The organism is Nostoc sp. DedQUE09 (assembly GCF_034530915.1).
Classification (GTDB): Bacteria; Cyanobacteriota; Cyanobacteriia; order Cyanobacteriales; family Nostocaceae; genus Nostoc.
The window spans coordinates 108,538-159,360 of record NZ_JAVRCE010000012.1 but is presented as its reverse complement, the minus strand read 5'-3'; the positions used below and the strand labels follow the sequence as shown (position 1 = coordinate 159,360).

The 50,823-nt window shown below is 41.6% G+C and carries 43 protein-coding genes; 17 read left to right on the top strand and 26 right to left on the bottom strand.

What is annotated here, in order from left to right:
- Positions 1-35: 35 nt before the first annotated feature.
- The 6 genes from RMY27_RS10630 to sufB form a co-directional block, all read right to left on the bottom strand.
- A complete protein-coding gene (locus tag RMY27_RS10630) occupies positions 36-236 on the bottom strand; it encodes a hypothetical protein (RefSeq protein ID WP_322662939.1) in 201 nt (66 codons plus the stop codon).
- Positions 237-416, bottom strand: coding sequence for a hypothetical protein (locus RMY27_RS10625; protein ID WP_322662937.1), 180 nt, complete (start codon positions 414-416; stop codon positions 237-239).
- Between the two features lie 103 nt (positions 417-519).
- A complete protein-coding gene (locus RMY27_RS10620) occupies positions 520-1,782 on the bottom strand; it encodes a cysteine desulfurase (protein ID WP_322662935.1) in 1,263 nt (420 codons plus the stop codon).
- A 14-nt stretch (positions 1,783-1,796) separates the two neighbouring features.
- Positions 1,797-3,188, bottom strand: a complete 1,392-nt coding sequence (gene sufD, locus RMY27_RS10615; RefSeq protein WP_322662934.1) for a Fe-S cluster assembly protein SufD — start codon at positions 3,186-3,188, stop codon at positions 1,797-1,799.
- Complete coding sequence (gene sufC / locus RMY27_RS10610; protein WP_322662932.1) at positions 3,188-3,979, bottom strand: Fe-S cluster assembly ATPase SufC; 792 nt, start codon at positions 3,977-3,979, stop codon at positions 3,188-3,190. Before sufC ends, sufD begins: the two co-directional genes overlap by 1 nt.
- Before the next feature lie 89 nt (positions 3,980-4,068).
- Positions 4,069-5,508, bottom strand: coding sequence for a Fe-S cluster assembly protein SufB (gene sufB, locus RMY27_RS10605; RefSeq protein WP_322662930.1), 1,440 nt, complete (start codon positions 5,506-5,508; stop codon positions 4,069-4,071).
- A gap of 254 nt (positions 5,509-5,762) precedes the next feature.
- Here sufB and sufR point away from each other — a divergent pair, with 254 nt between their 5' ends.
- Positions 5,763-6,446, top strand: a complete 684-nt coding sequence (sufR, locus tag RMY27_RS10600) for an iron-sulfur cluster biosynthesis transcriptional regulator SufR (protein WP_322662950.1) — start codon at positions 5,763-5,765, stop codon at positions 6,444-6,446.
- Positions 6,447-6,528: 82 nt separating this feature from the next.
- Positions 6,529-6,789: a hypothetical protein gene (locus RMY27_RS10595; protein ID WP_322662929.1), complete on the top strand. Its 261-nt coding sequence runs from the start codon at positions 6,529-6,531 to the stop codon at positions 6,787-6,789.
- A 229-nt stretch (positions 6,790-7,018) separates the two neighbouring features.
- Here the strand turns inward: RMY27_RS10595 and RMY27_RS10590 are convergent, their stop codons facing one another.
- From RMY27_RS10590 to RMY27_RS10580, 3 genes are all read right to left on the bottom strand, one after another.
- Positions 7,019-7,282 (bottom strand): PQ-loop domain-containing transporter, encoded by a 264-nt coding sequence (locus RMY27_RS10590; protein WP_322662927.1) that lies wholly within the window; start codon positions 7,280-7,282, stop codon positions 7,019-7,021.
- A gap of 187 nt (positions 7,283-7,469) precedes the next feature.
- Positions 7,470-8,102 carry a hypothetical protein gene (locus RMY27_RS10585; protein WP_322662925.1) on the bottom strand — a complete coding sequence of 211 codons (633 nt, stop codon included), beginning with the start codon at positions 8,100-8,102 and terminating at the stop codon, positions 7,470-7,472.
- Positions 8,103-8,437: 335 nt separating this feature from the next.
- On the bottom strand, positions 8,438-8,764 hold the full coding sequence (locus RMY27_RS10580) for a YbjQ family protein (protein WP_100900674.1): 327 nt from the start codon (positions 8,762-8,764) through the stop codon (positions 8,438-8,440).
- A 670-nt stretch (positions 8,765-9,434) separates the two neighbouring features.
- Between RMY27_RS10580 and RMY27_RS10575 the strand changes: the two genes are divergently transcribed.
- Complete coding sequence (locus tag RMY27_RS10575) at positions 9,435-10,115, top strand: tetratricopeptide repeat protein (RefSeq protein ID WP_322662923.1); 681 nt, start codon at positions 9,435-9,437, stop codon at positions 10,113-10,115.
- A gap of 2 nt (positions 10,116-10,117) precedes the next feature.
- Here RMY27_RS10575 and RMY27_RS10570 read toward each other — a convergent pair whose 3' ends face one another.
- On the bottom strand, positions 10,118-11,020 hold the full coding sequence (locus tag RMY27_RS10570; RefSeq protein WP_322662921.1) for an ABC transporter ATP-binding protein: 903 nt from the start codon (positions 11,018-11,020) through the stop codon (positions 10,118-10,120).
- A gap of 258 nt (positions 11,021-11,278) precedes the next feature.
- Between RMY27_RS10570 and RMY27_RS10565 the strand changes: the two genes are divergently transcribed.
- The 3 genes from RMY27_RS10565 to RMY27_RS10555 all read left to right on the top strand — a co-directional run bounded on the left by RMY27_RS10565 (position 11,279) and on the right by RMY27_RS10555 (position 14,959).
- Positions 11,279-12,877: an alkaline phosphatase gene (locus RMY27_RS10565; RefSeq protein ID WP_322662919.1), complete on the top strand. Its 1,599-nt coding sequence runs from the start codon at positions 11,279-11,281 to the stop codon at positions 12,875-12,877.
- A gap of 169 nt (positions 12,878-13,046) precedes the next feature.
- Positions 13,047-14,426, top strand: a complete 1,380-nt coding sequence (locus tag RMY27_RS10560) for an ATP-binding protein (protein WP_322662917.1) — start codon at positions 13,047-13,049, stop codon at positions 14,424-14,426.
- An 8-nt stretch (positions 14,427-14,434) separates the two neighbouring features.
- Complete coding sequence (locus tag RMY27_RS10555) at positions 14,435-14,959, top strand: hypothetical protein (RefSeq protein WP_322662915.1); 525 nt, start codon at positions 14,435-14,437, stop codon at positions 14,957-14,959.
- Positions 14,960-15,003: 44 nt separating this feature from the next.
- Here the strand turns inward: RMY27_RS10555 and RMY27_RS10550 are convergent, their stop codons facing one another.
- A complete protein-coding gene (locus RMY27_RS10550) occupies positions 15,004-15,267 on the bottom strand; it encodes a sensor histidine kinase (protein WP_416212328.1) in 264 nt (87 codons plus the stop codon).
- Positions 15,268-15,432: 165 nt separating this feature from the next.
- Complete coding sequence (locus RMY27_RS10545; RefSeq protein ID WP_322662913.1) at positions 15,433-16,032, bottom strand: hypothetical protein; 600 nt, start codon at positions 16,030-16,032, stop codon at positions 15,433-15,435.
- Between the two features lie 239 nt (positions 16,033-16,271).
- Here RMY27_RS10545 and dacB point away from each other — a divergent pair, with 239 nt between their 5' ends.
- Both dacB and RMY27_RS10535 read left to right on the top strand, forming a co-directional pair.
- Complete coding sequence (gene dacB, locus RMY27_RS10540) at positions 16,272-17,741, top strand: D-alanyl-D-alanine carboxypeptidase/D-alanyl-D-alanine-endopeptidase (RefSeq protein WP_322662911.1); 1,470 nt, start codon at positions 16,272-16,274, stop codon at positions 17,739-17,741.
- A gap of 29 nt (positions 17,742-17,770) precedes the next feature.
- On the top strand, positions 17,771-18,685 hold the full coding sequence (locus RMY27_RS10535) for an LD-carboxypeptidase (protein WP_322662909.1): 915 nt from the start codon (positions 17,771-17,773) through the stop codon (positions 18,683-18,685).
- An 83-nt stretch (positions 18,686-18,768) separates the two neighbouring features.
- On the opposite strand, the gene RMY27_RS10530 is transcribed toward RMY27_RS10535, so the two are convergent.
- Together RMY27_RS10530 and RMY27_RS10525 are read right to left on the bottom strand one after the other, a co-directional pair.
- Positions 18,769-19,815 (bottom strand): glycosyltransferase family 4 protein, encoded by a 1,047-nt coding sequence (locus RMY27_RS10530; RefSeq protein WP_416212325.1) that lies wholly within the window; start codon positions 19,813-19,815, stop codon positions 18,769-18,771.
- Positions 19,816-19,936: 121 nt separating this feature from the next.
- Positions 19,937-20,680 (bottom strand): class I SAM-dependent methyltransferase, encoded by a 744-nt coding sequence (locus RMY27_RS10525; protein ID WP_322662905.1) that lies wholly within the window; start codon positions 20,678-20,680, stop codon positions 19,937-19,939.
- A gap of 554 nt (positions 20,681-21,234) precedes the next feature.
- On the opposite strand from RMY27_RS10525, the gene RMY27_RS10520 reads away from it, so the two are divergent.
- Positions 21,235-22,554, top strand: a complete 1,320-nt coding sequence (locus RMY27_RS10520; RefSeq protein ID WP_322662903.1) for an ABC transporter substrate-binding protein — start codon at positions 21,235-21,237, stop codon at positions 22,552-22,554.
- A gap of 98 nt (positions 22,555-22,652) precedes the next feature.
- Here the strand turns inward: RMY27_RS10520 and RMY27_RS10515 are convergent, their stop codons facing one another.
- Positions 22,653-23,390 carry a hypothetical protein gene (locus tag RMY27_RS10515; protein ID WP_322662901.1) on the bottom strand — a complete coding sequence of 246 codons (738 nt, stop codon included), beginning with the start codon at positions 23,388-23,390 and terminating at the stop codon, positions 22,653-22,655.
- Positions 23,391-23,613: 223 nt separating this feature from the next.
- On the opposite strand from RMY27_RS10515, the gene hemE reads away from it, so the two are divergent.
- The 3 genes from hemE (at position 23,614) to RMY27_RS10500 (ending at position 27,687) form a co-directional block, all read left to right on the top strand.
- On the top strand, positions 23,614-24,675 hold the full coding sequence (gene hemE / locus RMY27_RS10510) for a uroporphyrinogen decarboxylase (RefSeq protein WP_322662899.1): 1,062 nt from the start codon (positions 23,614-23,616) through the stop codon (positions 24,673-24,675).
- A 206-nt stretch (positions 24,676-24,881) separates the two neighbouring features.
- Positions 24,882-25,841 (top strand): NAD(P)-dependent oxidoreductase, encoded by a 960-nt coding sequence (locus RMY27_RS10505; protein WP_322662897.1) that lies wholly within the window; start codon positions 24,882-24,884, stop codon positions 25,839-25,841.
- A gap of 247 nt (positions 25,842-26,088) precedes the next feature.
- Positions 26,089-27,687 carry a B12-binding domain-containing radical SAM protein gene (locus RMY27_RS10500; protein WP_322662894.1) on the top strand — a complete coding sequence of 533 codons (1,599 nt, stop codon included), beginning with the start codon at positions 26,089-26,091 and terminating at the stop codon, positions 27,685-27,687.
- 82 nt (positions 27,688-27,769) lie between these two features.
- Here the strand turns inward: RMY27_RS10500 and RMY27_RS10495 are convergent, their stop codons facing one another.
- The 7 genes from RMY27_RS10495 to RMY27_RS10465 all read right to left on the bottom strand — a co-directional run bounded on the left by RMY27_RS10495 (position 27,770) and on the right by RMY27_RS10465 (position 34,409).
- Entirely contained in the window at positions 27,770-28,858 is a 1,089-nt protein-coding gene (locus RMY27_RS10495) for a hypothetical protein (protein WP_322662893.1), read from the bottom strand.
- Positions 28,859-28,954: 96 nt separating this feature from the next.
- Complete coding sequence (locus RMY27_RS10490; protein WP_322662891.1) at positions 28,955-29,797, bottom strand: 2-isopropylmalate synthase; 843 nt, start codon at positions 29,795-29,797, stop codon at positions 28,955-28,957.
- 362 nt (positions 29,798-30,159) lie between these two features.
- Complete coding sequence (locus tag RMY27_RS10485; protein ID WP_322662889.1) at positions 30,160-31,131, bottom strand: alpha/beta hydrolase; 972 nt, start codon at positions 31,129-31,131, stop codon at positions 30,160-30,162.
- A gap of 58 nt (positions 31,132-31,189) precedes the next feature.
- The gene (locus RMY27_RS10480) at positions 31,190-33,250 is read right to left on the bottom strand and encodes a ribonuclease R family protein (RefSeq protein ID WP_322662888.1); all 2,061 of its coding nucleotides are present in this window, start codon (positions 33,248-33,250) and stop codon (positions 31,190-31,192) included.
- Positions 33,251-33,395: 145 nt separating this feature from the next.
- Entirely contained in the window at positions 33,396-33,611 is a 216-nt protein-coding gene (gene rpsR / locus RMY27_RS10475; protein ID WP_012411240.1) for a 30S ribosomal protein S18, read from the bottom strand.
- Between the two features lie 2 nt (positions 33,612-33,613).
- Positions 33,614-33,808, bottom strand: coding sequence for a 50S ribosomal protein L33 (rpmG, locus tag RMY27_RS10470; protein WP_094351774.1), 195 nt, complete (start codon positions 33,806-33,808; stop codon positions 33,614-33,616).
- A 43-nt stretch (positions 33,809-33,851) separates the two neighbouring features.
- Positions 33,852-34,409 carry an RDD family protein gene (locus RMY27_RS10465; protein WP_322662886.1) on the bottom strand — a complete coding sequence of 186 codons (558 nt, stop codon included), beginning with the start codon at positions 34,407-34,409 and terminating at the stop codon, positions 33,852-33,854.
- Positions 34,410-34,718: 309 nt separating this feature from the next.
- Here RMY27_RS10465 and RMY27_RS10460 point away from each other — a divergent pair, with 309 nt between their 5' ends.
- Positions 34,719-35,345, top strand: a complete 627-nt coding sequence (locus RMY27_RS10460; protein WP_322662885.1) for a PEP-CTERM sorting domain-containing protein — start codon at positions 34,719-34,721, stop codon at positions 35,343-35,345.
- An 18-nt stretch (positions 35,346-35,363) separates the two neighbouring features.
- Positions 35,364-36,629 (top strand): gephyrin-like molybdotransferase Glp, encoded by a 1,266-nt coding sequence (gene glp / locus RMY27_RS10455; RefSeq protein ID WP_322662883.1) that lies wholly within the window; start codon positions 35,364-35,366, stop codon positions 36,627-36,629.
- A gap of 99 nt (positions 36,630-36,728) precedes the next feature.
- On the opposite strand, the gene RMY27_RS10450 is transcribed toward glp, so the two are convergent.
- Positions 36,729-37,961, bottom strand: a complete 1,233-nt coding sequence (locus RMY27_RS10450) for a cysteine desulfurase-like protein (protein WP_322662881.1) — start codon at positions 37,959-37,961, stop codon at positions 36,729-36,731.
- A 614-nt stretch (positions 37,962-38,575) separates the two neighbouring features.
- Between RMY27_RS10450 and RMY27_RS10445 the strand changes: the two genes are divergently transcribed.
- Positions 38,576-38,797 carry a DUF4327 family protein gene (locus tag RMY27_RS10445; protein WP_292782333.1) on the top strand — a complete coding sequence of 74 codons (222 nt, stop codon included), beginning with the start codon at positions 38,576-38,578 and terminating at the stop codon, positions 38,795-38,797.
- 686 nt (positions 38,798-39,483) lie between these two features.
- Here RMY27_RS10445 and RMY27_RS10440 read toward each other — a convergent pair.
- Positions 39,484-39,735: a hypothetical protein gene (locus RMY27_RS10440; RefSeq protein ID WP_322662878.1), complete on the bottom strand. Its 252-nt coding sequence runs from the start codon at positions 39,733-39,735 to the stop codon at positions 39,484-39,486.
- Between the two features lie 383 nt (positions 39,736-40,118).
- Between RMY27_RS10440 and RMY27_RS10435 the strand changes: the two genes are divergently transcribed.
- Complete coding sequence (locus RMY27_RS10435) at positions 40,119-40,487, top strand: hypothetical protein (RefSeq protein ID WP_322662876.1); 369 nt, start codon at positions 40,119-40,121, stop codon at positions 40,485-40,487.
- Positions 40,488-40,795: 308 nt separating this feature from the next.
- Positions 40,796-45,751, top strand: a complete 4,956-nt coding sequence (locus RMY27_RS10430; RefSeq protein WP_322662874.1) for a PAS domain S-box protein — start codon at positions 40,796-40,798, stop codon at positions 45,749-45,751.
- Between the two features lie 28 nt (positions 45,752-45,779).
- On the opposite strand, the gene RMY27_RS10425 is transcribed toward RMY27_RS10430, so the two are convergent.
- Together RMY27_RS10425 and RMY27_RS10420 are read right to left on the bottom strand one after the other, a co-directional pair.
- Positions 45,780-47,870 (bottom strand): prolyl oligopeptidase family serine peptidase, encoded by a 2,091-nt coding sequence (locus RMY27_RS10425; RefSeq protein ID WP_322662872.1) that lies wholly within the window; start codon positions 47,868-47,870, stop codon positions 45,780-45,782.
- A gap of 328 nt (positions 47,871-48,198) precedes the next feature.
- Positions 48,199-50,823 (bottom strand): hybrid sensor histidine kinase/response regulator (locus tag RMY27_RS10420; RefSeq protein WP_322662870.1); only part of this gene is annotated, 2,625 nt, incomplete at its 5' end.

The following is a 50,823-nucleotide window of genomic DNA, read 5'->3' as shown; positions in this document are numbered from 1 at the left end:
ATAACTTTATCCTAGAAGCTCTTTTCTATGCAGCTTCATATTAAATTGGTATTAGCTTCTACAATTGTAATAACTGGTGCGTTAAGAATTAATAATTCTGGTGAACGGCTAATAATAAAATCACAATTTCCATTTAAACCTTGTGCTGAATCAACAGTAAAATCGATACCAGAAAATAAACTTATTTGATTGTTTAAATATTTTCTTACAGTAATTAGAATTGGTGCTATAATCATCTATGAGCGAGATTTTTCTGTATTACTAGCAAGAGCTAAAGGTACATTTTCACGCAATACTTCTGCAAGTAATGGTGGACACTCTACTTCTTGTAAAGATGGAAATATATCAATTTTATCAGAAATAGTTAGACCAAAGGTTTTTCTAACTTTATCTAAAGTAAAGTCACTGTATGACACTTTATTTGCTCCTGTAAATAATCCAGATAATTAAATTGTGCCAACTATTAGCAAGATATGTTGCTGATATTTGGCACAATTACTGTCTGAATATTTTGTAACTTTAAGCAAGGAAACCTGCAAAAAAGTCGAGAGTTTCTTTGAGTGCTTTGATGAAAATATCAATTTCCTCGCGGGTATTGTAGAAAGATAGACTTGCTCGTGCGGTTGCAGCAAGACCTAAGTAACGGTGCAATGGTTGTGTGCAGTGGTGTCCAGAACGGATGGCAACGCCTTCTTGATCTAATAATGTAGATAAGTCGTTGGCGTGGACTTCTCCGGCTGTGAACGACGCAAGAGCGGCTCTCCCTTCACCTTTTGCATTTGGTTTGGGGCCGTAAATTCTAATTTGGGGAATTTGCTCTAATTGCTGGAACAAATAAGCTGTTAATTCTGCTTCGTAGGCGTGGATTTTATCCATGCCGATATTGCTAAGATAATCTATCGCAGCACCAAGTGCGATCGCTTCCCCAATTGCAGGTGTACCAGCTTCAAATTTATGCGGTAATTCTGCATAAGTTGAATGGTCTAAGTAAACCTCTGCAATCATCTCACCACCACCAAAAAATGGTGGCATTGATTCCAATAATTCCAACTTGCCATACAAAAATCCTATCCCGGTTGGAGCGCACATTTTATGGCCAGATGCTACCAACCAATCACAATCTATCTTCTGCACATCTACAGGATAGTGGGGAACACTTTGGCAAGCATCAACTAAAAATTTAGCACCGTAACTGTGAGCGATCGCACCAATTTCTTCTACTGGGTTAATACAACCCAAAGTATTAGAAATATGCACCACCGACACCAGCTTAGTTTTCTCAGAAATCAGCTTTTTAAACTGTTCTAAATTAAAAGTTTCTTCTGGTGTTAATTCTACAAATTTAAGTACTGCACCCGTTTTTTGTGCCACCAATTGCCAAGGCACAATATTACTGTGGTGTTCCATCACCGAGAGAATAATTTCATCTCCCGGCTGCAAATTATTCATTCCCCAGCTATAAGCGACTAGGTTAATCGCCTCACTTGCGTTGCGGGTGTAGACAATTTCCTGACGCGATGCAGCATTGATGAACTTGGCAACTTTATCTCTAGCACCTTCATAAGCATCGGTAGCTTTAGCACTCAGGGTATGGGCACCTCGATGCACGTTAGCATTATATTGTTCGTAATAATCCCGTAGGGTATTTAATACGAATAAAGGCTTTTGCGATGTTGCAGCATTATCGAGATAAATCAGGGGTTTCTCGTTGACTTCCTGATGCAATATCGGGAAGTCAGCGCGAACTTTATCAGCAAGGGTTTTGGTAGGAGTGAAAGTCATTGGTAGATTAGTTATTACTCATTAGTCAGGGACTTGAGATTATTCACTGTGTTTAAAAGGATTTCTCGCAGAGAGGGAACTGGTATTTTATTGATAACTTCAGCAGCGAAGGCGTTAATTAACAACTTCCGAGCATCGTTTTCATCAATTCCCCGACTTTGCAGATAGAATATTTCATCATCTTCCAATTGGCTAACGGTAGCACCGTGGGCGCACTTTACATTATCCGCAGTAATTTCCAATTGGGGTTTGGTATCAACTCTGGCTTTCGATGATAGTAGCAAATTGCGATTTAACTGGGATGCATTTGTTAACTGCGCTGGTTTGGGTACAAAAACTTTACCATTGAACACCGCATGAGCGCGATCGCCTACAATACATTTATGCAATTGGTCACTTGTACCGTGAGGATAGTTAAGTGCGATCGCACTGTGAGTATCAGACAATTGCTTACCAGAAATTATCGTCAACCCATTGAGAGTAGTTTGTGTCTGCTCACCAGTTTGCAAAATCTCCAAATTATGCCGTGACAACTTTGCACCTAAAGTTATGGCATGACAAGTATATCGGCTATCACGAGCTTGGATTACAGCAGTCTTACCTATATGAAAATCGGCCAAATGTTCGCGTTGAATCCGAGTGTGATTTACCTGAGCATTTTCTCCCAGCCAAATTTCCGTTACTGCGTTAGTAAAGCCAACAAATTCTGGTGTAGTATTCTCTACAAAATCGCCTACAAGACCTGAAGGAGTTGTATACTCTTCAACTAAAATAAGACTACTTCCAGCCTCAGCTACTACTAAACAACGCGGTAGAGAAAAAATTGAAGGTTCAGCCACAGTTACGAACTGTAAATGAATTGGCGTTTCCACTTCTACATTTTTGGAAACCCACACTACCGCTACATCGTTTATGCCAGCAGTATTGAGCGCGGTAAATACTTCCTGCGCTCCTTCTGTTTGAGCTAAATACTGTTTTAAATGCTCACGATTATCCGCAGACAAGCTAGCTAAATTACTCACCTTAACGCCAGGTGGTAAGTTGGCAATTGCAGATAAAGCAGGTGCAAATTTGCCATTAACAAACACTAAACGATTTTTTAGTGCTTCTGGCAGCGATAAAGGTATACCCTCTGCATTTGATATCTGGCCTGGCTGAAAATTAAATTGAATTTGCCGCAAAGACGACAAATCAGTAAATCGCCATTCTTCCTCGCGGGTGGTGGGAATAATCGAGTGACGTACCCAATTAGCAGCACTTTGGCGTAATTCCTGCAACCAACCTTCTGTTTTAATTGCCGTTACTTGATTTAACAACCCAGTCAGATAATCATCTCTATCTAACATCGATGTCAAACTGACTGCATTTGAATTAGGTATTGGACTAGGAGATACTTGAATATTCATTACACACCCACCTCAGCAGCTGCAAATTCTTCTAGCACCCAGTCATAACCGCGAGACTCTAATTCTAGTGCCAGTTCCTTACCGCCACTCGTAATAATCCGCCCTTGTGCCATCACATGGACAAAATCAGGCACAATATAATCGAGTAATCGTTGATAGTGAGTAATCAAAATTGTCGAATTTTCTGGACTTGCCAGTTGATTTACGCCATTCGCCACAATTCTGAGCGCGTCAATATCCAAACCCGAATCGGTTTCATCCAAAATTCCTAACTTTGGTTCTAGTAGCGCCATTTGCAGAATTTCATTCCGCTTCTTCTCGCCACCAGAAAACCCTTCATTCAAACTACGACTGAGAAAACTGGAATTCATCTTCACCACATCCAGCTTTTCTTCAATCAAATCGTCAAAATCAAAAGCGTCTATTTCCTCTAAACCTTGCGCCTTCCGCCGAGAATTGTACGCCACCCGCAAGAAATCCAAATTGCTCACACCCGGAATTTCTAACGGATACTGAAACGCCAAAAACACACCACTTCTAGCGCGTTCCTCCGGTTCCAACTCCAGTAAATTTTGTCCCTGAAAAATCACCTCACCGCCAGTCACCTCATACGCCGGATGCCCAGCCAACACCTTAGAAAAAGTACTCTTACCAGAACCATTCGGCCCCATGATCGCATGAATTTCACCCGATCGCACCTCCAGATTCACACCTTTCAAAATCGGTGTCCCATCAACATTAGCCGTCAGATTCCTTACCGACAGCACAACTTCACTATTTTCAATAATCATCTTCTCTCCCTTCTCTGCGCCTCTGCGGTTCGTTATTCCAAAAGATAAACACAGAACGCCGATGTCCCTGTGTTTATCCTTGCTTCCATTTATCCAACACTGCCTTCCAACTTCAAACTCAACAACTTATCAGCTTCCACCGCAAACTCCATCGGTAGCTGATTAAAAACATCCTTACAGAAGCCGCTAACCATCATCGAAATGGCATCTTCTGCTGAAATGCCCCGTTGAGCAAAGTAGAATAATTGATCTTCCCCAATCTTAGAAGTAGAAGCTTCATGCTCCACCTTCGCGCCGTTATTTTGCACCTGAATATAAGGGAAAGTGTTGGCATGGGCATTATCCCCAATCAGCATTGAATCGCACTGGGAATAATTTCTCGCACCTTTAGCCGTCGGATTAACTTTCACTAAACCCCGATAGCTATTACTAGAATTACCTGCGGAGATTCCTTTAGAAATAATTGTACTGCGGGTATTCTTCCCTACGTGAATCATCTTTGTACCCGTATCAGCTTGCTGCATATTATTTGTCAGCGCCACCGAGTAAAACTCACCCACAGAGTTATCACCCACCAACACACAGCTAGGATATTTCCAAGTAATTGCTGAACCTGTTTCTACTTGAGTCCAGGAAATCTTGGAATTTACGCCCTGACACAAACCGCGCTTGGTGACAAAGTTGTAAATACCGCCTTTACCGTTGGCATCACCAGCGTACCAGTTTTGCACAGTGGAGTATTTAATTTCGGCGTTGTCGAGGGCAACGAGTTCCACAACGGCGGCGTGTAACTGGTTGCTGTCATACATCGGTGCGGTGCAACCTTCGAGGTAAGAAACATAACTACCTTCTTCGGCGACAATCAAAGTCCGCTCAAATTGTCCCGTGTCACCAGAGTTGATGCGGAAGTAGGTAGACAGTTCCATTGGGCATTTTACGCCTTTAGGAATATAGACAAAAGAACCATCGCTAAATACGGCGGCGTTCAAGGCGGCAAAATAATTGTCAGCTATAGGAACAACGCTACCCAAATATTTTTGGATCAGTTCTGGGTGTTCTTGCAACGCTTCAGAAATTGAGCAGAAAATAACGCCATCTTCCGCTAGCTTTTCTTTAAATGTAGTGGCGACAGAAACGCTATCAAAAATTGCATCGACGGCGACGTTTGCCAGTCGTTTCTGTTCAGATAGAGAAATGCCTAACTTCTCAAAGGTTTCTAAAAGGGTTGGATCAACTTCATCCAAGCTGTTTAGTTTTTCTTTCTTGCGTTTTGGCGCTGAGTAATAAATGATATCCTGATAATTTATAGGCGGATACTTGACATTCGGCCAAGTTGGTTCCGTCATTTTTTGCCACTGGCGATAAGCTCTGAGGCGAAAATCCAGCATGAACTGCGGTTCGTTCTTCTTAGAGGAGATCAAGCGGATAACGTCCTCGTCTAGTCCACGCGGAATAGTGTCGGCTTCAATATCGGTGACAAAGCCGTACTTGTAGGGTTGGTTGACTAAGGTTTTGACAGTGGCACTCATCAGTAATAATCTCTCGTGTTCGGAACTTGAATCTCTCTATAAGGATGGGAGACGGGGTTTCTTTAGCCGATTCCCATCTACCGTTACGGAATGGTTACACGGCTGCTAGAATAGTGGTGGAGAGTAAAACAACAGCTATGTTGTTTAATCTATCTTCATTTTACGCTAAATTAACAACAACAATGTTGTCAAAGTCAAATTTTGAAAGAAATTAATTTTTGGGGCGTTCGCTGAACGTCTCGCACCACATGAAGATGGCGACTACCCACCAGTCCTCAACCAAGCAAGATATCCTAGAATATTTGCACAAACACGAAAAAGCAACGGCTTTGGAGCTAGCTGAAGTTTTAGACGTTACCCCCCAAGCTATTCGTCGCCATCTCAAAGATTTGGAGACGGAGGAGCTAGTTTTGTATTCGACATCAGTGCAGGCGGCGGGGATGGGGCGTCCGCAGCATCTTTATGAATTGAGTCGTCAAGGACGCGATCGCTTGCATCGAACAATGAGCGATCGCTTTGGTGATGCAAGTGGAAATTTTGCGGTTTCGTTGCTAGACACCTTAGCCGAAACGGTAGGAGACGACCAATTTAAATCGATTTTAGAGAAACAGTGGCAGCGCAAAGCTAAAGAATACCGCGATCGCGTCGGTAACGGTTCACTGCGAGAACGTGTAGCTAAGTTAGTAGAGTTGAGAAAAGCGGAAGGCTTCATGGCGGAGTATCACCCTGTTGATGTGAATGACTGCTTTGAGAGCGATCGCTTTATCTTAATGGAGCATAACTGCGCCATTTCCAACGTTGCCGAGTCTTTCCCCAGCATCTGTGGTCACGAATTAGAAATGTTTGCAGCCGTCTTACCAGATTGTACCGTAGAACGCACCCACTGGATTATTGATGGCGAACACCGTTGTGGCTATTTAGTACAAATTCGTCAGTAAAATTATCATAGATAAATTCGATTTACATCTAGCCGTGGTAATGGATAATAGCTGAATAGCAACTAAGTTTGAGATAGCATTTATGGATGTACCACCACAGCAACCATCAGCACAATTTTTAACCTTGGAAGAATCAGCAAAAGTAGACGGGGCTTTGTTATCTTCCTCAGAAAAATTTTTAACAAGATTGACAATTTCATCACTTAAGCTTTTGAAGCATATTGCCCAAGAATACAGCGTTGCTATTGAAGATTTGACAGCACAGCAAGTAATTGCTTGGTTTGAAAAAGACGGTAAAATCCGACGTGAACAGGGCATTGAAGCTGCATATCTAAAGTGGTGATTTAAAGATATAGTAAGAAAATTTTTCAATAAAATAAATGTAGGGTGGGGAAAGCTTACCCTATTTTTTTTAAATAAAATAAATAGGAATCTTATAGGAGTATTTTGGATTTAACACCAATTTAATGTGAAGCTGCACTAAATGAGTAACTCTCTACTCTTGGCGTACTTGGCGGTTCGTTTAATATTCTGTGCATCTTCATACAGAATTGGTATAACTAGTTAATAGATTAGCCTTTTCTATAATATATTGCCAATAATGTTACTGTTCCACAGGCAATAAAACTAACTAGATTACCATACATCAAAATTTGGTCTTTGTAGTAATAACCATAAAGAACACTGTTAAATTGAATAATATTAAAGCCAGCAAAAGTTATTAAAGAGATATTTTGAGCACTTTTAGTTCTGACGATTCTGATAGCTTGGGGGACAAATAAACTAGCATTGAATACAAAACCTAAGCCGAATAAAAAAGTAACTATTTCTCTCATATTTTTATTCAGTTATACTCAACCATGAAAAACATTTAACCTTGGATTATAATAGTTGTTTTAAACAACTAAAAGGATATTTAGAAAGTTGCTCCAAAGTGAGGGAGTATTAATTAATTAAAAAACAGAAAGCACCTTTTGAAAAGTGCTTTATATATTCATTATATTGAATTTGTCAAACAATTATTTAGGCATTGTAATTGTTAGCACGAGGACTACGAGCGCCAGTTACGGCTCCAATCATGGAGGCTATTAAACCCAACAAAGAACCAAACACAAACCACCACAATCCCGAACGCAAATTAGCTGCTGCATCACGAGTTTGTTGGGCAGTGATGTTTGCTTGGGGTACATTAACACTACCTTGCTGTTGTACCTGGTTGATGACTTCCCCAGCGTTAGAAGCAGCAACACCAAAAGCACCAGATACTCCACTTGCTAAAAGCCATGAGCTAACTGCCAAAGTCGTTGCCCAAAGAATTGCGCCGTTAAGAAGAGCTGTATTGCGGTTCATCGGCCCACAAGCACGGGCTGTAACCCAACCACCAGTAAATAGGGAAATTAGTAAAGCGATAGTTGACCAAAGCCCCGCATTACCCGCAGCGTTAGGGGCTATTGTTCTGGGTGCACCTGAGCCTTCAACTGCGCCTGCCGCAAATGCACCAATTATAGAGCTCAAAATTAATTGAGTGGCTAAAGCAACCAACAAACCAGAAATAATCGGTCCCCAGCGAACAAGATCATGATATTCACTTACTCGGCCTGCTACCACAGGGTCAGTAGGAATAACGTCATTACCTGTACGATTTACGTATGACATAGCTTATGTTCTCCAGTGCTGTTTCAGCAAAGTTCCTGTTTAGGTATATTCATCTTTATGTTTAAAATTAAATAACTAAATCATTTGTTTTTATATCTACCAATAGAAATATTTAATAGGTCTATCTTTAGTGGTAAAAACAGACTTTCTTCCACAACTATTAATACAATTTAGTATTTATTCATTTCTGAAGAATTATTTAAAAATCATCTAGGCAAAAATTTTAAATTAAAAGATGAGTATTAATTCTGATAATAAAGTAGCTTTAACTGTCTATGAGATTAGACTGAAAGTAAAACTTTGTAAGAAATTTCAAAAGTAAAGATCGTCAAAAATTAACGCATCCTGACAGCTGTGCCTGTGGCAGTAATCAGCAAAAGCACTCCTGACTGGTCAAGATTGATTGTGCCAGTATCAATTTCAATCCCAATTACAGCATTTGCTCCTAAGCGTTGCGCTCGTTGTTCTAATTCTTCTAATGCCTTGCGTTGACCCTGCTCAAATAGGCGCTCATAGCTACCAGTGCGTCCACCAATAATATCTCGAATACCAGCCAAAAAATCCCGCAAGAAATTGCTGCCGTAGACTACTTCTGCGGTAACAATACCTAAATATGACTCAATCACGGCTCCTTGAATTACATCAGTGGTAGTTATAATCATAAATTAACCTCCTATATAGGATATATCTTAATATTTATTATCAAAGTATTTATCAAAATACTTGATTAATGGTAACTATTATTACAGAATACAGGTTTGAGAAACTTTATCTCACATAATTTTAGATTACGCTTTCAGCTTTAGTATAGTTCTAAACAGTAATCAGTACTTAAAGGAGCATTTTACATCTTATATTTATCTTACCTTGTAATGACTAAAAAAAGATGTAAACGCCTAGATAATAACTTTTCTAAAGGTAGTATCAAGGGACTAAAAATGTGAAAAAAGTGGATACTGAGTCAGCATATTCTTAAATGAAATAAAAAACAGGAATGAATATCACAGCCTGTTAAGCTTGGCACATCAGCATCTACGATTCAGCCAGATACCTGTTGGGCTGTTGGGCTTTTCAGGGTAACACGTATAACTACTGATTAAAAAAGGTGTCATTTTGCGAGAGTACTAGTTTAAATATAAGGTACTTTCACCTGCTGCCGATCACTTACACTTCATCTTTCAGTAAAAACTCTGTTATATAGTGCTAATTGTAAAGGAAAGGAACATGAACTATTAATATCTTAATCAATACGAAGAAATACAGTTTTCAAAAGTCCATATTTTTGTTTTAATGTACAAGAAAAAAGTTCTTTAAAATTTCAGGAAATTTACTGTGTACAAGCCAACATCATTCGTGTTTAGCGTGGTGTTACTAGGATGTTTTACTTTCACTATACCTTCAGTAGCTCAGGCTCAGGTATTAGTGGCGCAAGCTAAAAACCCAGAGTTAAAGCAATTACTGGAGGAAGGACGGAGGTTGGTGAATGCCGGGGATTATGGTGGTGCGATCGCTGTTTATCAGCAAGCAGCTAGTATAGACCCCAAGAATGCTAAAATCCATTCAGGTATTGGGTATTTATACGCTCAACAGGGAAATTACCAGGCAGCATTAGCAGCTTATCGTCGTGCGATCGGTATCAGCCCAAACAATAGTGATTTTTACTACGCTGTGGGTTACATCAAAGCCAATTTGGGCGACACACGTGGGGCAAAGGAAGGTTATCGTCGTGCCATACAGCTGAATCGTAACAACGTCAACGCCTATTTAGGATTGGCTGTGACCCAATCGCGTATGGGAGACTATAATGCCGCTACCTGGGCATACCAACAAGCAATCGATTTGGATAAAAACAACGCCCAGACTTATGAGTTGATGGGTTCGATGTATAAACAGCGACGACAAGCCAAACAAGCAAACAGCTTGCTTCAGAAAGCCCGTGACTTGTATAAACGGCGCAATGACTCAGATGGCGTAGAAAGGGTAGAAGCCATGCTGCGGCAGTTAGGAGGATGAGGTTAATCTAACTGGCGTCCCGTTAATTCCACAAAAATATCTTCCAGATTAGAGGGACGCACCATCATTCCGGTTTTATCGGGCTGTTCATTCAAGTAGATATTTGCTGCTTCCAAGGATGGGAAAAACAGATATTCCCAATTACGAGCGCCATCACTTCTCACATTAGATACACCTAATTGTTTCATCACCAAACCTTCACCGTGAGCAGAACGCAGCTGTTGTAAAGTTCCCAAAGAAATCAGCTTACCGCTATCCATAATACCGATGCGTCCTGGCTTAGTAGAACCAAAGGCATCGCACAAAAATTCGACCTCATCCATATAATGGGTCGTCAGTAGCATCGTCATCCCTTGTTTATTTAAATCCCGAATAATTTCCCAGAGGCGTCGCCTGGTCTGGGGGTCTAGTCCTACGGTTGGTTCATCTAAAAACAAAATTTGCGGTTGATGCAATAAGGCTCTGGCAATTTGCAACCGTCGTTTCATACCCCCAGACAGGGTTTTTACCAAATCATCACGTTTTTCTGCTAGCTCAACATACTGTAGCCATTGATTAATCAATTTTTGTCGCTGCGGGTTGCTAATGTGATGTAGCCTCCCGTGCAGTTCCATATTTTCCCAGACGGTTAAATCGTTATCCACACTGACTTGTTGCAAGACTACACCAATACTCTGTTTTGCCAACGTTGCTTGGCGCATCACATCATATCCACCTACTTCTATGCGTCCTTGGGATGGTTTCGTAAGTGTAGTCAGCATCCGAATTGTGGTTGATTTCCCTGCACCGTTCGGGCCAAGTAGAGCAAATATCTCTCCCGCTTCAATTTGGAATGACAGGTCATTGACTACAGGTACATTGTTGTAAAACTTGTAGACGTTTTCTAGAAAGACAGCAGCAGTCACGTCGCTTCGCTCCGAATTAAAAATTAAAAATTAAAAATTAACAAGCTCATAAATAAATTTAGTTGTTCTGTATCCTTTTTTGCTTGGTCATGGATAAATTTGCTCACACCAGTTCATAATCAAGACTACCATTCTGATTACATCAAACTAAATATATTTTATTAACCCTTAGATAACTCAATCTTTACTTGTTGACATAACAACGTGTGGTAAACACTTATCCTGTAATACTTTAGTTTAAGGTTGCTGTTATTTAGTATGGAATCTCATCACCCATTGAAGCTAAATCGGCGTCAGTTTTTGCTACGTTCAGCTATCACAGCCGGTGGAATTATTTCGACAAATTTTGTTGCTAAATCACCAGTTTTTGGCGAAGCACCTGCAATTATCACCTCTGATAAAATGCGTCCTGGCATACCTTATGGTGTAGCTAGCGGAGACATATCTAACGATAGCATCGTGATTTGGAGTCGGAGCGATCGCTCTGCCAAAATGATTGTAGAATATTCTACTAGCGAATCTTTTCGCAATGTGCAGCGAGTTGTCGGGCCTAATGCTTTAAAAAATAGCGACTTTACAGCACGACTTTATCTGAAGAATCTACCACCAGACCAAAAATTATTTTATCGGGTGATTTTCCAAGATTTAGATTATCAACGCACCTACAGCGCTCCTTTTTATGGTAGTTTCCGAACTCCCCCCAAATCTGGACGAGATATATTCTTTGTTTGGGGTGGCGACACCGCCGGTCAAGGATGGGGTATTAATCCTGATTTTGGTGGAATGAAAATTTACGAAACTATGCGCCAACTTCATCCCGATTTTTTCATCCATTCTGGCGATAATATTTATGCTGATGGTCCCATTCAATCAGAAGTGACTCTAGATGACGGCACAATTTGGAAAAACATCACCACACCAGAAAAATCCAAAGTAGCAGAAACCCTAACAGAATTTCGTGGCAACTATATATACAATTTGCTTGATAAAAACATCAAGCGTTTCAATGCTGAAGTTCCTATATTGGCGCAGTGGGACGACCACGAAACCACAAATAACTGGTATCCTGGTGAATTTCTAAGCGATGACCGTTATACAGTTAAGGATGTTAACTTGCTAGCTCAAAGGGCAAGACAAGCCTTTTTAGAATATCTGCCTATTGGATATGAAAACAATAATCCAGAGAAAGCGAAAATTTATCGCTCTTTCAACTATGGCCCATTATTAGACATTTTCATGTTGGATGAGCGTACCTACCGGGGGCCAAATTCCCCCAATAATCAGCTAGTACCAAGTAAAGAAACAGACTTTTTGAGCAGAAAACAATTGCAATGGTTGAAAAGACAATTGCTATCATCAAAAGCGACATGGAAAGTGATTGCTAGTGATATGCCTTTGGGATTAATAGTTAAAGACGGTAGTACTGATTTTGAAGCTTGGGCCAATGGAGATGGCCCAGCTTTAGGAAGAGAATTAGAACTTGCCGATTTGCTACGATTTATCAAAAACAAAAATATCCAGAATGTTGTTTGGTTAACTGCTGATGTACATTATGCAGCAGCTCACTATTACGACCCCGCTAAAGCTCAGTTTACCGACTTTAAGCCTTTTTGGGAGTTTGTTGCTGGGCCGCTTAACTCTGGCACATTTGGGCCAAACGAATTAGAAAATACTTTTGGCCCACAATTAGTATTTCAAAGTCTTCCTACAGGTACAAAAGCAAATCGACCGCCAAGTGAAGGTTTGCAATTCTTTGGAGGAGTTAAAATTGATGGAAATACAAAGGTAATGACCGTAACATTGCGTAACTTGGCTGGGAAGACTGTTTACAGTGTAGATTTACCGCCAGAAAAATAAATCGCCAAAATCACAGTGAGATGTCGCCAGTTAGATATGAGTAATTAAGCAATTTTTTACTTTATCTGCTGGCTTTGCTGTTTTTTGGGTGGGATGTTGAAGGATAAAAAATTGTGCGATCGCTACTGTTAAGAGCTAAATTTAAGTAAGTAGAGTTTTGGAGTTGATCATGCTTAAGCAACTCATCCTGGAAAATTGGAAAAGTTTCCGTTACGCCGAGCTTCCACTTGACCCATTGACTGTTGTGATTGGTACAAATGCAAGTGGTAAATCTAATGTAGCTGAAGCGTTAGAGTTGCTCAAAAGAATCGTCAGAGGTGAGGATATTGAAGTAGCTTTAGAAGGAAATAAAACTCTTTCCTCCATTCGAGGCGGTGTTGAATGGGCTGCTCTTAAACCAGAAACTCAATTTATATTAAAACTACTAGTTCAAGGTGAAGATGATAATACAGATTATTTTTATAGTATTACAGTACAAACTAAACCAGATGTTCATATTGTCCAAGAATCTCTTGAGATGCAAAAAACATTATCTAATTTACCAATTAATCATGAAAAGTTAATAAATAATAATTTATTAACCAATAAATCATATTTTTCAGAAGTTAACCACTTATTTGCACAAAGGCAAAAGGAGCAGAATAACTTGAAGTTGGCACTTAGTAAGTTAAATAATGCCAACCAAGATTTATTGCAAAGAGTTAATATACTGAAAGAAAATATAACTATCAATAAAGTAAAAGCAGAAGTAATTATTGAAAAAATAGAAGATGTCAAAAAACAAACGAATGATTTGATTGAAGGGATTAATGAAGATGACAATAAGTTTAATTTACTTGGTAATTATCTTAATTTAATGAATATTTTAATTAATAAAATTAGTAGTATTTTTATATTAAATCCTGCTCCTTCTCTGATGCGTGATTATTCACGCTTATCTGACATATTAGAAAGCGATGGTTCTAATATTGCTGGTGTACTGGCAGCATTGGATGGTGAACAAAAAGCCGAAGTCGAATCGACTCTATCAGCTTACATCAAAGATTTACCAGAAGGTGATATTAAAAGAGTATTTGCAGAGCCAGTTGGTAGACTGAAAACTGATGCAATGCTCTACTGTGAAGAAGAATGGAAACCTGGAGAGATGACACTAATAGATGCTAAAACTATGTCAGATGGAACTCTCCGTTTTATAGCAATTATTACAGCATTACTTACTCGACCAGAAGGTAGCCAACTAGTAATTGAAGAAATAGATAATGGTCTTCATCCATCGCGTGCAGAATTACTTGTAAGAATACTGCGAGAGATTGGCAGCAAAAGAAAAATTGATATTTTAATTACTACCCATAACCCAGCTTTACTCGATGCTTTAGGCCCAGAGATAGTTCCTTTTGTGGTTGTTGCACACCGCGATAAAGAAACTGGAGAAAGCAAACTTACTCTTTTAGAAGATATTGAAAATCTTCCTCTTTTGTTAGCATCGGGTAGTTTAGGCAAACTAGCAACTAAAGGTGTAATTGAAAAGAGCCTTTCTGATAATAAATAAATTTAAATATGAGAAAGGTTCTGATTATTGACACGTCGATAATTTGCGTTTATTTAGGTGTACCTGGTAAAGAGACTTGTGGTTCTGATAACAATAAATGGGATAAAAAAAGAGTTGAAGCCCGTTTTCAGGAAGAAGAAAAACAAGGTGCAAAGTTTATACTACCAATAGCAACAATTATAGAAACTGGTAATCATATTGCACAAGCTAACTCTAAGCGATATGAAATTGCTCAAGCTTTCGGTAATATTTTAGTGAAAGTAGCAGATGGAGTTATACCTTGGGGAGTTTTTGAAACTCAAGTAGGTGAACTTTGGAACTCAGAGCAATTGAAACAACTGGCTACTGAATGGCCTACTCTGGCATCAAGAAAAATTTCTATCGGAGATGCGACAATTAAGACTGTCGCTGAATATTACGCCAAAACCAGTAGCACTTTTCAAGTGGAAATTTTTACGGGCGATGGTGGACTCAAGGCTTATGAACCAGCTATCCCAGCACCTACGCGTCGAAGTACTCGCAAAAAAGCCTAAAGCGATTAGTATTTAACCAAAATAGAGATTGTTTAACTAACTTTTCAAGAATTAAGTTCGACAGGAATTGTAATAAGAAACTCGGTTCCTTCTTTTATGGTAGATATACATTGCAGTTGACCACAATGTTTTTCTACAACAATTTGATAGCTGATAGATAGCCCCAATCCAGTGCCTTTAACGACGGGTTTAGTAGTAAAGAATGGGTCAAATAATCGCTTTTGTATATCCTTGGGAATTCCACTACCATTATCGGCAATGCGAATAACTACTTGCCGATAATCTGTGACTTCAGTACGAATACGAATTACAGGTGATTTTAGAGTTGAATAAACTGATTCAAAACTTTCGAGTATTGCATCAATCGCTGCTTACAGTTACAGGCTACTGTTTAGAGAAGTAAAGCATTATCTTGTACAATCAACGACTAATAGCTCCCCTAGATGGGGAGTTATTTGATATCAGTTAGCTAGCTAAAATGAAATTGGTACATTTTTAAATGCGGCTGTATCTGGCACAAAAATGTCCAAATTATTGATACCATCGGGAACTCTTAGCCAGATATAAGCATCTGCGGAGGCTTGCGGACGTACTTGGAACAAAGAAACGCTTCCTGTTGAACGGTTAAGAGCAACTCCTTTGTAGGTTACGCTAGTGTCAGGATTGCGGGCTGTTGTACTAGCCACTGAGATAATATCGCTACCAACAACTCCGTCTGTGGCAAGGCGACGAATACGCATTTGCAGATTTACCACATCACGGTTTCCAGTTTCTGGATCTTTAATTCGTTTTGCTGAAAGTAACTCAACTTCTGCCTTTTTGCCAAAAGCAGGCTGCACAAATTGACCAGGGCTAATTGCTGATGTTGTAGCACTAGCTGGGGATGGTGAGACTATTGCTTGTGGAGAAGTTGTAGCTGTCAGACTTGGCACTTGAGCGGGAATAATGTTACTGGCTGTATTGGTAGCATTTAGTGTCTGCCGCAACGTGAAAACTTCATAAGCTACATAGCCGCTACATCCCAAAGCCAAAGTAGAGAGTAATACAGCTACACCAGATAAAAATGTACTCACACCGTTGCCTCGATTTCGTATTTCTGTATATGCAGGTTGATTTAGGTTTCTATTTTATAGTCCCATAAATATGTTTGTGCGTAGGCGCAGCCCGTCGTAGACATCGCCTATGCCTATGTATGAAACATGTGAATATCTTCCCTATACTAATTAAGTAACTTTACTGAGCCAATTCTTCTCTCTCCGGAAGGAAATTGTTTGTAAGGTAAAAATATCTGTCTTTGGGATAAGGAAAATTGGTGAGACTTAAGACTTTAAATCAACCACTGGGTGTTTTATTAATATTTTTGACTAGCCAGATAGGATTTAGTTCTATTGCGAAAGCACAAACCCCAGTTGCACCAACAACTACCACAAAATCAATTTGCTCTAGCCAACTGGGAACAGCTATAGATGCTGTAATCAATCGTCCCTTATTTAGTCGGGTGCGCTGGGGAATTTTGGTACAACCCCTGTCAACGGGGCCAACTCTTTACAGCCGAGATGCTCAAAAATATTTTACTCCTGCGTCTAACCTCAAATTGCTGACAACAGCAGCCGCGTTGCAGGAATTGGGTGCTAATTTTCGGATTCGCACCTCTATTTATCAGAATAGCAATGGTGTTTTACGTGTTGTCGGTAGGGGAGATCCTAGCTTCAGCGATACAGAACTACAAAAATTAGCACAGCAGTTAAAAAAGAAAGGTATTACCCAAATTCAGCAGTTGATTGCTGATGATAGTTATATTCAAGGTGATATTGTTAACCCCACCTGGCAATGGGAAGATGTGCAGTCAGATTATGGCACACCAGTTAGTAGCTTTATTCTGAATCAAAATATTTTTAGCTTAAAACTTGTACCGCAGGCTGTAGGTAAATATTTACAATTAGTGTGGATTGATCCTGGTGAAGCGAAACAGTGGCGGATAATTAATCAGTCAGTAACCGTTCCCCAAAATCAACCGAGCTACGTCAATGTTACCCGCGAATTGTCAGGAACAGTATTACGAATTCAAGGACAACTGGCAACGAATTCTGAACCCTCTTTAATAGATTTGCCTATAGTTGACCCTAACTATTACTTCTTACGACGCTTCCGTACTGCTTTAGCAACAGAAAAAATTAACTTGGGACAAACATTAGTAGTAAATGGTGGTGCGAATCAACAGGAAATCGCATTTGTAGAGTCACCACCTTTAGCTGAATTATTAGCAGAAACTAATTTAAATAGTAATAATCTTTATGCTGAAGCAGTGCTGAGAGCATTAGCTGTGAAAAAAACCAGACTAAAAAATCAGACTAGTGCTGATGTCGGTTTAGAAGTTGTTAAAGCAAGTTTAACTAAATTGGGGGTCGATCCAGCTAATTACATTTTAGTGGATGGTTCAGGTTTATCACGTCGTAACTTAGCAACACCAGAAGCTTTTGTACAAACTTTGCGGGCAATTGCAAAAACCCCAACAGCATATATATATCGGGCATCTTTACCTGTGGCGGGTAAAAGTGGAACTCTGAAGGGCCGCTTTCAAGAAACAGCTGCTGAGGGGATTGTGCAAGCAAAAACAGGTACGTTAACAGGTGTAGTTTCTCTATCTGGATATATGAATGCGCCGAAGTATGAGCCGCTAGTTTTTAGTATTATCGTGAATCAGTCGGATCAGTCTGCAACAGTTATACGGCAGGCAATTGATGAGGTTGTTGTATTGTTGACACAGTTGCAGCATTGTTAATATTATACTTTTGACTCATAACTTTTTTCATGCCAGCCAAAATCTTACCACCGCCCCTAAAACCTGGAGACTTACTACGAGTAATTGCGCCTAGTGGTGCTTTGCGAGAATTTGAGGAATTTAAACAGAGTCTAGAAATTTGGCGATCGCGTGGTTATCAATTAAAAGTCAGTCCCCAGATAGATGACAAATGGGGCTATCTAGCTGGAACAGATGAAAATCGCCGTCAACAGCTAGTAGCAGCATGGCAAGATCCTGATTGTCGGGGTATTCTCTGTGCCAGAGGTGGTTTTGGCAGCACCCGCATCTTAGAAAATTGGAATTGGTCAAACTCAGGGCCTCCCAAGTGGCTCATAGGCTTTTCTGATATCACAGCTTTATTATGGAGCCTTTATACAGCAGGAATTTCCGGGGTTCACGGCCCTGTAATGACAACTTTAGCAGATGAGTCAGATTGGTCAGTTAAGCGATTATTTGATTGGGTAGAAGGTAGTTCTTTTACCCCTCTCAAAGGTTGCGGTTGGGGTGGTGGTGTAGTGAATGGTACTTTATTACCAGGGAATCTCACGGTGGCTACTCACCTTTTAGGTACACCAATCTTGCCACATCTGGATGGTGTAATTTTGGCTTTTGAGGATGTTACGGAAGCACCTTATCGCATCGATAGGATGCTGACGCAGTGGCGTTTGAGCGGTGCTTTGTCTCAAGTCTGCGGTATTGCTTTGGGGGGTTTTACTCGTTGTGAAGCGCCACCAACTATATCTAGTTTTAGTGTAGAAGAAGTGTTGCGCGATCGCTTGGGCGATTTGGGTATTCCGATTGTCTCCGATTTGCCTTTTGGCCATGATAATCCCAATGCAGCCTTACCAGTGGGAGTAGAGGTAACTATAGATGGAGATGCGGGAATATTAGCGATGCCTACGGCGGCAAGCTACGCACCATAGTTTCCCGCAAATATTTTTATCACAAAAAGTTTGGATGGTACATAAAATCAAATAATATCCAAGTTAAAGCACATTACTACTATTCATTTTTTCAGGATTTTTTGAAACCATTGTTCTACGCGATCACCCATAGCTTTTAAAGAGTATAGAGTTTCTGCTTGCTGGCGACATGCTTGGCGGTCAATTTCATCTAAATGCTTAATCGCTTCTACTAAACCTTGAACACTATCAGGTTCCACTATAAAGCCAGTTTTGCCTTCCTGGACAATTTCTGTTAAACCACCCCGACGGTAAGCAATTAAAGGCACTCCACAAGCAAGTGCCTCTATTGCTACATTTCCAAATGCTTCTATCCAACGAGGAGTTACTAAAAGTCCTCGACATTGACCTAACTCCTTTTGTAGCTCAACCGTTGGTAAAAATCCTACATATTCAATGGGAGCATTAGAGTATTCTTGACAAATTTTCTCCCAGTAAGATATATCCTGTTTAAACCCAAATATTTTCAGCGTAATACCAGTGATTTCTGCTGCTGCTACTGCATCTTCTAGCCCTTTCTCAGGAGCTATTCTACCTACCCACGCCAAGGTTTGAGTTGGTTTTGGGCAAAATTGATAAATAGATAAATCCAAACCGTTTAGCAGACAAATACACCGCTCTGCAAATGTGAAAGTAGCTGCCTGTGTTTGACTATGAACACCGATAGTATTCGGAAAATTGATTGCTACTTGTTCAATAATCTGATCCATAACATCTGTCAAAGAACCCATACTGATCAGATGTGCGATCGGAATATTAAAAAATGGTGTTAAATACAGCGGCAACCAATCATAAGCAAAATTCATAATCAAATCATAATCTGCTTGCACTTGACGAGCATAATCCCACATATTCGCTAAAACAGAATTTTTATGCAGCACAATTGGATCGCTACGGCTCTGATTTTGCGCTGGTATCTGTATTAGTTCTCCAGGAATTTCTCTAATAGGTAATGAATTGCTAATAGACCCTTGCGGTGCAACAATCTCTAATTTATGTCCTCGTCGTAGCATCTCTGTAGCAATATTAGATAGCGTTAACTCTACTCCACCTCCCAATCCTGAACCTAGCGCACCCATTGGGGTAGACATAAATAATAATTTATGGTACATTTGCGGTCATTAATGTATTTTCATAAACATCATTTTTTCACCTAAACAACGTACTTATTGGGTTTTGATATGGCTTCACCCAAAAGACACGAAGTCGAATTTAACTTTGCTTCTTATAGCAACGAGTTGTAATCAAGTAAGGGTGAAAAACCTCTAAAAAGTGACTTTGAAGTGTATGGAAAAATGTTTCTACTACTTTAGGATCATCTAAATGAAAAGGGTATTCTTGATTAAAACCTTTAAAGAAATACCAATTCACTATCATCTTACCATCAGAGTTCAAAGCTTGATAAAATTGTAATAACTGCTGGCTAGGATCTAACAAATGTTCTAAAACATCAAAGCACAAAATTGTATCAAATTTAGCTTTTACGGGCATTTCAAGAGCAAAAACTATTTTTTTGTCCAGTCCCATTTTCTCAGATCGATACTGAACAAAATCACGATTGATCGGATTAATATCATAATAGATTACTTGCTCAACTTGTGGGCAAAGAGCAGCGCCAAGGGCATGAGTTCCTATTCCACCACCAAAATCTAACACTCGACCTTGGGCAGAATCTGCAATCAACCGCAACATATCTCCAATATACTCATGACTTGACAGATGCCAAGCTCCCAATTCAAATAAGTAAAGTTCTCCTACTTTATCACGATAGAAATCACTTGCTTCTTGCCAATTAAAATCTTTGTGTCCTAAGTTTTTTATTTCTTCTTGTTCTGCTGCTAATTTTGTCTCTATAGTTTCTGGATCTAGATGTAAAAAGTCTTGTAGATGAGCCTTAAAGTGAAATGAATTTTCTAAATAGCTACTTAAGCAAGAAGGCATAGGAAAGTTTCCCATAAAATTTGTGTCACATTCAAATCAACGCATTCTATTATAAAATAAATGTATACCAATTTAACTTATTATCGCTTGTAAAGATTAGTACAAAATGCAGTATGTGGCAGCCCTAAATGATTCTTAAATTTCTTTCCTTGTTATTTTGATATTTTGGCGGACTGAGAATATTTACAACTCAAATAAGATTGCTATATATATTTGAGCAAGCAATATATTCTAAAATACAGAAGTTTTTCCGATAATTTGTCTTAATTAATGGAGGTTGTATTCCTGTATCTATCCGATCGGATTATATTTCACTCTGATGCAAGAGGATAAATATTTTTTAGAGATATTGGACATCAATTAGATATATTGAATAACCTTTATAACAGAGTTGTTGTTAATGGGATTATTTAGATAAATGGCTATGCTCATTGGGATGGTTGTCAAAAAGCCTTACATGATTATGAACGTTTGAGAGTAAAGCAATTTAACCTTCATAGAATTGGCCACACGGCGCTATGGTTTAAGAAGGGTAAAGTGATAGATGCACAAAAAATTTATAAATTGGCATGAAAGTTATCATTCTCCAATCCCAAATTCACAATTTTGTTCGACAGTTAACCAATTCTGCTTGGCGGGTTTTACTGATGGCAATTATTCTGAGTATATGTTTCATATTCTTATATAGTTGTCAGAGCACAGTCCAGAGGAATGACGGAGTGATTAATCTGAGTCTATGGCAATCAATCAATCCCCCTGTTAACCGGGATGTGTTTAATAAACTAGTAGATAAATTTAATCAGACTCATACTGATGTGAAGGTGAAATCTATCTTTATAGGTCAACCGCAATTGCCAAAAATATTAACAGCAGTTGTGGGCAATGCGCCTCCAGATATTTTGTCATTCGATCCTCAATTAACAGGCCAATTTATGGAACTAGGGGCAATCCGTCCTTTAGAAGAATGGCTGGAAAAATTGCCCTTGAAGTCAGAAATTAGCCCCAACTTATGGGAAGAATTAAAATTAGACGATCATCTTTGGTCAATCCCCCTCTACACAAGCAATTTAGGCATTTTTTACCGACCCAAACTTTTCCGATCTGCGGGAATTACGCAAATTCCTAAGACTTGGGAAGAGTTGAGGGAAGCTGCCAAAAAATTGACCATAGACCGCAATGGCGACAATCGACCTGAACAATACGGAATATTACTGCCTTTAGGAAAGGAAGAATGGACTGTCTTTAGTTGGTTCCCCTTTTTATTGAGTGCTGGGGGAGAGGTTGTAACAAATAATCGTCCAAATTTGACGAATGCAGGAGCGATCGCAGCCTTACAATTTTGGCAAGACCTATTAAAAGATGGTTCTGCAACCCTTTCTTCATCAGAGCGAGGTTATGAAGAAGACGCTTTTATTGCAGGTCGCGTTGCAATGCAGATCACAGGCCCTTGGACTTATATCATGAAGTCCAATGTTGACTTTAACGTATTTCCCATACCTGCAAATGTGAAACCTGCTACGGTGACAGCTACTGGAAATATGTATTTGATGAAGACCACACCAGAAAGAGAGCAAGCCGCACTCAAATTTTTAGAGTATGTTTTGAGTGAAGAATTCCAAACAGAATGGAGTATCGGTACCGGTTTTTTACCAGTTAATATTAAAGCTGCACAAAGTGTAGCTTATCAGCAATTCATCAACAAAAAACCTTTGTTAAAAGTGTTTATGGAACAAATTCCTCTGGCTGGTGCTCGACCGATTATTGCCGGATATAGCCGTCTTTCTGACAGTCTTGGTCGAGCTATCGAGGCTACATTGCTGGGTGAATCTCCCAACAAAGCTCTCAAAATAGCACAAGAGCGTTTAGACACTATTTGGGATAGTAAATAAATGAATTCAAAATACTTACTGAATTTATAACTTTGACCGGGTTTGAGAATGCGCGGACGAGTCATAAATATTAAGGTTATGGAATATATTGATAAAAGTTAGGAAGAAACTCCAGTTTTGGGATGTAAATTTCTTTTCAATGTACACAACCCAATTGCTGGTATGGCTCCTAAAATCGCCGCTGTAAGTCCTTGTCCACTCCAATATAGTATGGGAGTACGGTAGGTTTCTGGAATCAAATTTTGCATAATAAAAAGCAACCAAACCAAAATAGTGATCCAGAAGAAAGAGATTGAGGGTACAAAATTCCACCACCAAATACCTGCTGTATATCGCCTCAACACCAGCCATTGGCAAATCCCTAGCCAAATTCCAGAAATTATATATGCGATCGCAGACAAAAATCCAAAAATCAAAGTATCTTCAGAAGCTGATGAGGCAATGGTTGAAATGTAGTTAATCCAGGCTGTAGAAACACCGTTGGCAATCAACCAACCTACACTAGTAGCAAATAGCCACTGCCAACCCGGTAAATATCGGTAAAGCACAAGAGCTTGATCCGCAGCGAAAATCACGGCAAATACAACGTTACTCAGACTTCTAACCAAAATGCTCCATGTTTGTGGTTGATTAGCAATGTTAGGTGAGAGACTTTGGAGAATAATTTTCTCTAAAGCGATACTAGCAACGCCACCCACAACCCATCCGATGAGGGTCATTACGGTAAACTGAATAAAGAACCTCTGTCGCTGCGATCGCGGAATCAAATACTTTCCTGGATTAGGCTCATTATTAGCAGATGCAAGATGATCGGGACTGTTAGAGTCAGTTTGCATAGGGAATTAAGAGAGTAGATAGTGGAGACAACACAAAAGAGTGACGAAATTCTTTTATATTCCACTTTCTTTGTTAATTCTTGTTTTATCCCATTTCCGACCCGATTTCCCTTTGGTGTAAAGGGACTAGGGCTTTTGCTGACAACTTGCTAATAAAGCGTAATCCCAGAATGATAAGCTAAACAGTGGCATAAAAAAGTGACTCTTTAGGATGAAGTAATAAATGGGTGTTTCTTCAACGACTCCTCATCTCTTACGTGCTGCTCGTGGTGAAGTAGTAGATCGTCCCCCTGTATGGATGATGCGACAAGCGGGACGATATATGAAAGCATATCGAGACTTAAGAGAAAAGTATCCTTCGTTTCGCGATCGCTCGGAAATTCCAGATGTAGCAATTGAAGTTTCTTTGCAACCGTGGAAAGCTTTCCAACCAGACGGAGTAATTTTATTTTCTGATATTGTCACCCCATTACCTGGTTTGGGCATTGACATGGACATCGCCGAAGGTAAAGGGCCAATCATTCACTCGCCCCTCCGCACTCAAGAACAAATTGATAATTTGCATCCTTTAGAACCAGAAGCAGCTCTACCATTTATCAAAACAATTTTGCAAGCGCTGCGTTCGGAAGTAGGCGATAAATCAACAGTGTTGGGCTTTGTGGGAGCGCCGTGGACATTAGCAGCTTATGCAGTTGAAGGAAAAGGTTCTAAAACCTACTCCATCATCAAAAATATGGCATTTTCAGACCCGGTGATACTGCATCAATTATTAGCTAAATTAGCTGATGCGATCGCCATCTATGCCCGCTATCAAATTGACTGTGGCGCTCAAGTTGTGCAAATGTTCGATTCTTGGGCGGGGCAATTGAGTCCTCAAGATTATGACACCTTTGCTCTCCCCTATCAGCAGAGAGTTTTTCAGCAAGTCAAACAAACCCATCCCGATACACCTTTGATTTTGCTAGTTAGCGGTAGTGCGGGTGTGTTGGAAAGAATGGGACAATCTGGCGCTGATATTGTCACTGTAGACTGGGCAGTAGATATGGCAGACGCACGAGCCAGATTGGGTAAACAAATGAAGGTTCAAGGAAATCTTGACCCAGGCGTACTATTCGGCTCTAAACAGTTTATCCGCGATCGCATTCTCGATACGGTTCGCAAAGCTGGCAACTGGGGTCATATTCTCAATCTCGGTCACGGTGTCTTACCAGAAACTCCCGAAGAAAATGTCGCTTTCTTCTTTGAAACAGCAAAGGAATTGAATCTTGCAGGAGTTAAGGGTTAGGAGTTATGGGTTATAAGTTAAGAGTTAGGAGTTATGAGTAGAGACGCGATTAATCGCGTCTGTACAGGAGTTATCAGTTGCGAGATGCCGAGTTATTTTTAACTCATCATTTTTAACTTCTAACTTGATTCATAGCTTCTGATTCGGAACTTTTAACTTTATTCTTAACTCTTTAGTTTTAACTCCTAACTTTTGATAAATTATTTATGAGCCAGAAGCGGATTTTAGTGACTGGTGCAAGTGGTTGTGTAGGTCATTATTTAACAGAAGCCTTAATTAAAGAAACAAATCACGAACTGTATCTACTAGTTAGGAACCCAAGTAAACTGCAAGTTGATACCAAGGCACGTTCGGGTATCAACATTTTGCAAGGTGATATGCAAAAGATTCGCCAATTTGCCGATTTACTATCCACAATTGATACAGCGGTACTCACAGCCACAGCTTGGGGTGGCGATCAGACATTTGATATTAATGTTGTCAAGACTATAGAGTTGCTCGAACTGCTAGATCCAGAACGTTGCCAACAGGTGATTTATTTTTCGACAGCTAGCGTTTTGGATCGCTACAATCAACCATTAAAAGAAGCCGGGGAAATTGGGACAGATTACATCCGTTCTAAATATGAGTGCTTAGAGAAAAAAGAAAAATTAGCGATCGCACCCAAAATTACCACAGTTTTTCCCACTGTAGTATTGGGCGGTGATGCGAATAAACCCTATTCTGCTGTCACATCTGGTATTACAGAAGTTACCAAATATATTAATTTAATTCGTTTTTTAAAAGCAGATGGTAGTTTTCACTTTATCCACGGACGAGATATTGCCACTGTTGTGCGATATTTGATCGATCATCCTGCCAAAAATGAGGAACCACGTCGACTGGTTTTAGGTCAAGCACCATTAACTGCTAATCAAGCAGTAAAACAAGTTTGCGCTTATCTGGGCAAAAAGATTTACTTTCGCATTCCCATATCTATAGCATTGGCTAATTTGATTATTATTCTGTTCCGCATTCGCATGGCCGCTTGGGATCGGTTTTGCATGAACTATCGGCATTTCACATACGAAAAATTCATCAATCCCGATAGTTTCGGCTTGCCAAATTATTGTGCAACCATGAGTGATGTTTTGAAAATTAGTGGTGTTGAGAAGGCTAAAAATTGATTATAATCTGTGGTTTTTGACAACGTTTGGAAAATATTAGCAGAAAATTATCCTCATCTCGTAGAGAGCGTCTGAGGTCATTAGGTATGGGTAAAGAATGGAAATTACCTCTTTCCTCTCTGCTCTCCAGTCCGTTGATTTGAGTTAAAAATATCAATGGTAAAATAAAACAACTTTAATAAAAAGTCAATAACTCTTTATTTTCGTTAGAGTGGGATAACAATCAAAGTGTGAGGATTGATACTACATGCGAATCTTGTTAGTGTATCCAATATTTCCCAAAACCTTTTGGTCTTATGAAAAAATCCTGGAGTTAGTTGATCGCAAGGTTTTATTACCACCTCTGGGTTTAGTAACAGTAGCCGCGATTTTGCCCCAAGAATGGGAATTCAAGCTGGTAGATCGCAACATCCGCCAAGCAACAGAAGCAGAATGGGCATGGGCAGATGTGGTAATCTTCTCTGCAATGATTGTCCAGAAACAAGATTTACTTGAACAAATCCAGGAAGCAAAAAAACGTGGCAAGCTAGTCGCAGTTGGCGGCCCCTACCCCACCTCTGTACCTCATGAAGTTGAAAATGTTGGCGCAGATTTTCTCATTCTGGATGAAGGGGAAATCACGCTGCCCATGTTTATTGAGGCAATAAAAAGAGGAGACACATCTGGCACTTTCCGCGCCACAGAAAAGCCTGATGTCACAAGTACACCAATACCGCGTTTTGATTTATTGGAATTAAACGCTTATGACATGATGTCGGTGCAGTTTTCGCGTGGCTGTCCCTTCCAATGCGAATTTTGCGACATTATTGTTCTCTACGGGCGCAAACCGCGCACCAAAACCCCAGCCCAACTTTTAGCAGAGTTAGATTACCTCTATGAATTGGGTTGGCGACGGGGTGTGTTCATGGTGGATGACAACTTTATTGGCAACAAGCGAAATGTGAAGTTGTTGCTGAAAGAGTTAAAAGTCTGGATGGCAGAACATAAGTATCCCTTCCGATTCGACACGGAAGCTTCAGTTGACTTAGCACAAGACCAAGAAATGTTGGAGTTGATGGTTGAGTGCGGTTTCTCGGCGGTGTTTTTAGGAATCGAAACGCCGGATGAGGATAGTTTGCAAATGACCAAGAAGTTTCAAAATACTCGCAGTTCTCTAACTGAGGCAGTACAAACCATCACCAAAGCCGGATTGCGCCCAATGGCTGGGTTTATTATCGGCTTTGATGGCGAAAAAGCCGGTGCAGGCGATCGCATTGTCCGCTTTGCTGAACAAGCAGCAATTCCCTCAACTACCTTTGCCATGTTACAAGCGTTACCTAATACTGCGCTTTGGCATCGCCTGAAAAAGGAAGGAAGATTACGGGAAAATCAAGACGGAAACATCAACCAAACAACATTGATGAACTTCCTACCCACCCGTCCTCTAGAAGAACTTGCGCGAGAATATATTGAAGCATTCTGTAGTTTATACGACCCAGTACAGTACTTAGATCGCACCTATCGCTGTTTCTTGATGATGGGTTTGCCGAGTTGGAAAGCACCAGCAAAAATGCCAGAGTGGGTAGTTATAAAAGCGTTGCTGATTGTGATTTGGCGACAAGGAATCAAACGCGAAACCCGCTGGAAATTCTGGCATCATTTGTTTAGCATTCTCAAGCGTAACCCTGGAGTTATCGAGCATTACATCGCTGCTTGCGCCCACAACGAGCATTTTCTAGAGTATCGCCAAATTGTCCGCGATCAAATTGAAAGTCAGCTAGCTGAGTATTTAGCACAAGGTGCAGAAAAGCCTTATGTTTTAGTAAAAGAAAAAGCTGAGGAAAAAGCTGAAGCGGTAGTTAGTTAAGGTTGGTAATGGGTAATAGTAAATAAATTACTTATTACCCGTTCTCAATTAAAATTATCCAAATGCAATATTTGAGTTTAACTTACTTTACAACCATGCGCTTAAAATAGTACTCTCCTAACTTGATTACCAGGGGGAGAAGCGGTGTCACTACAGAAAGCAAGTATTGACGGAAGGTTGTAACATCAAAAGGCCACACAGGAAAATCATTAGTCAATGTGTAGATAGAACGCAATTCTTGAAGTTTTACAGCTTCTTTCTTCAAAGCCTCTCCATCGCTACTCAAGCTTGTATGAATGCGTTCATAATCTATTTGAAACTGCCTGGCAATTTCGCTTAATAATTCTTCTTTAGCTTTTCTCATACCTCTGCGGGCGGCAAGAAGAGGGCCAAAAAAGCACACTAAGGATATGGGAATATAGAGTAAGATTGTGAAATTAAAATACCAATACTCCTGCGCGATTCCTTGACTAATAAATTGATACTTACTCAATGTGATCATTGTACCAACTATAGCCGCTAGGTAAGCTGTATTTAGTGAATATTGGCTCAACGGACTTAAACCGCCACAGCGATCGGGGTGGAGTGGATTAATTTTAAGTTGCTTATTATTCTTACCCAAAAGTTCATGCAGTAACCAAACATTAGTTGTTAGGTTCAACACTACTATACTCCCTGCGTAAAATATTGCAACAGCGTTAATTGCACCCGTCAGGGCAGGAATTCCTCCATCAGATCCTGTCCAATTGTAAACATCTTGCTGTACAGAGAAATACCAGATTCCAAAAGCGATCGCTGTTACTAATCCAACAAATTGACGCCACGGCTTTTGGTAAGGCAATAATACCAACTTAATTTCTGCTTCGGTAGTGTCAACAATATCCGATTGTTCAAGGTATTCAATTAGCTGATAGATTGCCTTAAATGACCACAAGTAATAGCCAAAGATAACTGGATTGAGCAGGCAGATCCACACCCAGGCGAACCAATCCTGTAGCAATCCTAAGTGTTTTTCATGTAATATCAACGTCTTACTTACCGTAGCAGCAATTAAATAAAAACCAGATGTAATGACGATTGAGAGCATTCCTAAACTGACAGGTGTCAATTTGCATTTGTCAATTAACCAACGGGCTACAGGATCGGCGCGATAAAAGTCTTGCTTTTGCATACTGTTTCTGAAAACTAATATGCTATCCTCTTTTTTTGATTTTGTTGAAAATTATACTTATGTTGATTTATGTCTACTTGTATTTACTTATATTAGCTATTTTGCCTTTCCCATCCCAGTGATTTGAAAAATTAACTCTGCCGCTTTACTCATTAACGAAGTGTTAATCTCAAGTTGATAATTCCCCTGTTTTAAAACCTCTATCACAACTTGACTTAAATCTGCGTTACCTTTCCTCGCACCCAAACCATTAATTGCACATTCAATTTGCCTCACGCCACAACTTAAAGCAATTAGTGAATTATCTACTGCCATACCCAAATCATTATGACAGTGTACTGAAACAATAACTTCGTTAATATTGGGTACTCGATTAAAAATCATTTGCAAAAGTTGCGAAAACTCTTCTGGTGATGCTAAACCTAAGCTATCAGGAATACTAACAGTAGTAGCACCACTCTTGATTGCAGTTTCAATAGATTTACACAAAAAATCTGGCTCACTTCTGGGAGCATCAAAAGCGCTCCATTCTACATCATCACAGTAATTGCGTGCTAGAGAAACACTCTCTTTGATTGTTGCTAATACTTCTTGTTTGGTTAATTTAGACTGATTTTTCAGATTTACCGGAGTATAAGTATGAATTCTAGCTCTGATTGCTGGTTTAATTGCTTCAGCAAGAGTGATTATTTCATTTGAATTTGAACTAGCTAGCCCACAAATAGTAGAATTTTTAATTATTTTAGAAATATTAAATACTTCATCAAAATCTTTTTGATAACTTGCTGGATAACCAACTTCAATAATATCTACTCCCATTTCTTCAAGCAGTTGGGAGATGATGATTTTTTGTTGCAAATTCATTTTTACCCCAGGCGTCAATTCTCCATCACGCATGGTGGTATCAAAAATAATTATTTTGTGATTATTTTCTGACATATTAGCTAGAGATAGCGATCGCTTTTTTCAAATGCAATTCTGCTAGACATCATAACTAGTACCTCATTCAATGTACCCGATATCGTAACCGACAGGAATTGGAGCAAGGTTAAAATAATTCGTAATTGATAATACTAGCTTCTGGCAAGTATTACGAATGACAAAGTAGTTAACCTCAGTTCGGGTTAAAACGATTTTACTGCTAGTTATACGAAGGAATAAGAGTTTCAGCCAACGATAAAATCATGCTTTGAGCTTGTCCCGAACTCACATTACTTACAAACCCAGAGTCAAACATCAGTAGCGGCTGCGAAAGAACTTAAACGATAGACGAAGGAACTTTGCCTGCTGCAAGAGATTGGTTATGCCGGGTTCGTTAAAAACTCGATCAGCAACCGATTAATCTCAGCAGGTTGTTCCTGCTGAATCCAATGTCCGGCGTTTGGCAGCAATAGCTTTTTTCTCAAGTTCGGCACTGTTTTTTCTAAGTTGTTAACGAGTTCTCGATTTCTCGTTACGACTGCATCGAACTCTCCCCCAATAAACAAAGCAGGTTGTTGGAGCTTTGCGCCACTCAAAAAGCGCGTGAGTTCCCAATCTCTATCCAGGTTTCGATATCGAGCCAACCCGCCTCGAAATCCGGTTCGCTCAAACTCTTGGGTGAAAAAATCAAGGTCTTGCTCGCTCAACCAACTCGGAAGCTGCTCTGGTTCTGTTAAAGTGTCTAGAAATTTTTCTGATTTGTCGAACAGAAACCGCCATCTTTCTTCAGGAGGTGCATCTGCGGCAGCAGAATAGAGCATCATGCGAAGAGACTTACGAACGTTGGCTTCTAGTTCTGCCTCCGCTTTACCAGGTTCCTGGAAATACAACATATAAAATTCTTGCTCACCCGACATCCGTTTTAGCATTTCTGTTGGCGGTCTACTTTCCCAGGCTCTAGCGCGATAAGGGACACTTAGTAAAGCGATCGCTTTAAACAAATCTGGACGTAACAACGCACAATGCCAAGCTAAAGTTGCACCTTGATCGTGCCCGACGATGATGGCTTGTTCTTGATCGAGAGCATGAATCAGCCCAACGATATCGCCAGTTAGCTCCAATATATTATATGCCTCAACTGACTCTGGTTGGTCTGTCTGCCCGTAACCACGTATATCGGGCGCAACAACATGGAATCCACCTTCTGCAAGGGCTACAAGCTGATGTCGCCAAGAGTACCAGCATTCTGGAAAGCCATGACATAAGATTACAAGGTTTCCTTGACCCTGTTCAGCAATATGCATTTTGATGCCGTTAGTCTCAATCAAGCGATGATTTATTGCTTGCATCATTCCTCTTGTTTGATGACGGGTGCAGTGGTTGGAGTTTTTTATAGCGTAGCTTATGTAGTTAATTCGCCGCTGTTTGAGCTTCTTGATAAATTATTTCTTGAAACTGGATCATATCTTTTTGTGGATCGGCGTGGCTAACTTTCACCACTATCTGTTCGCCCAACTTCACAGAACGTTTGAAAGCCATTGGCAACTGCAAGCCCAAATCTTCTAACAAAATTAGGGCTAAGTTGCTGTCTTCTCGCAACCACATCAACACTGTTACATCCCAAGTTTCCTCTGGATGACGGCGTAAATACTCTAGAGCATAATATCTATTAGTTTGTCGTTCCACCATCGTCACCTCTTGGGTGATGCTGGTGACAGTCATCATCACTTCTTTAAGTTGATCTGCGGAAAATGGCAGAACTTCACCCCGCAAATGAGCTTTAATTTGAAAGTGGGTGAGTAAGTCACTGTAGCGGCGGATGGGAGAAGTTGCTTGAGTATAAGTATCCAAGCCCAAACCAGCATGACGCAAAGGCGTAATGCTCATTTCACTCTTGGGCATACAACGACGCATGGCGCAAGCGCGAACAAATCCGGCTGGAAGTAGAAGCAATTCCTCATCTGGAGGTAATTCTGGTTGCGGTTGACCGCGAAATGGCAAAGGTATGTTATGAGTTTTACCATAACGAGCCGCAACTTCACCGGCAACAATCATCATTTCTGCTACCAGTTGCCGCGATGGGGAATCGTCCAAGATATCAATGTGGATCTCCTCACCTTTGACTTTGATCGTCGCTTCGGGCATGGTGATGCTAATTGCCCCTTGAGCGTAACGCCAAGCTTTGCGCCGCTGTGCCCAAGTGGCGATCGCAGCAATTTCCGGTTCTGCTTGCACCCGTAATTGCAGCATTTCATCTACATCTTCGTAGGTGAGGCGATAAGTCGGCTTAATCAAGCTGGTATGAATGCTGTAATCTTCTACTCCCCCACTTGTCCCTAAAATAATCCCGAAACTGAGGGCGCAACAAACCTTTCCCTGGATCAGACTCATTGGCCCAGTTGCCAACACTTCTGGAAACATGGGAATCATTCCCGTCGGCAAATAGACTGTACTACCGCGCTTTCTGGCTTCCAAATCTAATTCATCTTCCGGTACTAACCATCTAGTGGGATCGGCGATATGCACCCACAACCGTTCCCGTCCATCAGGCAGTACTTCCCAACTTAGACCATCGTCGATCTCTGTGGTAGTTTCATCATCAATGGTGTAAACCTTCAGGTGAGTCAGATCAAGGCGGTTTGTATCTGAGTCAATCGGCGGGAAATCCAAACGCTGTTGCGCCACTTCTAATACCTTATGAGGAAATTGAATCGGAATTGAAGAACGACGCAGGAACAAGTTTTCATAAGGACTCCAGCAACCCAAATCCACCAATAGTTGAAAGGCTCCTTGGGGTGTTGTGGGCCGCCCCAGCATGGTCATAGTTTCTAATACTGGAGCGCTGGGCGGATAAGCGCGAGCCAAGGAGTCATAATTAACTCCCGTCCGCACCGTATCAGCTATTAGCGCTGCGTATTTTTCTAGTCCTTCTAAGCGCTGGCGATCATGGCGCTGCCACTCTACTGCTTCACCTTTGAGCGCCTGCTCTACACGAGTTAAAAATTCCTGCTGTCCTTTAGCTTTTAGTGCCTCTACTTCCAGTTGGTGCTTGCGTTCTGCCACTTGAGCAGCAGTTCTCGGCTCGTAAGCGTCTCCTTTCTGCTTGAAATAAAGTTTGTCGTCTGATAACAAGCAATGGGCGGCGTAACGAGGAGGCGCGGCTGATTCTGAAAATAGCAGATTTGCCATTTGGTCTGGGGTAACTGTTTCGCCATCTTCAACCAGTAATTCCCAAGCCACTTCTAAGCTAGATGGGTCTAAATAAGGCTTGATCTGCTCCAAAAAGCTGGCAATCTCAGAAGCCTTGTAAGTCTGTCCAGTAACTGTATAGGTTATTTGTCTAGGCGCGAGGCTGTGGGATTGACCACGTTCGTCTACCACAAACCAGCGGGTTTTACCGTCTGGACGTTCTACGATGCCCAGACGGCGATCGCCTTGAACCCTAAATTCAACTAGCGTCCCCTTCTCCACAACTCTCGCACTCTAATTTGGTGAACAGTTTAAATAGTTTTAAGTTAGGAGGTAGGAGTTAGGAGTTTTGATTCTTAACTCCTGTACAGACGCAATTAATCACGTCTCTCCTGTACAGACGCGATTAATCGCGTCTCTCCTCTTTTTAGCCTTCTGCATTGATAAATGGCAACAAAGCCACAATCCGCGAACGTTTAATTGCTAATGTCAACTCTCGCTGTTGCTGAGACGTAAGCCCGGTAATCCGACGTGGTAGTATCTTTCCCCGCTCGGTGACAAACTTACGCAATAAATCAACATCTTTATAATCGATTGGTTCTCCTGGCTTGATCGGAGAAAGGCGACGACGGAAATAACTCATCTCTACTTAATTTCCTTGTGAACAGTATGTTTGTTGCAGTGGGTGCAGAACTTTTTCAGTTCTAGCCTGTTAGTAGTGTTGCGGCGATTCTTGGTACTGGTATAACGGTTAACACCAGCAGAACGCTTATCTGAATTTGTCCGGCACTCAGTACACTCTAGTGTGATAATAATGCGGGCACCTTTACTCTTAGCCATAATCTTACAAACAGTGAAGCCTGAAGAGAATTAACACAAATGACTATCTTCTCACATTCCGCCGCATATTTTCAACTAATCTTTTAATTTTTATATCGAGCGAGTAGCCACGACGCGACGAAACGATAAAAGTTCCACAATAGCGATCATGTAAAGCCTGCCGCATCTGGGTATCAGAGAAAGCAGTACCACAATCAATTGCTAGGGGAATTACTAGCAGTATAGCAGTGGGATTGGCTCTAATATTGCTCAGGGCAATTGACACTAATAAAGCACCCAAGCCGATAATAGCCTCTCGCTTCACTAGTGAGAGCAAATCTGGAATTCTACCCACTACTTCTCCATCTTCGACTTCCAGCACCTTTAAATCGAACGCCCAACGCCCTAAACTTTGCCCTTGATTGTTGTATACCACCAGCACCCGCAAAATCAGCCAAAATATGACAAAAACTAGGATTTGCACAAATTGAATCCCGATATCGCCGCCTCCCAGTAGGGAACTGACTAACCAGACACCAAGGAAATCAAGTCCCAATGCCATACCTCGCCGCCCAATCTCAGCTTTGGGATAGTGTTTTTGGGGAAGTCGTTCGATAGTCATATAAAATAGGTATTTTTATTTAGGGGTTGGGAAATAACGATCGCTCCTGTTTTTAATATTAAGATGATGACTTGGCTAGTTGCTGCGCTGTAAAGGAACAAAAACCAGCCAACAAAATTTGTACAACTACCAACTGCACGACTCAAAAATAGGATTAAGTAGTTAAGGAAATTTTGATACCCTGTGTTTACTTAGTTGGCATCTCAGAGAGTAGCCGCTACATGTCATGGATGCAACATACAGTAGGGTTGTACATCTATATTGTATTGTTGTAGAAACTTCATTTTAATTAATTTGGAAGTTGTATCTATGACACATCTGTTTCCTAAAACAGCTATTAGTTTGGTGACGACTACTACTTTAGCGTTAGCGATCGCCATAACCACCAACAACCTAGCTCATGCTGCTGAGTTCAACTTTAACTGGAAAGGAGACACTGGTTATTCAGCTAAAGGTTCATTTAACTACGATACAACAACTGCTCCCAGCGTCATTTCTGAAGCTGGTTTGGGAGCTACGAAAAACTTGCAATCTCTCTCAATTTCCTTCTTTGATCCCTTGAGTAATCTTATAAATAATTTCACTCCAGTGGTTAGTGGGATATCTAACTACGGCTTTTTAAGATTCAACTTTGATAGCACCACCGAGCAAATCTTTGGCCCCTTTGATGTTGGCAAAGATGACGAGTTTCCTGGCGACACATGGCTTAATAATAATCTCGCACTTATAGACCAAGGTTTTAGTGATGAGGTTCTAGCGAAAGAATTTGGTTTTAACAATAGAGATGCGGCAGGCACAAAGCAAATCCTAGATTTAAGTAACAATTCGGTTCAGGTATCCAAAGTCCCCGAAGGAAGCATAATTATCGGTTTATTAGCAGTGTGTAGTTTGGGATTTACCGCTTATAGAAATCCAGACAAAGCTACGCAAGAATAAAAGTTGGAGGCGATCGCTATGTTATCAGTCAGCGATGCACAAGCAATTATTTTAAATTTGGTGCAGCCGTTGGATCGTCAACGGGATACAGAAGTTGTAGATTTATTGACAGCAGATAGTCGCATTTTGGCAACACCTGTCACCAGTCCGCTAGATTTTCCCCATTGGGATAATTCGGCAATGGACGGCTACGCAGTTCGCTACGAAGACGTACAACACTCTAGCACCGAACAACCAACCATCTTAAAAATTGTTGAAGAGATTCCGGCTGGGTATCAGCCCAAGTCTACGATTCAACCAGGGCAAGCCGCACGAATTTTTACAGGTGCGGTAATCCCAGTAGGTGCGGATACTGTAGTCATGCAAGAGAAAACACGCCGCGAGGAAAACCGCGTATTTATACTGGATGCGCCAAAACCGCAAGAATTTGTCAGACAGCAAGCATCTTTTTATCAAGCTGGAACACAACTACTACCAGCAGGAATTAAGTTAAATGCCTCAGAAATTGCGGTATTGGCAGCAGCACAGTGTCCGCAATTAAGTGTTTACCGCCGTCCACGTGTGGCAATTTTTTCCACTGGTGATGAGTTGGTGACAGTCGATCGACCGTTGCAACCAGGGCAAATTGTGGATTCTAATCAGTATGCGCTGGCAGCTTTGGTGAGGCAAAGTGGCGCAGAACCGTTAATTTTAGGCATTGTGAAAGACGATCCAGTCGCTTTGGAGAAAGCCATTGCTCACGCCATTGCGATCGCTGATATAGTTCTCTCTTCTGGTGGCGTCTCAGTGGGAGATTATGACTATATTGACAAAATTCTAGAGTCACTAAAAGCAAAAATCCACATTCGGGCTGTGCAAATTAGTCCAGGAAAACCCTTGACTGTCGCCACTTTCCCCAGTAAAGACGCGATTAATAGCGTCTCTCCACACTCAGCATTATACTTTGGTTTACCAGGAAACCCTGCTGCTGTGTTGGTGACATTTTGGCGATTTGTGCTACCAGCAATTAAGAAACTTTCGGGAATTACTGAAGGTTGGGAGCCAGTCTTTTTGAAAGTGCGATCGCATGATGAATTGCGATCAAACGGCAAACGTGAAACTTACCTTTGGGGTAAATTGCATTTAATTGATGGAGTTTACGAATTTCACAAAGCTGGTGGTAGTCACAGTTCTGGTAATTTAATTAATTTAGCTCAAACCAATGCCTTAGCTGTTCTCCCAGTGGGTAAAACATTAATTTCTCCACAAGAAGAAGTGCAAGTTTTGTACCTTAGTAATGGGTAATTGGGAGTAGGGAATGGAGATACAAGAAGACAAGGAGAAATTATTGAACAAATCTCTCCCTTGTCTACCTTGTGTCTTCTCCATGCTTAAAGCCCAATCTTAAAATATCTGCTCAAAAGCCTCAATCAAGCTGTTAACTTCCTCAAGGGTGTTGTAATGCACCATACTCACCCGGACTATTCCACCTTGGAACGCTAACCCCAGGTATTCAATCAGCCGTCTAGCATAAAAGTCTCCATAGCGAATTCCAATATAATGTTGGTCAACTTTTGCCGGAATAGTTGAGCTATTTATTCCATCAACGACAAAAGATATAGTTGGTACACGAAATTTACGGTCAGCTTTTACTTGACCAATCACTCGCACATTCGGCTTACTGTTGAGGTAATTTAGGAGGCGATCGCTAATATGTTCTTCATGTATGCTAATTAAATCAAACGCCTGCACCATTTGGTTTCTCAAATCAGGTGCTGTTTCATTTCTGTAGTGCAGTTGTGCTAATTCACTTAAATAATCACATAAACCTAACATTCCATAACTTAATTCAAAATTGACATTCCCTAACTGAAATTTATAAGGTATGTCTGTCTGTTCAATAAAATAATGGTTAAGACCAGGCAATCTTAATAAATGTTCTTCTTTGCCATAAAGTAAGGCATGGTGAGGGCCATAGACTTTATAAAAACTCAAAGTATAAAAATCAACATCTAAATCTTGGACATCAACTAATCTGTGAGGCGCATAAGCTACACCATCTACACAAATCATGGCATTGCGATCGTGTACAAATGCAGCAATTTCTTTAATCGGGTTGATGGTTCCGAGAACATTAGAAGCATGAGTCAAGGCTACTAGTTTTGTGCGCTGACTCATCAATGGTTCTAAATCTGCTAAATGAAGTTCTAAAGTATCTGGACGAACTTGCCACACTTTTACCTTCATTCCTTGTTTTTCAAGAGCTACCCAAGCACCAATATTAGCCTCATGGTCACAATTAGTAACAATAACCTCATCACCAGGTGTAAAGGTTTGACCTAGACACATTGAGAGAATTTTCAACATCATTGTAGTAGATGGCCCCATGACCACTTCTTTATAAGAATTAGCATTAATGAAAGTAGCCATTCCCCTAGTTGCTAAAGCCAATCGTTCTCCTGCAAGTTGAGAAACTCCATAAGAAGCTCCCAACTGGACATCAGAAGTTAAGAGAAATTCGCTAATTCTATCGACTACCTTTTTCAGAGTTTGTGATCCACCAGCATTATCAAAAAAAGTCCACTCACCAGCTAGAGCCGGAAAATATTGACGAACTTTATCAAGATTCAGGAGCATAGTATAACTTTTATAGAGAATGTTCTTTACCCTAGCCTACCTTCTCACAAGTCGCCCAGAGAACATCTATATTCTCTTTTGATGTCTGTAGCTCGTTGTGCTAGCCTTATTGCTTTAGAGATTTTGTGAAAAAGAATGTAGAAAGATATAGCAGTGCTATGTCTCTACAAGGGTTCTAGATAATGTATATTATTAATTTCTGGAAATATCTTCTGCAAGAACTTATTTAAACAGGGTATACTTAAACCCATAAAGAGTAGTATTTTACTATTTGGAACTATACAAGTTACACCCCCCCCAAGTCTCACCCCACTTGCTTTTATAGCGGGAAAGCTAAGAGTAAACAAATCAATTCAGGGGAGCAACGTAGTGGCAACCCTTATAAAGAGTAAAGTAGTCGAGTATTTCTGTATCTCACTTTGGCGTAGCCTCTGTCTCCGACACGCTGTTCGCGTTCGTAGAGAAGTTGAAATCTCCTGTATTTCACTTCCAGCAACTATTAATGTCTTGATTCTTCACAATTCTCGCCAATTTTATTTGATAAGTTTAAGGGAGAGTCAAAGCAACTATTGTTTTGAGTCCTAATTCCTTAATTGAAAATAAAGGAACGACTTATGAACACTACGGTTAAATATGACATCAAGGTTATCAAGCAAGAAGCACTTCAACTTGTTAAAAAGAGACTTGTTAACCGTCAACAGCCAATTTATACACTCTGTAAATATATTCCTCATCGGGACTGGGTTAATTTTGAGCTTGAGTTAGAAAAAAATGAATTTCTACTCAGAGATAGAATTATCGATTTACTGAATCACGAATCTTGGGAAGATGATTGAGGCTGCATAAAGCTAAACCACTATTAGCTGCATCCCAATAAAATCAAAATTACAACTTCATTTTTCAACATTAAAAACTCTTGAATGAATCGGGAGTTATAAGCAAGAGATTATTAAAGTAAGCAATAAATCTTTATAGATGACTTAGGCGCTTGAAAAGACAAGAAAACCATCGCTGGCGTAGCAATAATTCTCTGTTAAGCAAGTTGCCACAATCAAAACAAGCTGTCTAAGGAGAAGTAAACAAGGCTCAAACTCTTTTTCTTCCCTCTTTATCCCAACAATAATTATTAACACCGAACTCGTTAAAAGCCAATACAGTTTAGTTAAGAAAAATTGTAGGTTGGGTAAAGCAAAGCGCAACTCAACAAAGTCCAGGAAATGTTGGGTTTTGTTCCTCAAACGCCACTTGCTTCTCCCTTGGCGCTAGCCTCTCCCAAAAGGAGAAGGGGAGACGCTATGCGTAGCTTGCTTCCCCGTAGGGGTACAATTCGGGAAACCGCAAGGGTGCAGTGGTTCCCCAACCTACACAGGTTAGATTCTTGGCGCTGACCCAAAAGTTTTCTGTCTTCTTTTTTTAACTGTGTCAGTTAATACTTAATGCTTGCGCTACTACCTCACATTCTTGACCAATTAATACTGACATCAAGAAAAATAATTATACTAAAAGATTTCAGGAAATTGCATTAGGTAGGTAACTCTTCTAGCCCAATCCATTCAGTAATCGATTGCCATTGGCTTGCGTAAACAATAGTACTCCTACGTTTTTCTTTTTGAAGCTTGCTAGGTAGTTTTCCCAGGACAGCATCAGCGAATGAACTGGATTCGTTCCACTTATAAATAGGCATTTCCTGCCAGCAGTGGCGACAAAACCAGTAAGTCTCTGCACCGCGTATATGTTCTAAAAGTACACTTGAGCAGCAAGGACAGTAATTCATATTTTTCTCAAATCCTGTTCATAAAAGTGTTATCGCAAATCAGGGCAGCTACTTGAGAAACCCGTAGATATTTAAAAGAAACTGTCTATATTTTGACTATAATCTTTAAATATGAGGAACTTGTGAAGATAGTTAAAATACTTAATTATTTAGCGAAACTTATACACATTTCTTAAGTAATGCTTTTAGGCTGATTTACAAAAAACAGGGTGTGGGGTGTACGGTGTAGGGTGTAGGTTTAAAAAATAAAACTTTAGTTATGGGTTGAAAGCCCATTTAAAAAATGATCTTTTTCGAGATGCAAAGCGCAAGAAAAACAGTGTCCAAGTTTTCAATCCCACGTTTTAAAATGTTGGTTCTCCACACCCCAAACCTGCAACCCTTTGAACGATTTTTTCACAAAATTCTCAAATTATCTTCAGATAAATTCCAAGAAAATCACTATAATTGAAAAATTCAGCATAAGATTCAACGAGCAACTACTTAAATTAGCTTGGAATGCGATCGCAATTCATAATAACAAAGCAGAGGTTGTTGTAATACAAGGGGTAGGCAGAGATATTACCGAACAGCAAGCCGCGCAGCGCGAACGCCAACTTGCCGAAGCAGCACTACGCCGAAGCGAAGAGAAATTTTGCAATTTTGCCGAAAACACTCATGTCATCGTTCATGGATGCTATATTTTTAGCCAGAGAGATAGGCAAAAAATTATTTACCTTCACTCTTATGGTTTAATCCTTTGTCAAGGCTAGTATTGCGTTATTTATGAAATAAATAATAATTTAAATTAAGTAAACATTATTTTAATTCAGCATCTAAGTTGAATTGATGAATAATTTTAAGATGTATTTTAAAAATAAGTAATTTAGGCGCTCGCTCTCTTTACTTTTCTCTATATTTATCGGTTAATTTGTTTAGGAAAATATTGAATTTTAATTCATCTATCAATATTAAAACTCACTTGCTGATTGCAGATAAGGAAAGTGGAAGCAAACCTAGTCTTACTATTCTATGGGCACAATAGAATAAATGGTATCCATATCTGGTTACACTCATTGCTATGGAACGCGAAGCCTTAACAATCTGTTTTCCACCTGACTTGCTTGCAAAAGCCAGGAAACTCAAGGAAGGTAGTGAATCATTTAATGATTTAATAGTTAGGGCTTTAGAACGGGAAATGCGACACCGCCAGGGATGGGCTGCCGATCGCACAAAGGCTGAAAACCTCTTTGTTGGTGGCGGCGAGATAGGTACATTATTGAGATCGCACAATTGGTCGCAAACGCCTCTAGGGGCTGTCAAAACCTGGTCGGACAGCCTAAAAACAGCTGTGCAAATCCTATTAACAGAACTAGATCAAGTCCAGCAGGTAGAATCCGATCTGCTACCGGAGCGCACATCAACAGATGCCTTGCGTCAAGCTGCCCAAGCCGATGCGTTTCGAGTAAAGCTCACCAATGCACTACGCCCGCTGACTGACGCTAATGAGATTCAGGCGATCGCTGCCCGCATTCTAGGCGAGTCTCTAGGCGCAAGCCGAGTCATTTACATTGAAGTGTTACCCAGCAGCAAGGAGGTCATCGTTTATAAAAACTACACGAACGGTGTTGCCGAACTAAGCGGACTGTATCATTTGGAAGACTTTGGACGCAACCTGACAGATGACCATCGAGCGGGGCAAACGGCGATCGTTCCTGATGTGGCAAACTACCCCAAATACACAGCCAGCGAGAAGGCAAGGTATAGATCGATTGATATTGCCGCGCATATTGATGTGCCACTGATCAAGAACGGTCAATTTATCGCGTTGCTGGCGGTGCATCAGGCAAACCCTCGCCAGTGGACGGAAGATGACGTGAGACTAGTTGAGGAAACAGCAGCGCAAACGTGGGCAGCCGTTGAACGTGCCCGTGCTGAAGCCATTTCGCGTGAGAGCCGCACCGAACTCGAACGGCAACTGCGGAAGTTCGACGCGATCGCGGCTGCAATTCCCGATTTTATTTACACCTTTGATTTGGCGGGACGGTTCACGTATATCAGCCCAGCGTTGCTCAATCTTTGGCAAAAAACTTCGGATGAAGCTTTGGGAAAGAACTTTTTTGAGCTGGATTATCCAACCGATTTAGCGACCCGACTTCAGCAACAGATTCAACAGGTAATCGCCACACGCCAGCTGCTTAAGGATGAAACGCCCTACACCAGTGCAATCAGCACACGCACCTATGAATACATTTTCGTGCCACTTTTGGGCATAAATGGCGCAGTAGAAGCAGTGGCAGGCGTGACGCGAGACATCACCGAGCGCAGACGGGCTGAACTTGCCTTGCGCCAAAGTGAGGAGCAGAGCCGGAATATTCTGGAGAGCATCGCTGAAGCCTTCTTTTCCCTGGATGAGAACTGGCGGTTCACCTATGTCAATCGCTCTGCTGAGATACTGCTTGATCGCGCTCCGGATGATTTGATTGGCAAGAATATATGGGAAGAATATCCAGGACTGATTGGCAATGAGTTGGCGCAGGTTTACTGGAGCGCCATGCGGGATCGTGCGGCTGCGTCATTAACCGCGTTTTACCCGGATCACGATCGCTGGTACGAAGTTCGCACCTACCCCGCCCCAAACGGTATCACTGTTTATTTCAATAATGTTACCGAGCAGATTCAAACTGCCGCAAACCTGCGTCAATCTGAAGAACGCTACGGGATGCTGTTTGAGTCAATCGACCAAAGCTTTTGCCTTTGCCAAATGCTGTTTGACGAGAACGGTGAACCGATTGATTATCGCATTCTAGAAGTCAATCCGATGTTTGAAAGAATGACGGGACTTCAGAATGTGGTCGGGAAAACAATACGGGAACTGATTCCAGATATAGAAGTGCATTGGTTTGATATCTATGGCAAAGTCGTGCAGACTGGTGAATCTGTGCGGTTTGAAAATCAATCCGTGGCGATGAATCAGTGGTTTGATGTCAACGCTTTTCGAGTCGGGGAACCGCAAAATCATCAGTTTGCCCTCTTGTTCACCGATACAAGCGATCGCAAACGGGCAGAAGAAATTTTGCGGCAAGCCGCCGAATTTGATGCTTTCCGTGTTTCTCTCGCCGACGCGCTTCGTTTGCTTGCTGACCCAATAGAGATTCAGGTTACGGCCAGCCGTGTGCTGGGTGAATATCTCGGCGCGAACCGGGTAGCTTACTTCGAGGTTCACGGTGCTGATTACGTCGTTGAACGTGACTATGTAAACGGAACCACAGCACTCGCTGGCAACTACCCGATTGATTCGTTCGGACTCAAGCTGCTCGCTGCGTACCGCACTGGTTGCACCGTGTCCGTGTCTGATGTAGAAGCCGATCCCAACCTGTCTCCAGATCAGCGAGCAGCCTATGCTGCGATCCAAATTGGGGCATACATCGGCATACCACTCCTCAAGAGGGGCGAGTTCGTAGCTGGGCTGGCAGTTCACACATCCGGGCCGCGAGCTTGGACACCGGACGAGGTGTCCTTGGCGGAAGAAGTAGCCGAGCGCACTTGGGCGGCAGTCGAACGTGCCCGCGCCGAAGCCGCCTTGCGCGAATCGGAGGAGAAATACCGCACGCTGTTCGATTCGATTGACGAAGGTTTTTGTCTGGTCGAAGTTTTATTCGACGATGCCAGAAAGGCAGTTGACTACCGCTATCTTGAAACTAATCCGGCTTTCGAGAACATCACCACGCTCAAAAACGCAATTGGCAAAACCGTCCGCGAGTTGGTGCCGGATATTGAGCCACACTGGGCAGAAACTCTCGGAAGAGTTGACAAAACAAGACAGCCCGAACGGTGGATCAACAGTTCCGAAGCAATGGGGTTCTGGTTCGATTTGTACGCTTTCCCAGTGGACGAGCCGGAAGAGCATAAAGTCGCCATGATTTTCAGCAACATCACCCAGCGCAAACAAGCCGAACGACAAGTAGAGTTTCTGACTGAGTTAAGCCGAAGACTCGGCACGGTGACGGATGCGGCTGAAATCAACCGCATCGTCACGCGCGAAGTCGGAACGTTTTTGAACGGGCATCGCTGCTATTATCTCGATGTCACGCCGGACGGCAGACAGGTAACGGTTTTACCCGATTGGCGGCTCGACGGATCAGACCTTGCCGGAACTTACGACCTTACCCTTTTCGGGATGAAGGAATGGTGGGAGACGGCGGCACATCAACCGTTCGGGATTGACGACGTGAACACACATCCGTGGACAAAGGATTTCGCCGACAATTACACGCTCATCAATCTGCAATCCTATATCATCGCACCGTTTGTCCGTGAAGGGCGTTGGGTGGCTTCGGTCGGAGTCAGTTCCGACAAGCCGCGCCATTGGACGGCGAATGAGATGTTGTTGCTGGAAAACGTTGCGGCGCGTGTCGCGCCGCTGATCGAACGCGCCCGCGCTGAAGCAGCCTTGCGCGACAGTGAAAACCGCTTCCGCATGGCGATCGAAGCTGCTCAATTAGGCACCTGGGACTGGAATCTCATCACCAATCAATTGATTTGGGATCAGGGTTGCAAAGCCATGTTTGGCTTACCACCAGAAGCCGAGAGCAGCATTGAGGTCTTTTTTGCCGGACTGCACCCCGACGATCGCGAACGACTAGAACAGGTGGTGCAATGGACTTTGAATCCAAAAAGCAACGGTAAGTATGACGTAGAATATCGCACGATTGGGATTCAGGATGGGGTTGAACGGTGGATTGCGGCCAGAGGACAGACTTACTTTGATGCTGCCAACAATCCACAACGCTTTGTTGGCACTGTACTCAACATCACTGAGCAAAAACGCATTCAGGCAGAACGAGAACAACTCCTCGCCCGCGAACAAGCCGCAAGAGAGGCAGCCGATCGCGCCAACCGGATCAAAGATGAGTTTTTGGCGGTACTTTCCCATGAATTGCGATCGCCTCTCAACCCGATCTTAGGCTGGACGCACTTACTACAAAACGGCAAACTGAGCGAAGCCCAAAGAGCCGAAGCCTTGAAAATTATCGAGCGCAATGCCAATTTACAGACGCGACTAATCGAAGATTTGCTCGACATCTCCCGAATCATGCAGGGCAAACTCAGCTTAACAGCGGCTCAGGTCAGTTTGACCTTTATCATTTCTGCTGCCGTTGAAACAGTGCGTTTGGCAGCAGAAGCAAAAAATATTGCGATCGCTCTCGATCTTGACTTTGAGATCGCTCCAATTTTTGGGGATGCAGCGCGTTTGCAGCAAGTGGTGTGGAATTTGCTTACCAATGCGGTTAAGTTTACACCCAACGGCGGACAAGTGATGATTGAACTGCGACAATTCGACGGACTAGCTGAGATTCGGGTAATCGATACTGGCAAGGGCATCAATCCCCAGTTTTTGCCCCATGTCTTTGAGTATTTTCGGCAAGAAGACGGCTCAACGACACGCAAATTTGGCGGGTTGGGATTAGGGCTAGCGATCGTGCGACAAATTGTCGAAATGCACGGAGGTACGGTGACAGCAGAAAGTCCGGGTGAAAATCAAGGCGCAACCTTCATCATCCAATTGCCACTCATGCAGCAGGCAAGAGCGATGCCTGCGGCAAGAGCAAAGCTCAACGCATCCGAGCCAATCCATACTCAAATAGACACAGAAGTGCCTTTAGAAGGTATTCAAATTTTGCTGGTGGATGATGAGGCAGATACTCGCGAGTTTCAGGCATTTATGCTAGAACAAAGCGGGGCAAATGTGACAGCCGTCGCTTCTGGCTTAGAAGCTTTGCAAGCTCTAGAGCAGTTCACTCCTGACGTGCTAGTGAGTGATATAGGTATGGCACAGATGGACGGCTATATGCTGATGCAGCAGATTCGATCTCGCCCACCAAATCAAGGAGGAACCATTCGGGCGATCGCACTGACAGCTTATGCAGCAGAAATTGACCGACAAAGAGCATTTCAAGTAGGATTTCAAACTCACATTACAAAACCTGTAGAGCCAGAGAAGTTAGTCAAGGCGATAGTTAGTTTAGTCTCGTAGGGTAGGCATTACCCACCCGACAAAGTTACTAAAATTTCACATCCAAAGCACGTACCAAAAAAGCCCATTTATCTGCGGCTTCTTCGATAATTTTAGCCGTGGGTTTACCCGCACCATGTCCTGCTTTAGTCTCAATTCTAATTAGGGTTGGCGCATCACCTGCGTGAGCCTCTTGCAAAGCGGCGGCAAATTTGAAACTATGAGCAGGGACAACGCGATCGTCATGATCGGCTGTGGTAATTAAGGTTGCTGGGTAAGCTGTATTTGGTTTGATGTTATGTAATGGCGAATAAGCATATAGTACCGGAAACTCTTCTGGATTATCTGCTGAACCATATTCGGAAGTCCAAGCCCAACCGATGGTAAATTTGTGGAACCGCAACATATCCATAACGCCGACTGCTGGTAAAGCTGCACCAAACAAATCGGGACGTTGCGTCATACAAGCACCCACTAATAAACCGCCGTTACTACCACCTGCGATCGCTAGCTTTTCAGTATTAGTATACTTGTTAGCAATCAACCACTCAGCAGCGCTAATAAAGTCATCAAAGACGTTCTGCTTTTTATCCTTTATTCCTGCTTGATGCCATTCTTCGCCGTATTCTCCACCGCCACGGATATTAGGCATAGCATAGACACCACCCATCTCCATCCACACCAACAGACTCACAGAAAATCCAGGTGTCATTGAGGCATTAAAACCACCATAAGCATAGAGATAAGTAGGGTTATTTCCATCTAATTTAATGCCCTTTTTGTGTGTAATAAACATTGGTACTCTAGTACCATCTTTGCTGTGATAAAAAACTTGTTTTGTCTCGTACTCATCAGGATTAAAATCTACCTGTGGTTGACGGAAAACCTCACTTTTTCCTGTCACCATGTCGTAGCGATAAATAGTACCTGGTATGGTAAAGCTGGTAAAGCTATAAAAAGTTTCAGTATCATAACGCTTGCCCCCAAAGCCTCCGGCTGAACCGAGTCCGGGTAGTTCTACCTCTCGAATAAACACACCTTTGAGGTCAAAAATTTTGATTTGAGTGTGAGCATCTTTGAGGTAATCTGCAACGAACTGATTATTAAGTATACCGACACTTTCCAAAGTTTCTGTTGATTGGGGAATAATTTCTTGCCAATTTTCTGGCGCAGGGTTTTTCGTATCAATTGCAATAACTCTCCCCCTTGGTGCATTTAAATCTGTGCGAAAATAAAAGACGCTATCATCATTGTCGATAAAGCTGTAATCTGCCTCAAATTGGTTAATTAGTTCTACGACTTCCGCATTAGGGTTAGTTAAATATTTAGAAAAAACCAAATTTTTAGAGTCAGTCCCTAGCCAGATTGAAATTATTAGATAGCGTCCATCTTCAGTAACGCCACCACTAAAACCCCATTCCTTTTGGTCAGGACGATGATAAATTAAAACGTCTTCTGATTGAGGTTTACCTAGTTGATGATAGTAAAGCTTTTGATAATAATTGACATCTTCTAATCGAGTTTTTTCATTTGGTTCATCGTAGCGACTGTAGAAAAAACCTTGATTATCGTGTGTCCAAGATGCGCCAGAAAATTTAATCCACTTCAAGTGGTCTTGGAGGTCTTCCCCAGTTTCAACATTGCGTACTTTCCACTCTTGCCAATCAGAACCGGAGGAGGATAGACCATAAGCTAAAAGTTTACCATCCTCGCTAATCGATAATCCCGAAAGAGCAACAGTGCCATCTTCTGAGAGTTTATTAGGATCGAGTAAAACTTGGGGTTGGTCGTCAAGGCTTTTCAAGGTGTAAAGGACACTTTGGTTTTGCAGTCCATCATTTTTAAAATAAAAGTAGCGTTCGGTGGAACCGTCTCGCAGAGATTCGCCTTCTTTAAAAGGAATACCGTATTTTTCATAATCCCAAAGTTTGGTGAGGCGCTGTTTAATTTTTTCTCTAGCAGGAATTTCACTCAGGTAGCCAAAAGTAACTTGATTTTGTGCCTCAATCCAAGTTCTTGTTTCTTCGGAATCAGGATCTTCTAACCAACGGTAAGGATCTGCGACTAAAGTACCGTGGTAATTATCAGCTTGATTACTCTTATGGCTGGTTGGATAAGTGAGATTTTCAGAAGAAGGCATAGTCTTAGGTCAAAGTGCTTCTTTACATACTACAAAGATAGACCCAAGACTTGGGGCAATACTACTCGGTTTTTGCATTTTGAACTCAGAATTGGGTTTGGGGAAAAGGTTAAAGGTTTTTTCTTTGCCCTTTTCCCCAAAACCCGACAAGTATTGAGACTTGGGGTATACACTCTAATTGTTCTCAAAAAGAAAGCCCCGGCTTCTGACGGGGCAAAACGTGCTATTTTTGCTTATAGAACAATTGTACTACTAAAAAATAGTATCAGCTTTAATCGAGGTAGAAGCGTGTACACTTTTCCCTAAAATCGAAGTCTTTTGGTTGTATTTAGTTAACGAGTTTCTCTCCTTTGAGCATCCGCGCTGCGGCTTCAAGTAGAGCTTCTTCGAGATAGGGCTTGGTAAAGTAGCCACTAGCACCGAGTTGAGCGGCAATTTGTCTGTGCTTGTCTGCACCGCGCGAGGTGAGCATTGCGATCGGTAAGTGGTTAAGGTTAGAGTCTTTCTGGATGCGAGAGAGTAATTCCAGACCGTCGCAACGGGGCATTTCGATGTCGCAAAATACGATATCGCAAGGCAGACCGGAACGGAGTTTATCCCAAGCTTCCTGACCGTCACGTGCCTGTTCTACGCGATAACCTGCTTTGTTAAATGTCAGGGATAGCAATTCTCGGACTGTAATTGAGTCATCGACAATCAGCACTGTTGGGTCAATCTTCGCAGGAGAGGTATCTGGAGGAGTCAGTTTTTGTTGCCAAGAATTGCCACCAGCTTGTGTAGAAATCCGTCCCTGGAAGATGTCGATTATTTCCAGTACATCAGCAATGGGCATAATCCGACCATCGCCCAAGACTGTAGCACCAGCTACACCAATGGGTTTAGGTGCTGGGCCTTCAAATTGCTTAATTACAATTTCTTGTTCGCTTAACACCAGGTCAATCTGTAGAGCAATCAAGGTATTTGCCGATCGCACCACAACCACAGAAACCATATCATCGTCTCTAGTACCGCCATAGACATTACCGCGACTGATTTGGCGATTGAAGGTTAAAAGTTCCTTCAGAGGTCGGAATGGTAGCACCGTATCGCGCCAGGAAATAAATGATTGCCCATTGGCATCATGCTGAATATTTTTGACTGGAATATCTAGCGTATCTTCTACACCATCCATTGGGAAGGCGATCCTGGAGCGATCGGAGACGCAGCAGAGAGCTTTACAAATACTCAGAGTCAGTGGTAAACGAATAGTGAAGGTGGTTCCTTTGCCGATCGCAGAATCGGTGTTAACTGTTCCCCGAATTTCGCTAATCTCGGAGCGCACCACGTCCATACCCACACCACGACCAGAAATTTCATCGGCTTGGTCTTTAATCGTAAAACCAGACTGGAACAGCAGATCGTAGACTTCCAGGCGAGACATCGCTTTTGCCTGCGCTTCTGTAATCATACCAATCTTCACAGCCTTAGCCTTAACCTTTGCCGAATCGATGCCTGCACCATCATCGCCGACAGAAATGATCGTTTGGTTCCCTTGGTGGAAGGCACGGATAGTAATGATTCCCGCAGGTGGTTTACCAGCAGTTTGCCTTTCTTCTGGCGTTTCAATACCGTGAGCGATCGCATTATTCAGCATATGAGTCAACGGATCGGTCAGATGATCCAAAATCATCTTGTCAATTAAGGTCTCGCCACCTTCGATCACCAACTCTACTTGTTTGCCACACTTAATGGCGTTGTCGCGCACTCCTCGCCGCCAGCGATCAATAGTTTGAGCAAAAGGCACCATTCGCGCTCTCGTTAATCCCTCTTGTAGCTGGGTGGTTACTTGGCGGAACTGCCTAGCGACTCGTTCGGTTTCTTCGGTAACAAAATCAATGTCACTAGCCGACTCACGCACTCGTACAATGCGCTCAATCATCTGCTGTGAGAGTGTGTGAAAGGGAGTAAAACGATCCATTTCTAGTTCGCTAAAACCCCTGTCAGCATTGGAATCAGGGTCTTGTAAGCCGTCGGGGTCTTTCTTTTTGCGTCCAGCTAACAGAGATGCTTCCAGTAGCGATCGCTCGTACAACTCCTGCATCCTGGCACCCACATCTGAGAGTTGTTGTACCTGAATCAGCAAGTTATCTAATGACTGTCGTAGTCGTTCATGATCCTGCTCTAAGGTATTACGGTTTACTACCAACTCCCCAACTAAATTACTCATATCGTCCAGTTGCTTAACTGGAACCTTCATCGTTTCTTCAAATCTCGCAGCCCGACGAGTAGAGGGACGGGTAGCTTGGCTGGTGTTCGATTTTACTACAGTAGAATGGGATATTGTTTGATTCGCTTCTGCCAGCAATTTCTCTAAGTCACCAAATTCATCTTTTATAACTGGTGATGGAGTAGCATTTTTAGCTGAGACTGGTTGAGTGTTGAAGGGCTGGCGTTGGCGTAGACCGTCGTAGACATCGTTGTTGTTATCTGTACTTAGCAAGTCTTCCAAGGCAGCAAAATCTACTTCTGGTATCTTCTTAGCTTTAGGGATGGGTGCTACGTCCTCTCCTAATAATGCTGCCAAGTCTGCAAATTCATCTTCTTGAGCAACTATTTCAGTGGTTTCTGTAAACAATAAATTATTTTCAACAACTGTGTTTTCTCTTGTATCAAAGGTAGTTTCTAAATTATTATTTTCCTCAGTATCTACAACTTCTGGGCTTGTCTGGGCTGAATCTGAATTTTCCTCAAAACTAATAGTTTCTGATAGTTCATCCACAGGATTCTCTGTGGTTTCCATCTGAATATAGGTCAATTCATTTGTCGCGACATCTTCAAACAGCAGTTGCGGATTTTCATCGAGAGAGCCGAACAAATCACCTGGCTGTGCTTCGGATAATGCTGATTCTGAGCTTTCTCCAAAACTAATAGTTTCTGATAGTTCATCCACAGGATTCTCTGTGGTTTCCATCTG

What these genes read in the sequence shown, in the direction of transcription:
- RMY27_RS10630 (WP_322662939.1), bottom strand. Translation starts at nt 236, where the DNA reads ATGATTATAGCACCAATTCTAATTACTGTAAGAAAATATTTAAACAAT.
- RMY27_RS10580 (WP_100900674.1), bottom strand. Translation starts at nt 8,764, where the DNA reads ATGATTATAACTACCACTGATGTAATTCAAGGAGCCGTGATTGAGTCA.
- sufC (WP_322662932.1), bottom strand. Translation starts at nt 3,979, where the DNA reads ATGATTATTGAAAATAGTGAAGTTGTGCTGTCGGTAAGGAATCTGACG.
- RMY27_RS10490 (WP_322662891.1), bottom strand. Translation starts at nt 29,797, where the DNA reads ATGTCAGAAAATAATCACAAAATAATTATTTTTGATACCACCATGCGT.
- RMY27_RS10555 (WP_322662915.1), top strand. Translation starts at nt 14,435, where the DNA reads ATGAGAAAGGTTCTGATTATTGACACGTCGATAATTTGCGTTTATTTA.
- RMY27_RS10460 (WP_322662885.1), top strand. Translation starts at nt 34,719, where the DNA reads ATGACACATCTGTTTCCTAAAACAGCTATTAGTTTGGTGACGACTACT.
- RMY27_RS10445 (WP_292782333.1), top strand. Translation starts at nt 38,576, where the DNA reads ATGAACACTACGGTTAAATATGACATCAAGGTTATCAAGCAAGAAGCA.
- RMY27_RS10465 (WP_322662886.1), bottom strand. Translation starts at nt 34,409, where the DNA reads ATGACTATCGAACGACTTCCCCAAAAACACTATCCCAAAGCTGAGATT.
- RMY27_RS10495 (WP_322662893.1), bottom strand. Translation starts at nt 28,858, where the DNA reads ATGCAAAAGCAAGACTTTTATCGCGCCGATCCTGTAGCCCGTTGGTTA.
- sufR (WP_322662950.1), top strand. Translation starts at nt 5,763, where the DNA reads ATGGCGACTACCCACCAGTCCTCAACCAAGCAAGATATCCTAGAATAT.
- sufD (WP_322662934.1), bottom strand. Translation starts at nt 3,188, where the DNA reads ATGAATATTCAAGTATCTCCTAGTCCAATACCTAATTCAAATGCAGTC.
- hemE (WP_322662899.1), top strand. Translation starts at nt 23,614, where the DNA reads ATGGGTGTTTCTTCAACGACTCCTCATCTCTTACGTGCTGCTCGTGGT.
- RMY27_RS10520 (WP_322662903.1), top strand. Translation starts at nt 21,235, where the DNA reads ATGAAAGTTATCATTCTCCAATCCCAAATTCACAATTTTGTTCGACAG.
- RMY27_RS10430 (WP_322662874.1), top strand. Translation starts at nt 40,796, where the DNA reads ATGGAACGCGAAGCCTTAACAATCTGTTTTCCACCTGACTTGCTTGCA.
- RMY27_RS10565 (WP_322662919.1), top strand. Translation starts at nt 11,279, where the DNA reads ATGGAATCTCATCACCCATTGAAGCTAAATCGGCGTCAGTTTTTGCTA.
- RMY27_RS10425 (WP_322662872.1), bottom strand. Translation starts at nt 47,870, where the DNA reads ATGCCTTCTTCTGAAAATCTCACTTATCCAACCAGCCATAAGAGTAAT.
- RMY27_RS10450 (WP_322662881.1), bottom strand. Translation starts at nt 37,961, where the DNA reads ATGCTCCTGAATCTTGATAAAGTTCGTCAATATTTTCCGGCTCTAGCT.
- RMY27_RS10560 (WP_322662917.1), top strand. Translation starts at nt 13,047, where the DNA reads ATGCTTAAGCAACTCATCCTGGAAAATTGGAAAAGTTTCCGTTACGCC.
- RMY27_RS10500 (WP_322662894.1), top strand. Translation starts at nt 26,089, where the DNA reads ATGCGAATCTTGTTAGTGTATCCAATATTTCCCAAAACCTTTTGGTCT.
- RMY27_RS10590 (WP_322662927.1), bottom strand. Translation starts at nt 7,282, where the DNA reads ATGAGAGAAATAGTTACTTTTTTATTCGGCTTAGGTTTTGTATTCAAT.
- glp (WP_322662883.1), top strand. Translation starts at nt 35,364, where the DNA reads ATGTTATCAGTCAGCGATGCACAAGCAATTATTTTAAATTTGGTGCAG.
- RMY27_RS10535 (WP_322662909.1), top strand. Translation starts at nt 17,771, where the DNA reads ATGCCAGCCAAAATCTTACCACCGCCCCTAAAACCTGGAGACTTACTA.
- RMY27_RS10530 (WP_416212325.1), bottom strand. Translation starts at nt 19,815, where the DNA reads ATGTCTACCCCAATGGGTGCGCTAGGTTCAGGATTGGGAGGTGGAGTA.
- rpmG (WP_094351774.1), bottom strand. Translation starts at nt 33,808, where the DNA reads ATGGCTAAGAGTAAAGGTGCCCGCATTATTATCACACTAGAGTGTACT.
- rpsR (WP_012411240.1), bottom strand. Translation starts at nt 33,611, where the DNA reads ATGAGTTATTTCCGTCGTCGCCTTTCTCCGATCAAGCCAGGAGAACCA.
- RMY27_RS10515 (WP_322662901.1), bottom strand. Translation starts at nt 23,390, where the DNA reads ATGCAAACTGACTCTAACAGTCCCGATCATCTTGCATCTGCTAATAAT.
- RMY27_RS10440 (WP_322662878.1), bottom strand. Translation starts at nt 39,735, where the DNA reads ATGAATTACTGTCCTTGCTGCTCAAGTGTACTTTTAGAACATATACGC.
- sufB (WP_322662930.1), bottom strand. Translation starts at nt 5,508, where the DNA reads ATGAGTGCCACTGTCAAAACCTTAGTCAACCAACCCTACAAGTACGGC.
- RMY27_RS10585 (WP_322662925.1), bottom strand. Translation starts at nt 8,102, where the DNA reads ATGTCATACGTAAATCGTACAGGTAATGACGTTATTCCTACTGACCCT.
- RMY27_RS10485 (WP_322662889.1), bottom strand. Translation starts at nt 31,131, where the DNA reads ATGATGCAAGCAATAAATCATCGCTTGATTGAGACTAACGGCATCAAA.
- RMY27_RS10525 (WP_322662905.1), bottom strand. Translation starts at nt 20,680, where the DNA reads ATGGGAAACTTTCCTATGCCTTCTTGCTTAAGTAGCTATTTAGAAAAT.
- RMY27_RS10505 (WP_322662897.1), top strand. Translation starts at nt 24,882, where the DNA reads ATGAGCCAGAAGCGGATTTTAGTGACTGGTGCAAGTGGTTGTGTAGGT.
- RMY27_RS10620 (WP_322662935.1), bottom strand. Translation starts at nt 1,782, where the DNA reads ATGACTTTCACTCCTACCAAAACCCTTGCTGATAAAGTTCGCGCTGAC.
- RMY27_RS10595 (WP_322662929.1), top strand. Translation starts at nt 6,529, where the DNA reads ATGGATGTACCACCACAGCAACCATCAGCACAATTTTTAACCTTGGAA.